Annotated in this window: 57 protein-coding genes (2 of these 57 running past the window's edge); 19 read left to right on the forward strand and 38 right to left on the reverse strand. The window is 72.1% G+C overall.

Features of this window, described 5'->3' with window-relative positions:
• The 6 genes from SSP29_RS22810 to SSP29_RS22835 form a co-directional block, all read right to left on the reverse strand.
• Positions 1-399: the 5' portion of a SpoIIE family protein phosphatase gene (locus SSP29_RS22810; protein ID WP_089102604.1), read on the reverse strand. The gene continues 1,962 nt to the left of window position 1, outside the view; only the first 399 of its 2,361 coding nucleotides appear in the window; it begins with the start codon at positions 397-399; its stop codon lies off the left edge, out of view.
• A gap of 57 nt (positions 400-456) precedes the next feature.
• A complete protein-coding gene (locus tag SSP29_RS22815) occupies positions 457-924 on the reverse strand; it encodes a peroxiredoxin (protein ID WP_089102605.1) in 468 nt (155 codons plus the stop codon).
• On the reverse strand, positions 925-1,302 hold the full coding sequence (locus SSP29_RS22820; RefSeq protein ID WP_089102606.1) for a DoxX family protein: 378 nt from the start codon (positions 1,300-1,302) through the stop codon (positions 925-927).
• A gap of 175 nt (positions 1,303-1,477) precedes the next feature.
• The gene (locus tag SSP29_RS60945; protein ID WP_089102607.1) at positions 1,478-2,014 is read right to left on the reverse strand and encodes a MarR family winged helix-turn-helix transcriptional regulator; all 537 of its coding nucleotides are present in this window, start codon (positions 2,012-2,014) and stop codon (positions 1,478-1,480) included.
• An 89-nt stretch (positions 2,015-2,103) separates the two neighbouring features.
• Positions 2,104-2,829, reverse strand: coding sequence for a polysaccharide deacetylase family protein (locus SSP29_RS22830; protein ID WP_089102608.1), 726 nt, complete (start codon positions 2,827-2,829; stop codon positions 2,104-2,106).
• Positions 2,830-2,890: 61 nt separating this feature from the next.
• On the reverse strand, positions 2,891-4,351 hold the full coding sequence (locus SSP29_RS22835) for a glycosyltransferase (protein ID WP_089102609.1): 1,461 nt from the start codon (positions 4,349-4,351) through the stop codon (positions 2,891-2,893).
• Between the two features lie 193 nt (positions 4,352-4,544).
• Here SSP29_RS22835 and SSP29_RS22840 point away from each other — a divergent pair, with 193 nt between their 5' ends.
• The 3 genes from SSP29_RS22840 (at position 4,545) to SSP29_RS22850 (ending at position 7,042) form a co-directional block, all read left to right on the forward strand.
• Positions 4,545-4,958, forward strand: a complete 414-nt coding sequence (locus SSP29_RS22840) for a BlaI/MecI/CopY family transcriptional regulator (RefSeq protein ID WP_089102610.1) — start codon at positions 4,545-4,547, stop codon at positions 4,956-4,958.
• A gap of 4 nt (positions 4,959-4,962) precedes the next feature.
• Entirely contained in the window at positions 4,963-5,973 is a 1,011-nt protein-coding gene (locus SSP29_RS22845) for a M56 family metallopeptidase (protein ID WP_089102611.1), read from the forward strand.
• 130 nt (positions 5,974-6,103) lie between these two features.
• Entirely contained in the window at positions 6,104-7,042 is a 939-nt protein-coding gene (locus SSP29_RS22850; protein WP_089102612.1) for an alpha/beta hydrolase fold domain-containing protein, read from the forward strand.
• A gap of 204 nt (positions 7,043-7,246) precedes the next feature.
• Here the strand turns inward: SSP29_RS22850 and SSP29_RS22855 are convergent, their stop codons facing one another.
• The 5 genes from SSP29_RS22855 to SSP29_RS22875 all read right to left on the reverse strand — a co-directional run bounded on the left by SSP29_RS22855 (position 7,247) and on the right by SSP29_RS22875 (position 13,689).
• Entirely contained in the window at positions 7,247-8,299 is a 1,053-nt protein-coding gene (locus SSP29_RS22855) for an Ldh family oxidoreductase (protein ID WP_089102613.1), read from the reverse strand.
• Between the two features lie 21 nt (positions 8,300-8,320).
• A complete protein-coding gene (locus tag SSP29_RS22860; RefSeq protein ID WP_089102614.1) occupies positions 8,321-10,021 on the reverse strand; it encodes a thiamine pyrophosphate-dependent enzyme in 1,701 nt (566 codons plus the stop codon).
• A gap of 13 nt (positions 10,022-10,034) precedes the next feature.
• Positions 10,035-10,895: an amidohydrolase family protein gene (locus tag SSP29_RS22865; protein WP_089102615.1), complete on the reverse strand. Its 861-nt coding sequence runs from the start codon at positions 10,893-10,895 to the stop codon at positions 10,035-10,037.
• 141 nt (positions 10,896-11,036) lie between these two features.
• Positions 11,037-12,236 carry an L-2-hydroxyglutarate dehydrogenase gene (lhgD, locus tag SSP29_RS22870; protein WP_089102902.1) on the reverse strand — a complete coding sequence of 400 codons (1,200 nt, stop codon included), beginning with the start codon at positions 12,234-12,236 and terminating at the stop codon, positions 11,037-11,039.
• Positions 12,229-13,689 carry an aldehyde dehydrogenase family protein gene (locus SSP29_RS22875; protein WP_174855994.1) on the reverse strand — a complete coding sequence of 487 codons (1,461 nt, stop codon included), beginning with the start codon at positions 13,687-13,689 and terminating at the stop codon, positions 12,229-12,231. Before SSP29_RS22875 ends, lhgD begins: the two co-directional genes overlap by 8 nt.
• Positions 13,690-13,870: 181 nt before the next feature.
• Between SSP29_RS22875 and SSP29_RS22880 the strand changes: the two genes are divergently transcribed.
• On the forward strand, positions 13,871-14,158 hold the full coding sequence (locus SSP29_RS22880) for a putative quinol monooxygenase (protein ID WP_089102617.1): 288 nt from the start codon (positions 13,871-13,873) through the stop codon (positions 14,156-14,158).
• Positions 14,159-14,320: 162 nt separating this feature from the next.
• Here the strand turns inward: SSP29_RS22880 and SSP29_RS22885 are convergent, their stop codons facing one another.
• The 9 genes from SSP29_RS22885 to SSP29_RS22925 form a co-directional block, all read right to left on the reverse strand.
• Positions 14,321-15,325: a uroporphyrinogen decarboxylase/cobalamine-independent methonine synthase family protein gene (locus SSP29_RS22885; RefSeq protein ID WP_089102618.1), complete on the reverse strand. Its 1,005-nt coding sequence runs from the start codon at positions 15,323-15,325 to the stop codon at positions 14,321-14,323.
• A gap of 4 nt (positions 15,326-15,329) precedes the next feature.
• A complete protein-coding gene (locus SSP29_RS22890; protein WP_089102619.1) occupies positions 15,330-15,788 on the reverse strand; it encodes a GlcG/HbpS family heme-binding protein in 459 nt (152 codons plus the stop codon).
• A complete protein-coding gene (locus SSP29_RS22895; RefSeq protein WP_089102620.1) occupies positions 15,785-16,570 on the reverse strand; it encodes an alpha/beta fold hydrolase in 786 nt (261 codons plus the stop codon). Before SSP29_RS22895 ends, SSP29_RS22890 begins: the two co-directional genes overlap by 4 nt.
• 25 nt (positions 16,571-16,595) lie before the next feature.
• Positions 16,596-16,967: a VOC family protein gene (locus SSP29_RS22900; RefSeq protein WP_089102621.1), complete on the reverse strand. Its 372-nt coding sequence runs from the start codon at positions 16,965-16,967 to the stop codon at positions 16,596-16,598.
• A complete protein-coding gene (locus SSP29_RS22905; protein ID WP_089102622.1) occupies positions 16,964-17,734 on the reverse strand; it encodes a fumarylacetoacetate hydrolase family protein in 771 nt (256 codons plus the stop codon). The genes SSP29_RS22900 and SSP29_RS22905 overlap by 4 nt, the downstream gene beginning before the upstream one ends.
• Positions 17,731-19,179: an NAD-dependent succinate-semialdehyde dehydrogenase gene (locus tag SSP29_RS22910; RefSeq protein WP_089102623.1), complete on the reverse strand. Its 1,449-nt coding sequence runs from the start codon at positions 19,177-19,179 to the stop codon at positions 17,731-17,733. The genes SSP29_RS22905 and SSP29_RS22910 overlap by 4 nt, the downstream gene beginning before the upstream one ends.
• A 32-nt stretch (positions 19,180-19,211) precedes the next feature.
• The gene (locus tag SSP29_RS22915) at positions 19,212-20,132 is read right to left on the reverse strand and encodes a VOC family protein (protein WP_089102624.1); all 921 of its coding nucleotides are present in this window, start codon (positions 20,130-20,132) and stop codon (positions 19,212-19,214) included.
• A gap of 128 nt (positions 20,133-20,260) precedes the next feature.
• Positions 20,261-21,172, reverse strand: a complete 912-nt coding sequence (locus SSP29_RS22920; RefSeq protein ID WP_089102625.1) for a LysR family transcriptional regulator — start codon at positions 21,170-21,172, stop codon at positions 20,261-20,263.
• Positions 21,173-21,283: 111 nt separating this feature from the next.
• A complete protein-coding gene (locus SSP29_RS22925) occupies positions 21,284-21,847 on the reverse strand; it encodes a carboxymuconolactone decarboxylase family protein (protein WP_089102626.1) in 564 nt (187 codons plus the stop codon).
• A gap of 217 nt (positions 21,848-22,064) precedes the next feature.
• Between SSP29_RS22925 and SSP29_RS22930 the strand changes: the two genes are divergently transcribed.
• The 3 genes from SSP29_RS22930 (at position 22,065) to SSP29_RS58585 (ending at position 23,981) form a co-directional block, all read left to right on the forward strand.
• Complete coding sequence (locus SSP29_RS22930; RefSeq protein WP_089102627.1) at positions 22,065-22,469, forward strand: cupin domain-containing protein; 405 nt, start codon at positions 22,065-22,067, stop codon at positions 22,467-22,469.
• 129 nt (positions 22,470-22,598) lie between these two features.
• Positions 22,599-23,021 carry an SH3 domain-containing protein gene (locus SSP29_RS22935; RefSeq protein ID WP_089102628.1) on the forward strand — a complete coding sequence of 141 codons (423 nt, stop codon included), beginning with the start codon at positions 22,599-22,601 and terminating at the stop codon, positions 23,019-23,021.
• Positions 23,022-23,216: 195 nt separating this feature from the next.
• Complete coding sequence (locus tag SSP29_RS58585; protein ID WP_150134726.1) at positions 23,217-23,981, forward strand: XRE family transcriptional regulator; 765 nt, start codon at positions 23,217-23,219, stop codon at positions 23,979-23,981.
• A 55-nt stretch (positions 23,982-24,036) separates the two neighbouring features.
• On the opposite strand, the gene SSP29_RS22945 is transcribed toward SSP29_RS58585, so the two are convergent.
• The 7 genes from SSP29_RS22945 to SSP29_RS22975 all read right to left on the reverse strand — a co-directional run bounded on the left by SSP29_RS22945 (position 24,037) and on the right by SSP29_RS22975 (position 30,744).
• A complete protein-coding gene (locus SSP29_RS22945; protein ID WP_089102629.1) occupies positions 24,037-25,362 on the reverse strand; it encodes an MFS transporter in 1,326 nt (441 codons plus the stop codon).
• Positions 25,363-25,585: 223 nt separating this feature from the next.
• Positions 25,586-26,536 carry a catechol 2,3-dioxygenase gene (locus SSP29_RS22950; RefSeq protein WP_089102630.1) on the reverse strand — a complete coding sequence of 317 codons (951 nt, stop codon included), beginning with the start codon at positions 26,534-26,536 and terminating at the stop codon, positions 25,586-25,588.
• Positions 26,517-27,635 carry a 4-oxalomesaconate tautomerase gene (locus SSP29_RS22955; protein ID WP_089102631.1) on the reverse strand — a complete coding sequence of 373 codons (1,119 nt, stop codon included), beginning with the start codon at positions 27,633-27,635 and terminating at the stop codon, positions 26,517-26,519. Before SSP29_RS22955 ends, SSP29_RS22950 begins: the two co-directional genes overlap by 20 nt.
• On the reverse strand, positions 27,632-28,327 hold the full coding sequence (locus SSP29_RS22960; RefSeq protein WP_089102632.1) for a 4-carboxy-4-hydroxy-2-oxoadipate aldolase/oxaloacetate decarboxylase: 696 nt from the start codon (positions 28,325-28,327) through the stop codon (positions 27,632-27,634). Before SSP29_RS22960 ends, SSP29_RS22955 begins: the two co-directional genes overlap by 4 nt.
• Positions 28,324-29,079, reverse strand: a complete 756-nt coding sequence (locus tag SSP29_RS22965; protein WP_089102633.1) for a PIG-L deacetylase family protein — start codon at positions 29,077-29,079, stop codon at positions 28,324-28,326. Before SSP29_RS22965 ends, SSP29_RS22960 begins: the two co-directional genes overlap by 4 nt.
• 52 nt (positions 29,080-29,131) lie before the next feature.
• Positions 29,132-29,782, reverse strand: a complete 651-nt coding sequence (locus SSP29_RS22970; RefSeq protein WP_089102634.1) for a GntR family transcriptional regulator — start codon at positions 29,780-29,782, stop codon at positions 29,132-29,134.
• A 104-nt stretch (positions 29,783-29,886) separates the two neighbouring features.
• Entirely contained in the window at positions 29,887-30,744 is an 858-nt protein-coding gene (locus SSP29_RS22975) for a LysR family transcriptional regulator (protein ID WP_089102635.1), read from the reverse strand.
• 68 nt (positions 30,745-30,812) lie between these two features.
• Here SSP29_RS22975 and SSP29_RS22980 point away from each other — a divergent pair, with 68 nt between their 5' ends.
• Positions 30,813-31,691 carry an EamA family transporter gene (locus SSP29_RS22980; protein ID WP_150134728.1) on the forward strand — a complete coding sequence of 293 codons (879 nt, stop codon included), beginning with the start codon at positions 30,813-30,815 and terminating at the stop codon, positions 31,689-31,691.
• Positions 31,692-31,786: 95 nt separating this feature from the next.
• Here the strand turns inward: SSP29_RS22980 and SSP29_RS22985 are convergent, their stop codons facing one another.
• The 4 genes from SSP29_RS22985 to SSP29_RS23000 all read right to left on the reverse strand — a co-directional run bounded on the left by SSP29_RS22985 (position 31,787) and on the right by SSP29_RS23000 (position 35,421).
• On the reverse strand, positions 31,787-32,947 hold the full coding sequence (locus SSP29_RS22985; protein ID WP_174855995.1) for an NAD(P)/FAD-dependent oxidoreductase: 1,161 nt from the start codon (positions 32,945-32,947) through the stop codon (positions 31,787-31,789).
• On the reverse strand, positions 32,944-33,141 hold the full coding sequence (locus SSP29_RS22990) for a ferredoxin (RefSeq protein WP_089102904.1): 198 nt from the start codon (positions 33,139-33,141) through the stop codon (positions 32,944-32,946). Before SSP29_RS22990 ends, SSP29_RS22985 begins: the two co-directional genes overlap by 4 nt.
• 32 nt (positions 33,142-33,173) lie before the next feature.
• A complete protein-coding gene (locus tag SSP29_RS22995; protein WP_089102636.1) occupies positions 33,174-34,409 on the reverse strand; it encodes a cytochrome P450 in 1,236 nt (411 codons plus the stop codon).
• Positions 34,410-34,710: 301 nt separating this feature from the next.
• Entirely contained in the window at positions 34,711-35,421 is a 711-nt protein-coding gene (locus tag SSP29_RS23000) for a response regulator transcription factor (protein WP_089102637.1), read from the reverse strand.
• Between the two features lie 285 nt (positions 35,422-35,706).
• Between SSP29_RS23000 and SSP29_RS23005 the strand changes: the two genes are divergently transcribed.
• Positions 35,707-36,747 (forward strand): zinc-dependent alcohol dehydrogenase, encoded by a 1,041-nt coding sequence (locus SSP29_RS23005; RefSeq protein ID WP_089102638.1) that lies wholly within the window; start codon positions 35,707-35,709, stop codon positions 36,745-36,747.
• Here SSP29_RS23005 and SSP29_RS23010 read toward each other — a convergent pair.
• Entirely contained in the window at positions 36,731-37,387 is a 657-nt protein-coding gene (locus SSP29_RS23010; protein ID WP_089102906.1) for a TetR/AcrR family transcriptional regulator, read from the reverse strand. The genes SSP29_RS23005 and SSP29_RS23010 overlap by 17 nt on opposite strands.
• A gap of 209 nt (positions 37,388-37,596) precedes the next feature.
• Here SSP29_RS23010 and SSP29_RS23015 point away from each other — a divergent pair, with 209 nt between their 5' ends.
• The 6 genes from SSP29_RS23015 to hemC all read left to right on the forward strand — a co-directional run bounded on the left by SSP29_RS23015 (position 37,597) and on the right by hemC (position 45,558).
• Positions 37,597-39,069 carry an MFS transporter gene (locus SSP29_RS23015; protein ID WP_089102639.1) on the forward strand — a complete coding sequence of 491 codons (1,473 nt, stop codon included), beginning with the start codon at positions 37,597-37,599 and terminating at the stop codon, positions 39,067-39,069.
• A gap of 237 nt (positions 39,070-39,306) precedes the next feature.
• The gene (locus tag SSP29_RS23020) at positions 39,307-41,508 is read left to right on the forward strand and encodes an MMPL family transporter (protein ID WP_167449985.1); all 2,202 of its coding nucleotides are present in this window, start codon (positions 39,307-39,309) and stop codon (positions 41,506-41,508) included.
• 98 nt (positions 41,509-41,606) lie between these two features.
• Positions 41,607-42,824 carry a sensor histidine kinase gene (locus SSP29_RS23025; protein ID WP_089102640.1) on the forward strand — a complete coding sequence of 406 codons (1,218 nt, stop codon included), beginning with the start codon at positions 41,607-41,609 and terminating at the stop codon, positions 42,822-42,824.
• Entirely contained in the window at positions 42,821-43,507 is a 687-nt protein-coding gene (locus tag SSP29_RS23030; protein WP_089102641.1) for a response regulator transcription factor, read from the forward strand. The genes SSP29_RS23025 and SSP29_RS23030 overlap by 4 nt, the downstream gene beginning before the upstream one ends.
• Before the next feature lie 93 nt (positions 43,508-43,600).
• Entirely contained in the window at positions 43,601-44,557 is a 957-nt protein-coding gene (locus tag SSP29_RS23035) for an ATP-dependent DNA ligase (protein WP_089102908.1), read from the forward strand.
• Between the two features lie 65 nt (positions 44,558-44,622).
• Positions 44,623-45,558 carry a hydroxymethylbilane synthase gene (gene hemC / locus SSP29_RS23040; protein WP_089102642.1) on the forward strand — a complete coding sequence of 312 codons (936 nt, stop codon included), beginning with the start codon at positions 44,623-44,625 and terminating at the stop codon, positions 45,556-45,558.
• 171 nt (positions 45,559-45,729) lie between these two features.
• Here hemC and SSP29_RS23045 read toward each other — a convergent pair whose 3' ends face one another.
• From SSP29_RS23045 to SSP29_RS23060, 4 genes are all read right to left on the reverse strand, one after another.
• Positions 45,730-46,260 (reverse strand): hypothetical protein, encoded by a 531-nt coding sequence (locus SSP29_RS23045; RefSeq protein ID WP_089102643.1) that lies wholly within the window; start codon positions 46,258-46,260, stop codon positions 45,730-45,732.
• 198 nt (positions 46,261-46,458) lie between these two features.
• Entirely contained in the window at positions 46,459-47,310 is an 852-nt protein-coding gene (locus tag SSP29_RS23050; protein ID WP_089102644.1) for an ABC transporter permease, read from the reverse strand.
• Positions 47,270-48,097 (reverse strand): ABC transporter ATP-binding protein, encoded by an 828-nt coding sequence (locus tag SSP29_RS23055; RefSeq protein WP_089102645.1) that lies wholly within the window; start codon positions 48,095-48,097, stop codon positions 47,270-47,272. Before SSP29_RS23055 ends, SSP29_RS23050 begins: the two co-directional genes overlap by 41 nt.
• Positions 48,094-48,549 (reverse strand): MarR family winged helix-turn-helix transcriptional regulator, encoded by a 456-nt coding sequence (locus tag SSP29_RS23060; protein WP_089102646.1) that lies wholly within the window; start codon positions 48,547-48,549, stop codon positions 48,094-48,096. The genes SSP29_RS23055 and SSP29_RS23060 overlap by 4 nt, the downstream gene beginning before the upstream one ends.
• A 169-nt stretch (positions 48,550-48,718) precedes the next feature.
• Here SSP29_RS23060 and SSP29_RS23065 point away from each other — a divergent pair, with 169 nt between their 5' ends.
• Together SSP29_RS23065 and SSP29_RS23070 are read left to right on the forward strand one after the other, a co-directional pair.
• Entirely contained in the window at positions 48,719-49,510 is a 792-nt protein-coding gene (locus SSP29_RS23065) for an RNA polymerase sigma factor SigF (RefSeq protein WP_174855996.1), read from the forward strand.
• Between the two features lie 158 nt (positions 49,511-49,668).
• Complete coding sequence (locus SSP29_RS23070) at positions 49,669-50,484, forward strand: VOC family protein (RefSeq protein ID WP_089102648.1); 816 nt, start codon at positions 49,669-49,671, stop codon at positions 50,482-50,484.
• 157 nt (positions 50,485-50,641) lie between these two features.
• On the opposite strand, the gene glgX is transcribed toward SSP29_RS23070, so the two are convergent.
• Both glgX and SSP29_RS56145 read right to left on the reverse strand, forming a co-directional pair.
• Positions 50,642-52,750, reverse strand: a complete 2,109-nt coding sequence (gene glgX, locus SSP29_RS23075) for a glycogen debranching protein GlgX (protein ID WP_167449986.1) — start codon at positions 52,748-52,750, stop codon at positions 50,642-50,644.
• A gap of 23 nt (positions 52,751-52,773) precedes the next feature.
• Entirely contained in the window at positions 52,774-53,277 is a 504-nt protein-coding gene (locus SSP29_RS56145; protein ID WP_089102650.1) for a pep a2, read from the reverse strand.
• 306 nt (positions 53,278-53,583) lie between these two features.
• Between SSP29_RS56145 and SSP29_RS23085 the strand changes: the two genes are divergently transcribed.
• On the forward strand, positions 53,584-53,877 hold the full coding sequence (locus SSP29_RS23085; RefSeq protein ID WP_089102651.1) for a DUF5133 domain-containing protein: 294 nt from the start codon (positions 53,584-53,586) through the stop codon (positions 53,875-53,877).
• A 102-nt stretch (positions 53,878-53,979) separates the two neighbouring features.
• A protein-coding gene (locus tag SSP29_RS23090; RefSeq protein ID WP_089102652.1) for an alpha-1,4-glucan--maltose-1-phosphate maltosyltransferase crosses the window boundary here: on the forward strand, positions 53,980-54,717 show its 5' end (the start). Its footprint extends 1,248 nt past the window's final position; the window shows 738 of its 1,986 coding nt (coding positions 1-738); its start codon is at positions 53,980-53,982; its stop codon lies beyond the right edge, outside the window.

Genomic DNA, 54,717 nt, shown 5'->3' on the forward strand with positions numbered 1-54,717 from the left:
GACGTGGCAGGCGGCGTCGTTGGAGCGGAGGTAGCGCTGGCGGACGTCGAAGACGGACATCGACATGGAGGCCTGCTGGAAGGCCTGGCCCGCCAGCGTGGGGTCGGTCTGCCAGGGCGGGTCGGCGGTGAGCACGTAGCCGGTGGTGGTGCCGGCGGGGCCGAGGACCGGGCAGGCGGTCAGGGCCATCTCGATGCGGCGGCCGTCGGCGTGGCGCAGCGCGACCGTCCCGGAGCGGGCGGCCAGTGCCCGGGCGGGGACCGCCTCGGCGAGGAGGTCGGCGGCGGACTTGCCCACGACCTCCTCCGCCCGGTGTCCGGTGAGCAGCCGCGCGCCGTCGCTCCACCCCGTCACCCTGCCCAGGGCGTCGATGACCGCGGCGGCAGCGACACGCTCCATACGCCCCAGGATGAGACCTGTGCCCCGGCGCATCAAGCGCGGGCCAGGGCCGTCCGCTCAGCCCTGGTGGGCGCGCAGGGCGGCCAGTGCCCGGTCGGCGTGGGTGTTCATGCGCAGCTCGCTGCGGACGACCTCCAGGACGGTGCGGTCCTGGGCGATCACGAAGGTGGCCCGCTTGGTCGGGGCGAGCGAGAAGCCCCGCTTCACGCCGAACAGCTCCCGCACGGCGCCGTCCGCGTCGGAGAGCAGCGGCATGCCGAGCGTGTGCTTGCCGGAGAACTCCTGCTGGCGTTCCACGCTGTCACCGCTGATCCCGACCGGGCGGGCGCCGACGGCGGCGAATTCGGCGGCCAGGTCCCGGAAGTGGCAGGCCTCGGCGGTGCAGCCGGCCGACAGGGCGGCGGGATAGAAGAACAGCACGACCGGCCCGTCGGCCAGCAGATCCGTGAGGGTCCGCGTCGTACCGGTCTCGTCCGGCAGCGCGAAGTCCTCGATCCTGCTTCCCACCTCTACAGATGCCGTCATCTATCGGCCCTCCTCGTCACGTGCGACACCGCGCGCCCACAGCACCAGGGGGATCTGGAGCGGCAGCCGGGCGAGAGCCGCGGTCCTGAGCGGCTCGGGCCGCTTCTGCCAGTCGACGGCCATCTGCACGTTGGCCGGGAACACACCCACGAAGAAGGCGGCGGCAGCCCGGGCCGCCACCGCGCGGGTCCGCGGCAGGGCGATCCCCGCCGCCAGCGCCAGCTCCACGGCCCCGCTGCCGTACGTCCATGCTCTCGGCGACCCCGGCAGCGCCCTGGGGATCGTCGCGTCGAACGACTTCGGCGCCGCGAAGTGCGCGACGCCGGCCGCGGCCAGCAGCCCCGCGAGCAGCAGGGGTGAACGTTCGGACCGGGCCACGCAGCCTCCTCAGACGACCTGCCGCCGGATATTACCGGGCGGTACCGCCCCGCATCCCGCGGGGTCCTGCTCAACGCGGTACGGACTACGGACGGAATGAGCCTTCGGGCAGGACGCCCCACCGGTTGTGCCGGGACTTACGAGGGACACCGGGCCGGCCGCGTACACCGGCGTCTCACACGGGCCGGGAGGCCGGGGGTGCCGTCTCGGCGGTCTCCTGGCCCGGTTCGTCCTCGACCGCGTACGCCAGGAAGTCGTCGACCATACGGTGGAAGAGCGTGGCCAGCTGCCGCAGCTCCTCGGGCTCCCACTCCCCCAGGGCCAGCTGCATGCCGCGCGCCCCGGCGTCCCGGACGCGGTCGACGGCCGCCCGGCCGGCGTCGGTGAGCTCGATGCGCTGGGCGCGGCGGTCGTCCGGGTCGGGGACGCGGGTGACGTAGCCGGACTTCTGGAGCTGTTGCACCGTACGCGTCACATGGGACGCCTCGACGCCGAGCCGCTGTGCCAGCTCCCCCGGGCGCAGCGGCTCGGAGTCCGCGACCTGGCGCAGCAGGGCCACCGCGGCGCGGTCCAGCGGGACGCCGGCCAGGGCCATCAGCCGCTCGTGCTGCCGGGCCCGGGTGCTCAGATAGGTGATACGGGTCAGGGCACGCTCGATGTCGACGACCTCCGGCGTGGCGGCGGGGACGGCTGGCAGCGGTTCTGTGGGCATACCGGCCAGTTTACCATATCGTTGCGTAACTCAAGTAAGTTACTGCGTGGGTTTTCCCTCCGTACTGCGCGGTGTGTACACGCCGGTCGTCAGAGTCCGTGCTCCCGCAGCGGTCCGACGGTGAGCCCTCGCCGGTCACAGGTGTCCAGGATGCGGGGCAGCGCGCCCAGGGCCGAGCGCCAGGCGCCCGGCGCCGAGGTGCAGTCGGAGTCGTGCAGCAGGATCGTGCCGCCGCCGTCCAGGTCCCGGGTGACCGTGCGGTGGACGGAGTCCGGGGTGGCGCGGGCGGTCCAGTCCTCGCCCCAGCAGGTCCACAGCACCGGGGTGAGACCGAGCCGTCGGGCGGCCACATGGGCCGCGGTGGACATCACTCCGTACGGCGGCCGGAACAGCCGGGGCGCCTGTCCGACGAGGTCGCCGACGGTGTCCCGGGCCCGGGCGAAGTCGTCGTGGGTGGCCCGGGGGCCGCGCAGCAGGAGCGGTCGGTGCAGCCAGCCGTGGATCCCTATCTCGTGACCGGCGGCCGCCATCTCACGGACCAGGCCGGGCGAGCGGCGGGCCTGGCTGCCGAGCAGGAAGAAGGTGGCGCGGATGCCCCGCTCGTCCAGGGCCCGCAGGAAGAACGGAGTGGACAGCGGGTCCGGGCCGTCGTCGAAGGTGAGGGCGACATGGTCCGCCCGGCCCCGGCCGGCGAGCCGGGGCATGGCGCGGTTGCGCAGCGGGCCGAACGTGGAGACCACGGGCGCCGCGTGCAGGGCGAGCGCCGGGAGGGTGGCGAGGGCGGCCGCGCGGACGAGGGGTGCGGTGGCGGTCACGAATGGGGATCTTCCGTCGGGCGGGCGGGGTGAGGGGCCGCACTTGAGCCGGGTGCGGGGGTCACGAGTGGTGGCCCTGCTGCTGCGGGGCGCCGGGGTGGACGTCGTCGTCGAGGTCCAGGGTGTGGCCGATGGCGTGGATGACACCCGGGCCGCTGCCGGTCGTGGCGACCGCGGTGCCGACCGCACCGGCCCAGACGACACAGGCCACGGCCATGCTGGCGGCCAGGCGCCGGACGGCCCTGCGGGGCCCGCGCGGTGCGGACGCGGTGCCGGGAGCACTTGCGGCCGGACCCGACGGGGGCGGCGGCCGGTCGAGTCCGCGCGCGATCGGCACCGGGCCGGTCGCGCGGCAGGCGCGCGCTATCTCGTCCGCGGGGCCCGCTCCGGCGGCGGCGAACAGGGCGCGGCCCGCCTCGCGTTGCAGCAGGCCGCGCGGGCCGTCGATCAGGTCGCCGAGTACGTCCTTGAGCTGGTCGGGGTCGCGGATCCAGGCGGCGACCCCGGCCTCGTCGAGCGCCGCCGCGTTGGTGAGCCCGTGGCCCGGAATGCAGCGGTAGCTGGCGACGGGCAGTCCGGCGGCGAAGGCCTCCAGCGAGGTGAGCCCGCCGGCGTTCTGCACCAGCACGTCGGCCGCGTGCATCAGGCCCGGCATGTCGTCGACCCAGCCGTAGGCGTGCTCGATGCCGTCGGCGCGCAGCTGCTCTGCGAGGGCCTCGTTGCGGCCGCAGACGACGACCGGTACGGCCGCGCCGCAGTCGCGCAGTTCCAGGGCCACCTGCCGGACCGGGCCGACCCCCCAGGAGCCGGCGACCAGCAGCGCCAGCGGGGTGTCCGCGGGCAGCCCGAACCGGGCCCGGGCCGCCAGGCGCCGCTCGGCGTCGGCGGGACAGAAGCGCGGGTCCGCAACCGGCCCGCCCACCCGGACGTCCCGGGCGCCCAGGGCGCGGGCCTGGGCGGCGGGCACGGCGTGGGCGGCGAGGTGCACGTCGACGCCCTCGGCCACCCACAGCGGGTGCACCGAGAAGTCGGTGAGATAGGTGAACACCGGTGCGTCGAGGCGCCCGCCGAGCCGCAGGCTGCCCAGGACTCGGCTGGCGCCGGGGTAGGTGGAGACGACGGCGCCGGTGTCGGCGGGGAGGGCGTCGAGCATGCGGTTCTCGGCGGTACGCAGCAGCGCGCGGGCCAGCGGGCCGCCGCCGCCGGCGCGTTCGGTGCTGGAGTAGACGCGCTGGTAGATCCAGGGCGCCCGGACGAGCATCCGGTGGTAGCCGTCGCGGACCGTCCGGCCGAGCCGGGCGGGCAGCAGGTCGAGCAGGTCGTACCGGTCGACCGTGACACCGGCCGCCGTCAGCCGGCGTTCCAGTTCGCGAGCGGCGCCGTCGTGGCCCGCGCCGATGCTCGCGGAGACGATCACGACGCGCTCGGCGGGCGTCGCGCGCCGGGACACCGGGACGGGACGGGGACGCAGAGCGGCGGCGGCCAGGGCGCGCAGATGCACCGTACTTCCGAGGTGGGGCATGGGTGGGTTCCTCCGCAGAGACTCCGCAGGTGGAGTGGAGCGGCGAAACTCTACAACATGTAGTAGGTAATCTCGTACAACTTGTAGTAGACCGCTTTCGCGCAGCTCACGGCCGCCCGCCCCCGGCTCTACATGCAGTAGTAGCAGTCCCGGTAGGCTGTGACCTCGAATGCTGGTTGAAGGACGGTGAACGGTGCACGACCGGAAGATCGACGAGACCGGCGAGGCAACCGGCCGACGGGCCCGCGGCGAGCTGGAGAGCGGTGTGCTGGCCGCCCTGTGGGCCGCTTCCGAGCCGCTGACCGCCCGGCAGGTGCAGGAGCGGCTGCCGGGAGACCTCGCCTACACGACGGTGCTGACGATCCTGTCCCGGCTGCACGACAAGGGCACGCTGGTACGGCACCGGGCGGGCCGCGGCTACGCGTACGCACCGGTGCGGGACGAGGCGTCCGACACCGCCCAGCGCATGCACACCCTGCTGGAGCGCGGTTCCGACCGGGAGGCCGTGCTCGCCCGGTTCGTCTCCGAGCTCTCCGAGGAGGACGAGCAGTTGCTGCAGCGCCTGCTCGGGGAACACGACGGCGGCCCCGCCGACGAAGGACCGTGAGCCGATGACCGTCAGCGTCTACGTCCCCTTCCTGGTCACCGTGGTCCTCGCGGTGCTCGCGCCCCGGCTCGCCCGGCGGTTCGCACCGCACCCGGCGGCGTGGGCGCTGGCCGGCGGCGCGCTGGTGACGGCGCTCGGCTGGCTGGGCTCGCTTGCGCTGCTCGCGTTCACCGGTCTGGCACAGATCCCCGAGGTCGCGGAGGAGGGCCGCTGGTCGGTGACGGCGCTGCGCGCGGACGACCCCGTGTACCTCACCGTGTCCGCGGTCGCGACGGTCACCCTGCTCGCCTCCCTCACCGGCCTCGCGGTCGCCGCCGTACGGCAGGTACGGCACCTGCTCTGGGCGCGCCGGGAGTGCGCGCGGCTGCCCGGGGACCTGGAGCTGGCCGTGCTCGACGACGCCTCGCCGCACGCCTTCGCGCTCCCGGGGGCGCCGGGCCGGATCGTGGTCTCGCACGGGATGCTGCGCTGCCTCGGCGACGCCGAGCGGGAGGCGCTGCTCGCGCACGAGCGGGCCCATCTGCGCGGCCGCCACCATCTCTTCCAGACCGCCTGGCGGCTCACGGCGGCCGCCTGCCCGCTGCTGCGGCCGCTCGCGGAGACCGGCGGTTTCGTGCTGGAACGCTGGGCCGACGAGGAGGCCGCGGCACACCTCGGGGACCGCACGGTCGTGGCACGCGCGGTGGGCCGGGCGGCCCTCGCCTCGGCCAAGGCCCCGGCCCGGGCCTCGCTCGCGGCGACCGGGGGCGCGGTGCCGCAGCGGGTCCGGGCGCTGCTCGCCCCGCCGCCACCGCGCCGCGCGCTGCCGCTGGTCGCGGGCGCCGCGCTGCTGGCGGTGTCCTGCGCGAGCCTGGCCGAGGCCGCGTCCGACAGCGAGCACATGATCGAGGGCGCCCAGTTCGCCGCGTGCGTGACGGCCCTCAAGGACACGGGGGCTCCGATACCGCCGCCCGGACACGGCCCCTGCTGCCACCCGCCCGGCGACCACGACGGGCCGGGCCGGCACTCCCGCTGACCGCCGCGGTACTTGACACCACGCTCGGAACGGGGGTTATCGTCACCCGACGATCGCCAGGATTCCTGATGGTCGACCGTCGCCCGGCAGGTGCCGCCCCGTGGCGCAGGCCCCTCCCGATCGGAGCCGTATGTCCCTGCTGGCCCGCCCTTCGGCCGCCGCGCTCGCCGCGAAGACCTTGCAGCGCCTGACCGGGTTCGCGAGCCGGCGCCCGAGCGGTCCGGGCTCCGACGCCGCCTCGCATGCCCGGTTCCCCGAATTCCCCCGCACAGTACGGACGTTGACCATCCCGACATCCGTCGCCTCGGCCCGCGCCACGGTGTACCTGCCGCCGGTCACGGCGCCCGCTCCCCCGGTGCACGTCAACTTCCACGGCGGCGGTTACGTCATGTCGCTCACCGAACTCGACGACCCGCTCTGCCGGTTCCTGGCCGCCGAGGCCGGGGTGGCCGTGGTCAACGTCGACTACGTCGTCGCCCCGCAGCATCCCTTCCCGGCTCCGCCGCGCCAGGCCTACGAGGTGGTCCGCTGGGTCGCCGAACACGCGGCCGAACAGGGCTGGGACGGCGCCCGTCTGACCATCGGCGGGCAGAGCGCCGGCGGCGGACTCGCGGCGGCGGTGGCCCGGCAGGCGCTGGCCGAGGGCGGCCCCTCGATCGCCCTCCAGGTCCTCCACTATCCCCCGCTGGACCTGGCGACGGACGCCGCGGACAAGCAGGCCGCCATCGCCAGGCCGATGCTGCGGCCCTGGATGGCCGACGTGTTCAACTCGGCGTACGTCCCGGAGCCGAAGCGGCGTGCCGACCCGTTGGTCTCCCCCGCCCACCCGTCCGACACGGCCGACCTGACGGGCATCGCCCCGGCGCTGGTGATCACCGCCGAGTACGACCTGCTCCGGGCGGAGGGCGAGCGGTATGCCTCGCGGCTCGGGGCCGTGGGAGCACTGGTGGAACACCACGAGGTGGGCGGCGTGGACCACGGGTACGACGGCAAGGACGACGTGAAGGCGCGGGAGGTCTATGCGCTCATCGCGCGTCATGTGCGGGCGGTTCAGGGCCAGGGCGCCTGAGAGCTCGGGATGTGCTGCGAGTGGGCGACCGACCGTCGTCGGTGGCTGGTCGCGCCCACGCGGCGGTAGCCGCACATCAACTACAGCCCCGCGTCCCTAAATGAAAGGGGCGCTGCACGGGCGCCCCTTCAGGGGCGCGGGGAACTGCGCGACCGGCCACGACGGCGCCGCAGTCGGCAGATCGCGGCACTTCCAGCGGAGCGCCTAGCCTTCGAGGCGCGGCGCAGTTACGCCCAACCGGTCGGCATGCTCGGTGAGTTCGCGCCACACCTTCGGCGCGACCGGGATGCCCTTCGCGCCCCGCTCCTCGGCCACCGCCGCACTGCGCTCGCCCGGGTAGAACACCCCGTCCGCGCCGTCCGCGACCGGCAGCCCCTTCAGCGTGCCCAGGGTGTCGTCGACGCCCGCGGCGAAAGCCTCCGGGTCGCCGAAAGCGGCCGGGTCCACGGCGATGAGCAGGGCGTTCTGCCGGTGCTTGCGGTCGCCCGCGTGGAAGGCCGCGAAGATCGGCGCGCCGACCAGGACGCTGGTCAGGAGCTCGAAGGCGAGGGATATCCCGGAGCCCTTCGCGCCGCCCAGCGGCAGGGGCATGACCGCCCGTTCCGGGTCGGTCGTCGGGGTGCCGTCCGCCGTCGCGGCGGCCCCCTCCGGCAACGGCGTGCCGGCCGCCTTCGCCTGGCGGATCTTGCCGAGGGCGATGGTGGCGGTGGCCATGTCCAGCAGCAGCGGGGCGTGTTCGCGGGCCGGTACGGCGATGGCGAGGGGGCTGGTGGCGACGGCCGCGCCCTTGACACCGGTGTAGCCCATGTTGGGCATGCCGGCCACGAACCCGAGCCCGACCAGGCCCTGTTCGGCGATCCGGGACACGTAGTAGCCGATGGCGCCGGTGTGCACCGTGCGGCGCACGCCGACCGAGGCGATGCCGGTCTCGCGGGCCCGCCGTACCGCCTCGTCGGCGGCGGCGGTCAGGGCGACGGGACCGGGGGCGCGGTCGGCGTCGAGGACGGCGGCGGCCGGGGCCGTCGACTCGATCGTCATCTGCGGCTGTGCGTTGGCGACGCCCTTGGCGAGCAGGTCCAGGTAGGCGGGGACGCGTGCGGTGCCGTGCGAGTCGACGCCGCGCTGCGCGGCCCAGACGAACACGTCGGCGGTGGTCCGGGCGTGTTCGGCGCTCAGGCCGCCCTTCTCGAGGAGGGCGGCGGAGAAGGTGCGCAGGTCGTCGGCGGGCACCAGGATCTTGGTGGGGGTACTGGACATGGTTGCGGTGTGTCTCCTGGGCTAGCGGGTGACTAGGACGTCCACGACGGCGGTCGTACCCTCGGCCACGGCCTTGAGGGCGCGTTCCAGCGCCGGCGCGAGCGCCTCCGACGTGTCGACGGTCTCGGTGTGCATGCCGAACGGCTCGGCGAACGCGGCGAGCCGGGGCAGCCGGTGCAGATCGGTGCCGAGCCATTCGCCGGTCTCGGCGGCCGCGCCGTCGGGGTAGAAGCGGCGGTGGTTGAGGTTCATCGACTTGTAGACACGGTTGTTGAACACCACGATCAGCAGCGGCAGTTCGTACGCGTTCGAGGCGTCGTACGAGGGGATCACCGGGTTGTAGGTGAAGGCGCCGTCGCCGATGGTGAGGACCACCGGCCGTTCCTTCGCGGCGAGTTTGACGCCGAGGGCGACCGCGATGCCCTGGCCGAGTCCGCCCTGGACGTAGAAGTAGGAGTCCGGGTCGGCGGTCCGCAGATGGCGCTTGACGACCCGGCTGTGGGTGATGGTCTCGTCCACGACGATGGCGTCCTGCCCGTGCAGCAGGGTGCGCAGGGTGGCAGCCACCAGCACCGGGTCGACGCCCTTGGCCTCGGCCGCCTTCGCCTCCGCCGCCGCGATCGCGGACTGCTCGGCGGCGTGCCGTTCCTCCTGCGCCGCCCTGCGCACCTCGACCGCCCGCTCGTCGAGGTCCTTGGCCCGCTTGGTCAGCTGGCGCAGCGTGTTGGCGACGTTGCCCTCCAAGTAGGTGTCGGCGAACAGCACTTGGTAGACGACGTGCGGGCGCTGCGGGACCTCGTCGATGACGACGATCTTCGCCTTGGAAGGGCGGCGGGAGGGCGGGTAGAAGGGCGCCCGGCAGTTGACCAGGAGGATCAGGTCCGCCTCGTCCATCCAGGGCCCGATGTCGCTGCCCGCGTGCAGCGGGTGGGTGCGCGGGAAGTTGCCGCAGACCGCCGAGTCCGGCTCCACGACCGGGATGTTCCAGGCCTCGGCGAAGGCGACCAGGGCCTCGAAGCCGCCCGCCTCGCGCCCCGCCGTCTCGGTGACGATCACGGGGTTGGCCGCCTCCCGGATCAGCTGGGCGACCGGATCGACCTCCTCCGGCGAACTGTGCGTCGAACCCGGCGGCACGACGGGCTTGGCCTCGCGGCCGTCCCACTCCTCCAGGAGGATCTCCAGGGGGATGTTCAAGTACGCCGGTCCGGCCGGGGCCCGCCGGGCCAGTTCCGCCGCCCGGGTGATCATGACCGGCAGCGTGTGCACGCTGGCGGCCTCGGTCGACCACTTGGTGAACGGCTGGGCGATGCCGTGCGGGCCGCCCACGATCGACAGGTTGCGGTACCACTGGCCGCCCGGGTCGTGGCCGGGGGCGTCGCCGTACGTCGTCGACTCCGAGGAGGCGACCACCATCGGCACGCCGGCCAGCAGCGCGCCGTGCACGGCCATCGAGCCCTGGAGCAGGCCCGGCGCCGCGTGCAGCAGCACGCCCTGCGGGCGGCGCTCGACCAGCCCGTACCCGGTCGCCATGCCGACGGCGACCGTCTCGTGGGTCAGGTCGAGGTACCGCGGAGCGGGCTCGCCGTCGCGGTGGCGGCGGGCCAGCGCCTCCCACACCGGGGCCCATTCGGACCCCGAGGAGCAGAAGACGTAGTCGGCGCCCGCCGCGTTGAAGGCGGAGACGACGGCGTCGCCGCCGTCGGTCCGTGGGTTGTTGGTCATCGCCCGTGTTTCCTCAGCCCTCGATCGGCCAGTTCAGGACCTCGGAGATACCGCGGCCCATGATCCATTCAAGCTCCTCGGCCGTGAAGTCCCAGTGCTTGGTGAACTGCTCGATCGTGTCGGTGTAGGTGATGCCGTGGCCGAGCAGCCGGGTGATGTCGGTGCCGTAGAAGCAGCGCTGCGGGCCCATCTTGTCGACCATCTCGCGCACGTACTTCTGGATGTTGTTGTTCGGGAAGGGCTGCGTGGAGTAGCCCGGCAGCGCCGACACCTTGACGTAGATGTTCGGGTGGACGTGCAGGTCGGCGGTCTCCGAGACCCAGTAGCCGATCGCGTCGTCGACGCAGCGGGCCATGATGCCCATGTGGTCGATGATGATCTTCAGCTCGGGGTGCTTGGCGGCGATCTCGCCCAGCTCGCGCTTCCAGATCGGGGCGTGGACCATGGTCGGGATGCGCAGGTCCTCGGCGATCGGCCAGTACCAGTCGTTGGTGCCGTCGATCATCCAGTTGCGGTCCTGCGGCCGGTGGAAGGTGAGCCGGGTGCCCTTCACGTGCGGGTTCTGCGCGAAGTCCTTGAGCATGGCCTTGCCCTCTTCGGGCTTGTTCTGCGGGATGCGGGCCATGATGCCGAACCGGTCCGGGTGGGCCTCGCAGGCCTCCAGGGCGTAGTCGATGCGGTCGCCCTCCCAGGACGGCGGCAGGATCAGCGCCCGGTTCACGCCGGCCTCGTCCATCAGCTCCAGGGCCTCCTCGTAGGAGAAGGGGTCCTCGCGGTGGCCGTTGAGCCGGATCCGCTCCCGGGCGCCGGGCACCCAGGGGCGGTCCGGGGTCTCTTCCTTCCAGATGTGGATCTGCGTGTCGACGACGAACATGGCGCGAACTCTTTCTCTCGAACGAAGGCTTGGGGTGGTACGGAAGGAACGCTAGGCAAACCGCGGGCTCTTGCGGAGATCCCGGAGCGCAAGCTGTTGTTGCACGGAAGTGCGCTGTTCGCGGGGCATATGGCCGCCGCTTCAGGCGTCGTCGAAGACGGCCGCCGTGATGTGTTCGGCGATGGCCATGGAGGCCGTGGCCGCCGGCGAGGGGGCGTTGCGTACGGCAGTGATCCGGCCGACCCGGTGGATGCGGAAGTCGTCGACGAGCGTGCCGTCGCGGTCCAGCGCCTGCGCCCGTACGCCCGCGCCGCCGCGCACCACGTCACGGACGCCGACGCCCGGGACGTACAGCCTGGCGTCCTTCATGAAGGCGGCCATGGAGAAGGAGCCGCGGTACTCCTTGACGCCGGTACGCCAGTGCCGGCCGGCCATCCGCCAGGTGCCCGGGTAGGCCGCGAGGGCCAGCAGGTCCCGGGGTGAGACCCGGCTGCGCCGGTACCCCTCCTTGGCGAGGGCGAGGACGGCGTTGGGTCCGACCTCCACCGAGCCGTCGACGCGTGGGGTGAAGTGCACGCCGAGGAAGGGGTAGCGCGGGTCGGGCACCGGATAGACGAGGCCCCGCACGAGATGGGCCCGGTCCGGCTTGAGCAGCAGGTACTCGCCGCGGAAGGGGACGATCCGGGGCTCCTGCCTGTCCTGGGCGAGCCCGGCCACGGAGTCGGACTGGAGGCCGGCGCAGAGGATCAGCCGGTCCACGCGCACGCGGTCCTGGCCGGAGGCGACCTCGATCCCGCCGGGGACGGTGGTGATCGAGGTGACCGGGAAGCCGAGGCGCACCTCGCCGCCCGAGTCCACGACGTCCTTGGCGAACGCGCGGGCGACCGCCGGGTAGTCGGTGATCGCCGTGCGCGGGGAGTGCAGGGCCGCGATACCGCCGACGTGCGGTTCGAGTTCCCCGATCTCCGCCCGGGAGATCCTCCGCAGCTCCGGCACGTGGTTGTTCTTCGCCCGCTCGTACAGGTTCTGCATCCGGCCGAGCTCGTCCTCGCGGACCGCCACGACCAGTTTGCCGATCTCGTCGTACGGCAGCCGCCGGTCCTGGCAGTACTCGCGCAGCAGGGACACGCCCCGCACGCACAGGTCGGCCTTGAGGCTGCCGGGCGTGTAGTAGATGCCCGCGTGCACCACACCGGAGTTGTGGCCGGTCTGGTGCCGGGAGACCTCCTGTTCCTTCTCGAACACCACGACCCGGGTGCCGGGGCGGCGCAGGGCGATCTCGCGGGCCGTGGCCAGGCCCACGATGCCGGCGCCGACGACGCCGACCGTCTCGTCAGCCATCGGCCCGCCCCGGGGCACCGAAGTGGACGGCCACCGTCTTCACGCGCGTGGAGAACCTCAGGACCTCCTCGCCCTGCTCCTTGTAGCCGGTGCCGGAGTCGTGGAAGCCGCCGAAGGGCAGATGGACGTCCCAGCCGGTGGTCGTCGTGTTGACCGCGACCTGCCCGCACTCGGCCTCGTCGGCGAAGCGGTACGCCGAGCCGAGGTCGCGGGTGAAGACGGCGGCGGCGAGCCCGAAGCCGGAGTCGTTGACCGCCTCCACGGCCGCGGTGAAGTCGCCGACCGCGCGGACGGCGAGGACGGGCCCGAAGACCTCCTCCCGCCAGACGGCCATGTCCGGGGTGACACCGGCGAGGACGGTGGGTTCCACGTAGCAGCCGTGCGGCCGGTCGGCGTCCGCCCCGCCCCCCGTGAGCACGGTCGCGCCCTGCGCCACCGCCCTGCCCAGGTCGGCGAGGACGCTGTCGCGCTGCTTCGGGCTCGACAGCGGGCACAGGGTGGTGGCGGGGTCGGTGCCCGGGCCGACGGTCAGCGCCCGCACCTCCGCGACCAGCAGCGTGACGAACTCGTCGTGCACCGGCTGCTCCACGATCACCCGGCTGGTGGCCGTGCAGCGCTGCCCGGCCTGGCCGAAGGAGGCGGCCACGACGGCCTTCGCGGCGGCCGGCAGATCGGCGTCGCGCAGCACCACCGACGCGTTCTTGCCGCCGAGTTCGCCCTGGAAGCGGACGTTGCGGTCGGCGAGGCGGCGCCGGATGCGGTTGCCCACGGCGTTGGAGCCGGTGAAGGTGATGCCGACGATCCGGGGGTCGTCGAGGAGGGCCTCCTCGATCTCGGCGGTCCGGCCGGTGACGACGTTGAGGACGCCGGCGGGCAGGCCCGCGTCGTGCAGGGCGCGGGCGAAGTGGAGCCCTGCCAGGGGAGTCTCGGTGGCCGGCTTGAACACGGCCGCGTTGCCGGTGGCGAGCAGCGGGGCGAGCTTGCGGGCCGGGGTGATCAGCGGGTCGTTCCAGGGGCTGATCACCAGGATCACGCCGATCGGCTCGCGCTGGGTGTGCGTACGGTGGTCCGGGCGCACGTCGTGCAGGAGGGTGCCGTAGCCCTGGCGGGCGAGGCCCGCGTAGTACTCCAGGAAGTCGGCGGCCTTCAGGGTCTCGCCGGTCGCCTCGGCCAGGGTCTTGCCGTTCTCGGCGGTGACGTCGGCGGCGATCTCCCCGGCCCGCTCCCGGATCAGCCGGGCCGCCTCGGTGAAGACCCGGGCCCGTTCGAAGGGGCTGGTGCGCTTCCAGACGGCGAAGCCGCGCTCGGCGTGGTCGTAGGCCCTGGTGACGTCCTTGGCGGACAGGGCCGGGACGCGGGCGAAGGGGGTGCGGACATCGGCGGGGTCGTGGACGTCGATCCATTCGCCGGTCCTCACCCACTCCCCGCCGGAGAGGGTTTCCAGAGTGCGCATGGAGATCACTTCCTTAGTCGTCCGCGGTGCCGGCCGTGCGGGCCGTTTGCGACAACACACCATGTGGGAGGGGGTCCACCAGACCCGCGGGGGCAGGCATTGATTGCACTGTGCGGGGGCCGTCGGGCGCATGATCCATGCTGGAATCGGGCGGGCCGGACAAGACCTGAGGAGAAGACGGATGGCATACACAGTCGTCGCCCACTATCGCTGCGCGCCCGCCGACGAGGCCGCGGTGCGCGCCGCGCTGCTCAAGGCGCGGGAGGCCACGCGGACGGAGCCCGCGAACCTGATGTACGACGTGCACGTCGTGGAGGGTGAGCCGGGTGGGTTCCTGTTGTACGAGCGGTACGCCGACCGGGAGGGGTTCGAGGCGCACAAGGCGGCCGAGCACTTCAAGGAGGTCGTCGTGGGGGTGGTGTGGCCGTTGCTCGTGGAGCGCACGGTGACGTTTGCCGAGGTTCTTTAGCGTCTGCCGGGCTGGTGCCGGTGGAGAGGGCGCGGGTGGACTGTGGTTGCGCGCGCAGTTCCCCGCGCCCCTAAAAGAAAGGGGCGCTGCACGAGCGCCCCTTCAGGGGCGCGGGGAACTGCGCGACCAGCCACGACGGCGCCGCAGTCGGCAGATCAGCGGTCAGAACTCGTTGCCCCAGCAATAACGGGCGATGGTCTCGACCAGCACCAGTTTGCGCTGTTGGTCCTCTGCGGTCAGCAGTGGCTGCGCAGCCACGTCCGCGAAGCCCCGTGACGGGGATACCGCGCCGTCCTCCAGGTCCTTGAATTCACCGACCGCGTCGATACGGGACATCACCGTGTCGATGTCCTCCAGCTCCGGCGCCGTCGCGTCGACCACGCCCAGGCAGAAGTCCCTGTCGTCCGGGAGCGCCTTGACAAGGTCGAGTTCGGCCTGCGTGCCCTGGTCGAACGGGAGGATCCAACGGTCGGCGCCCACGGTGGCGTACAGCTGCTCGGCGCGGGCCCGGTCCAGCTCGGACGGGGCCGACCAGCCGGGGGCGACACCGATGCGGACGCTCTCCGGGCGCTCGTCCAGCCGTACCGCCAGGGCGTCGACGGCCAGCGCGTCCGCGAAGGACAGGGCACCGGGGCCGGCCGGGTCGGTGCTCAACTGGGCCAGCAGGAGCGGGTTGTCGAGCTGGATCAGGCGGACGCCCCTCGACACCAGGAGCTCGATCTCGGCCCGGACGATCTCCGCGAGGGCCTCGCCCAGCTCCCGGGCCGAGGAGACGCCGAGGCCCGGCTGGAAGGTGGTGGCCGCCAGATACGCCGGAGAGGGCAGCGTGGCCTTCGGGGCGATCACGGTCAGTTCGGCGAGCTTGGCGGCCCAGTCGGCGAGCAGCGGGCCGTTGGCCTTGGGCAGTGCCTCGGCGACCCAGCGGACCAGGCCGTCCGGGCCCGCCTCGTCGGTTCGGCGGAAGCCCGACACGCCGTCGAGGACCGCGCTGCGGAAGTCCTCGCGGGGGAAGTCGCCGTCGGTGACGACGGTGGAGCGCAGCTTGCGCTGGTAGGCGACGGCCTCCCGGACCGCCGTGTCGACGGCCTCCGGGTCGGCGGTGGACAGGCCTGCCGGGCGGACCAGGCTGCCGTGGTGGTCGATGCGGTAGTTGAACGTGTCCGCCATGGTGTCAGTCCTTTCCGCCGGCGACGCCCCAGGCCGCGAACTCCAGCTCGTAGCCGAGGGACTTGAGGACCTCCTCGGCGATCTGCTGGTCCTCGTCCGCGGTGCCGCCGGCGATGCCGAGCCCGCCGATGATCTCGCCGTCCTTCTTGATGGTGAGGCTGCCCTCGGTGGCCATGATCGGCAGGGCGGCGCCGGGGAGCTGGGAGAGCTGGGAGAAGAAGACCGGCTGGGACTCCTGCCACTTCTTCAGCATCTTGCCGGGGCGCTGCATGATCGCCGCGGTGTAGGCCTTGGCGCGGGCGATGTCGGGGGTGAGCGGGCGGGCGCCGTCGGGGCGGCGGATGACGATCGGGAAGCCGCCGGCGTCCACGACGGCGACGCTCACCGCCTTGCCGATCTCCTGGGCGCGCTGGTGGGCGGCGCCGATGATCTCCTCGGCGGCGGCCAGGGTGAGGCTGGTCATGCTGCTTCCTTCGGTGCGGTGAGGGTGCGGCGGAGCCGGGCGACGGCGGTGTTGTACTGCTCGGGCGCCTCCCAGTACATGGAGTGCGGGGCGTCCGGGACGATCTCCAGGTGCGAGCCGGCCAGCAGCTCGTGGGCGCGGGTGACGGTCTTCACGCTGAGGACCGCGTCCCTCTCCCCGGCGAGGAAGGCGACCCGCACGCCCGAGGCCGTGATCTCGTCCAGGGTCGGGCCGTCGGTGTCGAGGTTGCGCAGGTCCTGCATCCTGGCCACGTTGAACGTGCCCATCTGCTGGAAGAGGAAGGTGAGGTCGGCCCGCTCCTGCTGGAAGGACCTGGTCAGCAGCCGGTCGATGACGGGCAGTTTCACGGCTTCCGCGCGGTCGGCGGCGGCCAGTTCCCTGAGCTCGGGGTGGCTGATGCCGCCGAGGGAATGGCCGAGGACGACCGAGGAGACCCGCTCGGGGCGCAGCAGCGCGGCGCGCAGGGCGGCGACGGAGCCGATGGACTGGCCGACCAGCATGGCGTCGGTGATGTCCTCCTGGTCGAGGACGGCGACCACGTCACCGGGGAAGTCCTGGCCGTCGAACTCGGCCATGGACGAGTCGGACTTGCCGAAGCCGCGCAGATCCACGGTGACGACCGTGAACTCCTCTCGCAGTGCGGCCACTTGCTGCCACCAGGCGGCGTGGTGGCCGCCGCTGCCGTGTACGAACAGGATCGCCGGGCCGCTGCCGTGGCGCTCGTAGTAGATGGAGGTGCCGTCGGAGTCGGCGAGGGGCATGGGGTGAACTCCCGTACTGATGCGCTTAGTTGGGGCGGCGGCTGTGGTAGACGAGCTCGATCATGGTGTGGTCGGGGTCGTGGATGTAGCAGAACTTGGACTGGTTCTCGGGGCGTTCGATCGGCCGGGTGTGCCGGATGCCCAGTTCCTTGAGATGGGCGAGGAAGTCGTCCCAGTCGTCGACCTCGACGGCGAAGTGGTAGGGCGCCATGCGCTCCATCTCCTCGACCGGGGTGAAGTGCAGGTCGAAGGTGCCCCGGGTCATCAGCACCACGCGGGTGTTGGACTTGGGCATGATGCGCTTCATCCCGAAGACCTTGGTGTACCAGGCGGCGGTGCGATCGGGGTCGGTGGTGGGGAAGTTGACGTGGTGGATGTAGCGGGGTTCCGCGGTCATGAGTGGTTGCCTTCCGGGTGTACGGGGTTGGACAGCACGCCGATACCGCTGATCGCGACCTTGACGGTGTCGCCGGGCTCGATCTGGCAGGTGGACTCGGCGCCCATCCACAGCACGTCACCGGGGTGCAGGGTGATGTGCCTGGTGATCTCGACGATGAAGTCGAAGGGGTCGAAGACCATGTCCCCGGTCGGGAACGTGGCGCGCACCTCGTCGTTGACGCTCAGGGTGGTCGTCTGGGCGAGCGCGTCGACCTCGGTCTCGATCCACGGCCCCATCGGCTTGAACGTGTCGCTGTTCTTGCTGCGCCAGAACGTGCGGTCCTGGTGCTGCCAGGTGCGGGCGCTGACGTCGTTGCCGATGGTCCAGCCGAACACCGCCTTGCGGGCCTCGTCGCGGTCGGCGTACCGGAGCGTGCGGCCGATGACGGCGACGAGTTCCGGCTCGGCCTCGAAGCGTCCGGTCACCTCGGCCGGTTTCACGATGGGTGAACGGTGGCCGGTGAGCGCGTTGTTGGCCCGGTAGCCGACCTCGGGACGCTCGGGGGTCGCGGCGCCCATGTGCTCGATGTGCCGCGGGTAGTTGTAGCCGACGGCGTAGAAGACGCCCGGGACGACGGGCGGCAGCCAGAGGGCCCCGGCGACGGGGATCGTGCCGAGGACGTCGGGTTCGCCCTCCAGCGGCGACCCGGAGAGCAGTTCGACGCGTGTCTCCCGCACCCGGCCCCAGACCGCCCGGCCCTCCACCGAAACTCGCGCGTACCTCATGGCGTCAGCAGGTGGGAGACGCGCTTGGTGACCAGGTAGGCGTCCAGCGCCTCCGGCCCGCCCTCGCGGCCGTACCCGCTGTCCTTGACCCCGCCGGAGGGCGCCTCGTGCACCGAGCCGCCGCAGTGGTTGAGGGAGAGGATGCCGGCCTCCAGTCCGTCGGAGAGCTTCTCGGCGGTGGCGGCCGACCTGGTGAAGCCGTAGGCGGCCAGCCCGTAGGGCAGGGAGTTGGCGGTGGCGAGGGCGTCGTCGAGGTCGCTGAACGGCACGATCGGTGCGAGCGGCCCGAACGGCTCCTCGGACAGCAGGTCGGCGTCCGCCGGTACGTCGGTGAGGACGGTCGGGGCGAAGAAGTAGCCGGGGCGGTCGAGCCGTTCGCCGCCGGTGCGGACGGTGGCTCCCTTGCTGACCGCGTCCGCCGTCAGCCGCTCGGTCGAGCGCAGCCGGCGTTCGTTCGCGAGGGGGCCCATGGTGGTGCCCTGGGTCAGTCCGTCGCCGACCACGAGCGACTCGGCGGCCTTCACGAACTCGGCGGTGAAGTCCTCGACCAGGGACTCGTGGACCAGGAAACGGCTGGGTGAGGTGCACACCTGGCCGGCGTTGAAGAACTTGGCCTGGGCGGCGCGGCGGGCGGCCTGTCCGGGGTCGGCGTCGGCGCAGACGATGACCGGGGCGTGGCCGCCGAGCTCCATCAGGGACGGCTTCATGACCTTGCCGGTCTCGGCGGCGAGGAGTTTGCCGACGGGCACCGAGCCGGTGAAGGCGATCATCCGGGTGACCGGAGAGGCGATGAGGCGGGCGGAGACCTCGGCGGGTTCGCCGAAGACCAGGTTGAGCACCCCGGCGGGCAGGCCCGCGTCCGCGTAGCACTCCACCAGGGCGGCGGCCGTCGCCGGGGTCTCCTCGGAGGCCTTGATGACGATCGAGCAGCCGGCCGAGAGGGCCGAGGAGATCTTCCGGTTGGGTCCGCCGACCGGGAAGTTCCAGGGGACGAAGGCGGCGACGGGGCCGATGGGTTCGCGGCGGACGGTGAGGACCGTGCCGGGCGCGGACGGGATGATCCGGCCGTACGCGCGCCGGGCGTCCTCGGTGTGCCAGCGCAGGGTGTCGGCGGTCCGCTTGGCCTCGCCGGTCGACTCGGCGAGGGTCTTGCCCTGCTCCAGGGTCATAACGCGGCCGATGGCGGCGGCGCGTTCGGCGATCAGGTCGGCGGCGCGGTCCAGGATCGCGCTGCGCTTCGCGATCGAGGTCGCGCGCCACACCCTGAATCCGTGCTCGGCGGCTTCGAGCGCGCGGTCCAGGTCGGCGGGGGTGGCGAGGGGGACCTCGCCGATCGTCTCCTCGGTGGCCGGGTTGACGACGGGGGCGGTCCGTCCGGAGCCGCCCTGGCACCACTCGCCCGCTATGTGCATGCGGACGGCGGGATAGCCGTGGTCGGTGGTCATGAAGGGGTGCCCTCTCAGGTTCGGGACCAGGTTCAGGACGCGGTGGGGGCTTCCTGGTCGCGGTTGGTGCGCAGGGCCCAGATGTGGTGCGGCGGGGTCGTCTCGTGGACCCGGGTGCCGTACTTCTCGTCGGCCCGGTCCATGTCGGCGGCGTACTCGACGCGGCCGCCGCACGGGGCGTGCAGGAAGCGGAAGACGTTGGAGCCGATGGTGTGCCGGCCGAGCCTGCGGGCCTCCCGCCAGCCGTGCTCGATCATGTAGTTGCCGCCCTCGATCACGTCGTCGAAGCCGGGCACCTCGTAGGCGATGTGGTTGACGCCCGCCTTGTCGGGGCGGTGGCACAGCAGCATGGTGTGCTGGTCGTCGTCGCCGGGGGCCTGCATGAACACGCCCATCGGCTCGACCACGTCGGTCGGGCGGAACCCGAGCCGGTCGACGTAGAAGCCGACGGCGGCCTCGCGGCCCTCCTTGGGGATGTTCAGGGCGACATGGCACATGCGCAGCGGGCGGACCCGGGTGATCGGCTCCAGGGCGGTGTTCCAGCGGGTGACGCTGCCGAGGGTGTTGGCCGGGCGGGGGGTGACCGGGGCCGGCGCGGGGCGGGCCAGGGTCAGGCCGACGCCGAAGCCGGTCTCGTCGACGGTGTGGTGGACGCCGTCGGCGCTCTCCCGGACCTCGCGGTCCCGGCCCGCCTCCGCGACGAGCCGCTCCAGCTCCTGCGGTGTGTCGACGCCCCAGACGACCTCGCGCAGCGTCGGCCCGTCCTCGACAGGGGCCGGCAGCGACGGCGACGGCAGGGTGTCGAGGTGGAGGGTCTGGCCGGTCCGGGTCTCGAACACCGCGTGCTCGTCGGTCCGTTCCACCGCCGACAGCCCGAAGTCGTCGAAGAACCGGACACATACGCCGAGGTCGTCGATGCCGTAGGTGACCGATTCGATTCTCTGGATTCCCATGGATTCCTCGTTTCCGGGTCGCCTCGCGAGCGTAGATTTCGGCTCGCGAGGGGCTCAATGGCCTGAGCTCTACGGAATGCGCAAGCGTTTCTTGCGGCTTGGGCCACTCGGGCCGCGGGCCGCCCGGCCTACGACCGGATCGCGGGAATCGGGTTCTGCGCGAACCACTCGGCGAGGAAGTCCAGGAAGACGCTGATCTTGCGCGGGGTGTCCTGTCCGGGGCCGTAGATCGCGTACAGCGGGCGGTCGGGTACGGCGAGGCCGGGCAGCAGCACCTGGAGGGCGCCGGAGACGAGGTCGTCGTAGACCGGGCGCTGGGGCAGCAGGGCGATGCCGCGGCCGTGCACCGCCGCCTTCTGGAGGGCGATGTAGGAGTTGGACGAGAACGCGATGTTGCGGATCTTGTGCAGGGTGCTGGTGTGCCCGTGGCCGATCCGCCAGACCGGGTCGTTGAGGTGGACCAGGCAGTCGTGGGCCGCGAGGTCGTTCGGGTGGTCGAGCGTCCCGCAGCGTTCGACGTACTCCGCGGAGGCGCACAGCACGAACGGCAGTGAGGCGATCTTCTTCAGCCGGACGCTGGAGTCCCTGAGGTCCCGGGTGTGGAAGGCGACGTCGAATCCGCTGTCCAGGAAATCGTAGGTACGGTCCGACATCCCGCCGAGTTCGAACCGGATCTGGATCTTCGGATGCGTCGCCGAGAACGCGGCAATGGCGTCCCCGAGGTCGAGGCTTCCTATCCACTTGGGACAGATGACGCTGAGGGTGCCCTCGGGCCGGTCGTGGAGCTGGGCGATGCCGGCGTCCTCGGCCTCGATCTCGTCGAGAATGCGGGCGGCGAACTCGGCGTACCGCAGGCCCGGCTCGGTGAGGCTCACGGAACGGGCGGTGCGGTTGACCAGACGTACGCCGATCTGCCGCTCCAGCTCCGCCACGTGCCGGGACACCAGGGAGCCGGACGAACCCAGTTTCTTGGCGGCCCCGCTGAAACTGCCGACCTGGGCGACGGTCACGAAGCTGTGCATGAGGAGCAAGCGATCCATTTTTCCTCCGAACGCGCGTGCGGCTCGCCCGCGCTGGTCACCCACACAAATAGAATGTCGGCAATCCTGTCAACGTCTCCCCGCTTAAAAGATCGGCCGCGTTTCTCATGGTCAGACGCTGGACCGGGCTCCGTCCGGGGCGATCCGGCCATAGCCGCGAATGTCCGGGAACGGCGGTTCCCGGTCGGCCTGGAGGTCCACCTGGAAGGTGTTCAGGCACATGCCGAGCATGGTGAAGTTGCCGAGCGCGCCGATCGTGTCGACCAGTCCCTTGGGGCCGAAGTGCGCCAGCGCGCGGGCGAAGGTCTCGTCGGTGACGAAGTGCTCCTCCAGGACCTCCCGGCAGAACTGGTAGAACGCCTGGTCGGCCTCGTCCTCGAAGACCGCCTCGCGCCTCTCGGCGATGGCCTGTACGGCCGCCTCCGGGATACCGGCCTCGACGGCCTGGTGGACGTGGGCGTTCCAGGAGTACTGGGCGTCCCAGTTGCGGGCGGCCATCAGCAGGGTCAGTTCGCGCAGGTGCTTGGGGAGGCTGCAGTCGAAGCGGGCGAAGGCGCCGAGGGACTCCGCGCGTTCGCACATCTCCGGGCTGTGCAGCCAGACCCGGAACGGGCCGCGGACGGCGCCGCGGCGGCCCGCGATCCGGGCGGCCAGCTCCTGCTGGCGCGGGTCCATGTCGTCTTCGCTGAGAACGGGGAGCCTCATGGGGCCGGTACCTGCCTTTTCTCTCCGGCGGCCGTGGATTGCCTGGTGACGCTACAGCCGCTTCGCGGACGCTCACACCTCCCGGAGCGCAAGGTAAAACTGCACGCCAGGGGGCACCCGTTCGCGCGCCCGCGGCCTACTGTCGGTCCGCGTGTCAGGTACGTCGCACTGGAGAGGAACCCCCCGGATGACCACGATCATCAAGGCCGCGTCCGTGCCCCTGCTGGACCGGGGCGGGGCGGTGCTGTCGACACCGCTGATCACCACGCCGTCGGCGGGCGGGGAGAACCTCATCACCAGCGGGATGAGCGTCTACCCGGTGGGCTCCGGGGCGCCGTTGCACTCGCACAACTGCGACGAGCACGTCACCGTCCTGGAGGGCGAGGCGGAGGTGTGGGTGGACGGCGAGGTGACCCGCCTTGAGCGGTTCGACACCACGTACGTCCCGTCCCCCGTCCCCCACCTGTTCCGCAACGTCGGCGACACCCCGCTGCGGATCCTGTGGGTGTATTCGTCGGGGTATGTCACACGGACCTTCACGGCCACCGGGAAGACGGTCGAGCACCTGTCGGCCGAGGACCAGATGGGCTGAGCCCGCGTGCCCTGGGACGTCCCAGCCGTTCCAGGGCACGCGGGGACGACATGGTGAGGGTCCGGCACGGAAACGCTCCGACTCGTGATCACGCTTCGTGGTCACGAGCACGACAGCACGGAGGTTTCCATGTCCCGTCGGATCCTGAAGAACGGCCTGCTGGCCACGGTCGCGGTGTTCGCGTTCCTGCCCACGGCCGGGGCCGCCACCGCGAGCGCCGCCACCCCGGTCCCCGCGCCCCAGGGAATCGTGCAGTTCTACAACTACACCACCCTGCCCGCACCGGCGGGCCACCGCCTCCACCACCGCCACCACACGTACCGGACCGTCGGCCGGGTGACCACGCACCACGTCCGGCTCAACGTGCGCTCCGGCCCGAGCACCCGCTACCGCGTGGTGAGCCACCGCCGCCACAACCACCTCGTCCCGCTGACCTGCAAGACGTACGGCGGCTCGGTGCGCGGCAACCACACCTGGTACCGGCTCCCGCAGCACAAGGGGTACGTCTCCGCCCACTACGTCCGGGTCGGCCACGCCGTCCCGTGGTGCTGACGGGCTCGCACCGCCGTACTCCCTGACCCCAGAGGCCTGTTCGGGAACCCCGTGTTCCCGAACAGGCCTTCGACATGCACCCCTCGATTCACCGTCTTCACACCTGTTCGCCGATTGCGGGCCCGGTCCCGATGGGAAGCCATTCCGACAACAGGGGCGAAACGCCCATAGCGTAATGAAGTCGAGGCAAGTGACATGCCGCACTCCGAAGGAGCGAGAACCACCCCACCGGACGAGTCGCCGGCGGCGAGGCTGCGCGAACTGAAGGAGCGTACGGGACTGAGCCTCGCGGCGCTGGCCGCCCGCACCCCCTACAGCAAGTCCGCCTGGCACCGCTATCTCTCCGGCGACAAACGGCCGCCACGCCCGGCCGTGGAGGCCTTGGCCAGGCTCGCGGGCGCCGACCCCGCGGCCGTGCTGGCGCTGTGCGAGGCCCCCGAGGAACCGCCGGTCGCCGAGGCGGTCCAGGAACAGCGGCAGGCGAGGCGCTGGTGGCGGCTGCCGCTCACCGCGCTCGCCCTGCTCGCCGTGGCCGGGGTGACCGCGACCGCCGTGACCGTCTCGGACCGGCGGGGTGCGCAGGGCGCCCAGCCGGTGTCGGGGGCACCGCGCTGTCATGGCCGGTCCTGCCAGGGCGAGTTGCCGGACGCCTCGGACTGCGCACGGGACGCGCAGACCAAGAGCACCGTCACCGACCCCGCCTACGACGTCCGGCTGCGCTGGTCCCCCGCCTGCGGCACCGCATGGTCCGAGGTACGGCCGCACACCCCGCACGCCCGGGAGGTCTCGGTCCGGGCCGGGCAGGACGTGCTCTCCGCGAGCTATCCCGCCGAGGACTCCGTCGGCTACACCAGCCCGATGCTCGCGGTGCCGGCCCCCCGGGGCGTGGAGGCGTGTGCCGAGGTGGCGGGACGGCTGGCCTGCACCGGACTGGAGGCGGAGCCCGCCGGCGAGCAGTAGGAAGGCGCCGCGCCCGTGGAAGGAGCGCGGCGCCGGTCCGGGCCGGGGGGGCCGGTCAGTGGGCGGCGACCAGCTTCTCCTGGTCGCTGCTGGCCTGCGGCTGCCTGGCCGAGCGCAGGGCGGCGATACCGATGAACACCATCGAGGAGACACCGGCCAGCGCGAAGGCGGTGAAGCCCCAGTCGCCGTTGCCCGCGGCGAGCAGCTGGCCGCCGAGCCAGGGACCGAAGACGGCGCCGAAGCGGCCCATGCCGGAGGTCCAGCCGACGGCGGTGGCGCGGTTGTCCGGGGTGGAGCGGATGGAGACGGTCGCGTAGATCATCGTCTGGGCGCTGTTGAGGAAGACGCCGGTGAGGAAGACGACCACGGTGGTGACGCCCATCGGCATGTGGACGCTGAGCAGGTAGACGCCGGCGGCGGTGAGGGCGAACCAGATCGCCGCGATGCGCGGGGCGCCGAACCGGTCGGCGGCCCGCCCGGCGACCAGCATGCCCACGATGCCGCCGAGGTTGAAGACGACCACGAAGGTCAGGGCGTTGGCGAGCTCGTAGCCCTCGGTGCGCATCAGGGTGGGCAGCCAGGTGGCGACGCCGTAGACCAGCAGCAGGCCGCCGAAGGAGGCCAGCCAGTAGAGCAGGGTCTGCAGCCACTCGCCGCCGCGGAACAGGCCGCGCAGCGCGTCCCAGCGGTCGGCGGCGGTCTTCTTGGCGGCGACGGCGGGCAGTTCGACCTCGTAGCGGTCGGCCAGGGCGGTGGCCTCCTCGGTGCGGCCCTTGGCGACCAGGAAGCTCAGCGACTCGGGCAGGAACTTCAGCAGGACGGGGACGAAGAGCAGCGGGAGCACGCAGACCCAGAAGGCGGAGCGCCAGCCGTACGGGTCGACCAGCCACTTGGCGACGTAGGCGGAGAGGATGCCGCCCGCGTGGTGGGCGGTCATCAGCACGCCGATGGTGATCGCGATCCGGCCGCCCTTGGCGTAGTCGGAGACCATGCTGATCGCGGTCGGCAGCAGACCGCCGAGGCCGACGCCGGCCAGGGTGCGGCCGAGGCCGAAGACCGCGAGGCTGCCGGAGATCGCGCAGATGCCGGAGGCGAGCGAGAACAGCGTGACGCAGGCGATCATCAGCTGCTTGCGGCCGATCCGGTCCGCGATCGTGCCCGCGGTCAGGGCGCCCACCAGCATGCCGAACGTGGCGTAGGAGCCGAGGTCGCCGGCCTTGTCCGGGGTGATGCCGAAGGTCTTGGTCTCCAGCAGGTGGGGCAGCACCGAGCCGTAGATGAACATGTCGAGGCCGTCGAAGAGCACGGCCAGCCAGCACAGGCCGACAACCAGCTGAGCCAGTTTGCTGCCGCGAGCGGACAGGGCGGTTGAGGAGGACATCTTTGTTTTCCTCTCGTCCAGGATGCGTTCCCTGGAGGGGAAGCGGTAGAGGGGGGGTCGACGCGGCTCGTGCAGCTGACCCGTGGTGCGTAGACGCTAAGGATCGGCGACCAAAAACGTCAACACTTTTGTCAACAATCACAGCAACAATCCGGCCACTGTGGAAAAGGGGGTGGGCAACGTGCCGTGACGCGTCGCCCACCCCCCAGAGACCGAACCCGGATCAGCCGACCGGTGGCGTCCCGTGCGTGTGGAAGGACTCGATCGTCTTGAGCCCCCACGCCTGCCCCTTGGCCCGCTCGGCCTCGGTCCAGGTGACCAGCGGCCAGTCGGGCGCCAGCACCAGCCGGGTGAGCGGGTTGCACAGCTCGATGCGGTTGCCGCCCGGCTCGTAGACGTACAGGAAGAACGTCTGCTGGATGGCGTGCTTGTGCGGGCCCGTCTCTATGAACACGCCGGTGTCGATGGCGAGATCGGCCGCGCGCAGGATGTCCTCACGGGTGTCGGTCGCGAAGGCGATGTGATGCAGCCGTCCGGTCGAGCCGGTCCAGTCGGAGGTGTAGACGACGTCGTACGACTTCTGGGTGAAGGTCAGCCAGCGGGCCGCGATGGTCCCGTTGTCGAGGCGGACCTGCTCGGTCGGCCTGGCGCCCAGCACGTGTTCCTGGAACTCGGAGTTGGCGAGCACGTCGGCGGCCAGGAAGTTGACGTGGTCCAGGCGGCGCACACCGACGCCCCGGTTGGGCTTGGCCTGCGGCTGGTTCTTCAGCGCGGGCCTCAGCTCCTCGGGGGCCCGGTAGTGCTCGCTCTCCCAGTAGAGGGCGTGCTCGTGGCCGTCCGGGTCGGCGGTGACGTAGAGCTTGCCCAGGCCTGGCTCGTCCTCCACCCAGTGGCCGGTGCCGCCCGCCTCCTCGACCGCCTTGACACGGCGGTGCAGGGCCTCCTCGCTGGAGGTGCGCAGGGTGAGCCGGCCGAGGCCCGGCCGATCGCGGGCGGTGAGGACCAGGCTGTGATGCTCGTAGTCGTCGTACGTGCGCAGATAGACGGTGTCGCCGTCCTGGCCGTTGACGGTCAGTCCGAGGTAGTCGGTGAAGAAGGCGACGCTGGCGTCCAGGTCCGGGGTGAACAGCTGGGCGTGGCCGATATGGGCGATGTCACCGAGCGGCGGAGCCATCGTTGCCTCCTTGAGGTCGTGCGGGAAGGGCGGCGGCGCGCGGGAAGACGGTGCCGTCGAAGATCTTGCGGGCGGTGCGGACGACCGCGGTGCGGCGGGCGGCCGGCGGGGAGCCGTCGGAGCCGGGGTCGACGCTGGTGTCGATCTCCAGGAATCCGGTGGGGTGTTCGATGCGGACCCGGTCGCCGTGGTCCGGGAGCCGGGCTATCCGCTCCCCCACGCCGCCGGGCAGCCTGAGCCCCGCGGCCACGCTCGCGGCGCCGAGGACACCGATCGAGGTGTGGCAGCGGACGGGGATGAAGGTCCGGGTGGTGACCGCGCCGCCGTCGCGGGGCGGGGCGAGCAGGCTGAGTTTGGGCACGGTGGCGGTCTCGACGTCCCCGAGGCCCATCAGCCTGCCCGCCGCCAGCCGGATCTCGTGCAGCCGATCGGCGAGCGCCAGGTCCTCCTCCAGGTCCTTGGGCGCCTCGTACCCGGTGACGCCGAGGGCGCTCGCCGCGATGAGCACGGTCGGCATGCCGTTGTCGACACAGGTCACCGCGGTTCCGGCGACGGTGTCGCGGACGCTGCCGGTGGGGAGCAGCGGACTCTCCCCCGCCGGGAACTCGATCACCACCGGGGCGGCCGTGCCGGGCACCCCGGAGATCTCGGCATCCCCGGTGTAGTCGACGCGCCCGCCCGGGGTCGGGAAGGTGGCGACGGCCCGCTCCCCCGTGTTCAGCATCCGGATCCGTACCGAGGTCTCGCCGTCACCGGGGACCACGAGCCCCCGCTCCACGGCGAACGGGCCGACCCCGGCCAGGATGTTCCCGCAGTTCTGACGGTCGGTCACCTCCGGCCGGTCGACGGCGACCTGGAGGAAGAGGTAGTCGACGTCCGCCTCCGGGTCGTCCGACCCCGAGACCACCGCCACCTTGCTGGTGAGGGGGTGCGCCCCGCCCAGGCCGTCGATCTGGCGCGGGTCGGGGCTGCCCATCACCCGCAGCAGCAGGCCGTCACGGGCGGCGGGGTCGGCGGGCAGGTCCTCGGCCAGGAAGTAGGCGCCCTTGGAGGTGCCGCCGCGCATCAGCATGCAGCGCACCTCCGCGGGCCCGCTCACTGGGTGTACTCCTCGTACGACCTGTACTCGACGCCGAGGCGCTGAAGGGTCTCCCGCAGCCCGTAGCGGTCGAGGCCCAGCTGGCCGTCGACGAACGCGGCGCGGGTCGCGGCCTCCTTGGCCTCGCGGGCCTCGGACCTCTCGACCGTCTCGCGGGCACGCTCGCGCGGTACGACCACGACCCCGTCGTCGTCGGCGAGGATCACGTCACCCGGGTTGATCACCTGCCCGTCGACGGCGATCGGCACGTTGACCGAGCCGCCGGTGGCCTTGACCGTGCCCTGCGAGGAGACCGCCCGGGACCAGGCGGCGAAGCCCATGTCCCGCAGCTCCTGGGTGTCGCGGACACCGGTGTTCAGGACCACCCCGCGCACCCCGCGCTGCTTCAGCGCGGTCGCGAACAGCTCGCCGAACAGCCCGTCCGTGCAGGGCGAGGTGGTGGTCACGACCAGGATGTCGCCCTCGCCGCACTGCTCGACGGCCGCGTGGATCATGAGGTTGTCGCCGGGCCAGCTGAGCACGGTGACGGCCGTGCCCGCGACCCGTACGCCCTGCTGGATCGGCCGGATCCCCGGACCGAGCAGCCCGGTTCGCCCCATGGCCTCGCTCACGGTGGCGACACCGAAGCCGGCGAGGGCGTCGACGTCCTTCAGCTCCGCCTTCGGCGGGTTGGTGACGATCACGCCGCTCATGCCAGCTCCTTCGCGATCTGCGGGAACGGCCGCATGAACGCCTCGGCCATGGTGTTGTGCGCCAGGCCCAGGTTGGGGCCGGCGTTCCGCTTGAGCTGGACGCCGCGGCGGACGGCGAGGTCGGTGTAGTAGGCCCACAGGTGCTGCTGGGCGCCGAGGCACTCCATCGCCTTGCGCTTGGTGTCCCAGACCTCGGTGATGTCGAGCAGGACCTCGGGCCGGAAGCCGCTCATCTCGGGCTGGTGCGGCTCGAAGTAGAAGACCGGCGGGGCGCCGATGATGTCGCCCGCGCCCGGGTACCCGATGGCCTGGGCGAGGATGCGGGCCTCCAGAGCCATCCGGTTGGCGGCCGGGTGGTCGCCGTTGTAAGGGTCCTCGACGGGGTGGGTGAGCACGACGTCGGGCTGGGTCTCGCGGTAGACGGCGACCAGCTGGTCGGTCAGCTCGGCGGAGGCGACCAGCGGGTAGTCGCCCGCGTCGAAGAAACGGACCTCGGCGCCGAGCGCGGCGGCGGCCTTCTCCGCCTCCTCCCGGCGTATCGCCTTGATCTCCTCCAGGTTCCTGCCCTCGCGCCACGCCTTGGCGGACTCGCCGCGCTCGCCGAAGGTCAGACACGCGATGGTGACCTTCTCACCCCGGGACGCGGCCAGGGCGATGGCTCCACCCGCCCGCCACACGAAGTCCCCGGCGTGCGCGGTGACGACCAGGGTGGATCGCGGTGGGGTTTCGGCGGGCGCGTTGGCGTGCGTCATTGAAAAACTCTCCTTGGTGGACAGGTGTGCGCCCACCCAGCCCCGGGCGTTCTCAGTCGCTCAGTGCGTCGATCACGCTCGTGAGGTGGGCGCGGACGGCCGCCTCGGCCGCCTGCGGATCCCTGGCCCTGATCGCTTCGATCATCGCCAGATGCTGGTTCAGGGATTGCTGCGGACGTCCCGGGCGCAGCGCCAACTGGAAGCGGTGCCGCACCAGTTGGGCGTTGAGCCGCTCCAGCAGCTCCACGGCGGTCTGCTGGCCGGAGATCTCCCGGATCCTGTCGTGGAGTGCGTGGTTGAGCTCGGAGTAGGTGACCGGTTCGCCGTCGGCGACGGCCTTGGTCATGGCCGCCCCGAGGTCCGCGAGTTCGGTGAGCTGCTCGTCGCTGGCCGCGACGGCCGCCTTGGCCGCGCACAGTCCCTCCAGGACCATGCGGCACTCGGTGATCGCGACCGCTTCCTCCACGGTCACCACCCGCACCCGCGAGCCGCGGTTGCGGATCCGCTCGACCAGTCCCTGGGCCTCCAGATCGATCAGTGCCGCACGGATACTGGCCCGCGTCACACCGAACTCCTCGGCGAGCTCGTTCTCCACCAGCCGCTGGGCCGGGGCCATCTCGCCGTGCAGGATCGCCTGCCGCAGCAGCGTGAACGCATGCTGCTTGGCCTGCTCTCCGGTGCTCGGACGGGCTTCCTTCGGCATTGCGCCCTCCCTGAGTGAGTGCCTGTCGAACGTAAATCTAGCCAAACAAGATTGTCAACAATTTTGTCTGCCGTATTGCCGGGGCAATCCGGCGGACCGTGCGCTCAGCCGCTGCGGTACAGGTCACTGAGCAGTTCGAGAACGGCCTGCTGGGCGGGGTGCGGATCGTCCCGCCACCAGGCCAGCCGGACGGCGACCGGCTCGGCGTCCCGGACCGGCCGGTAGACGACGCCGGGCCGCGGGTACTGGTTGGCGGTCGACTCGGCGGTCACACCGACCGCACGGCCCGCGCCGATGGCGGTGAGCCAGTCGTCGACGTCGTGCGTCTCCTCGACGGCCGGCCGCGACTCCGGCGGCCACAGCTCCGGGGTGGTGGTGCCGGTACGCCGGTCGACCAGGAGGATCCGGCCGGTGAGGTCGGCCAGGCGTACGGTCCGGCGCCGGGCCAGCGGATCGTCGGCGGCCAGCGCGCACAGCCGTCGCTCCAGCCCGACGAGGGCCGAGTCGAACCGCCGGTCCTCCACCGGACGGCGCACCACCGCGAGGTCGCAGATGCCTTCGGCGAGGCCGGCGGAGGCCGTGTTGACCCGGACGAGCTGCAGATCGGTCCCGGGGCACGCCGCGGCCCAGTCCCGCTGGAAGGCGACGGTGTGCCGGCCCACGGCCGACCAGGCATAGCCGATGCGCAGCAGGTTGTGCCCCGAGCCGGCCTCCTGGACCAGACCGGCGACGTCCGCCAGCACCCGCCGGGCGCGGGCCACCACCCGCAGTCCGGTGGCCGTCGGGGTCACCGCGCGCGAGGTACGCCGCAACAGTCGTACGCCCAGCGCGCGTTCGAGGGCCGCCAGGGTGCGCGAGACGGCCGCCTGGGACACCCCCAGGGCGATCGCCGCGTCGGTGAAGCTGCCCTCGTCGACGATGGCGACAAGACAGCGCAGCTGCCGCAGCTCGACCTCATCCATACGGACAGCGTATAGATTCCGGGCCGCATGCATTTTGCGCAAGGACGGGTCGGGCGGACCCTCCTCCCATGCGACGAGCCCCCGAACGCCCCGTCTCCTCCCCCGCGGTCGTGCCGTCCGCGCCGACCCGGCTCTCCGGCGTGGCGACCATGTTCGGCAGCGGCCTGTCCAACCAGACCGGCGCGGCGATCGGCTCCCTGGCCTTCCCGGTCCTCGGCCCGCTCGGGGTGGTGGCGGTACGGCAGTACGTGGCCGCGCTCGTCCTCGTGGCCGTCGGCCGGCCCCGGCCGCGGGACTTCACCTGGCCTCAGTGGTGGCCGGTGCTGCTGCTGGCGCTGGTCTTCGGCACGATGAACCTGACCCTGTACACCGCGATCGACCGGGTCGGCCTGGGCCTGGCGGTCACCCTGGAGTTCCTGGGCCCGCTCACCATCGCCCTGGCCGCCTCCCGCCGCCGGCTGGACGCGGGGTGCGCGGTGCTGGCGGCGGCCGGGGTGGTGGTGCTGATGCGCCCGCAGCCGTCCACGGACTACGCCGGGATGGGGCTGGGCCTGGTGGCAGCGGGCTGCTGGGCGTCGTACATCCTGCTCAACCGGGTGCTCGGGCGCCGGATACCGGGGGCGCAGGGCCCGGCGGCGGCCGCGAGCGTGTCGGCACTGACGTTCCTGCCGATCGGCGTCCTGGTCGCGGCAAGGCACCCGCCGACGACCGGAGCCGTCCTGTGCGCGGTGGCGGCGGGCGTCCTGTCGTCGGCGGTGCCGTACCTGGCCGACCTGCTGACGCTACGCAAGGTCCCGCCCCAGACCTTCGGCCTGTTCATGAGCGTCAACCCGGTACTGGCGGCGGTGGTGGGGTGGGCGGTGCTGGGACAGAGTCTGGGAGCGCCGGAGTGGGCGGCGATAGGAGCGGTGGTCGCTGCGAACGCCGTGAGCCTTGCGCCCCGTTAGAGGCGCGGGGCTGTGTCAATATGCGGCTCCGCCGCGTGGGCGCGACCAGCCCCCACCGGCCCGCAGTACCCCCACAACCGATCCCACCCCACACTTCAGCCCACGGCCTCCCCCCAAGCCGCCCCCACCGCAATCGCCTGCCGCCACCCCCGCATCACCTTCGGCGGCACCCCCACCGCGAGCACCCCGCTCAACCGCTCCCCCCTCCGATACGCGGCGACGAACCGCCCCTCCTCCAACTCCCCCTCCACGACCCGCACTTCCTCGTGCCCCCGCAGATACCCGTACGCCTGGATCTTCATGTCGTACTGGTCGGACCAGAAGTACGGCACCGGCGCGAACGCCTTGCGCGCCTCGGGATTGAGGAGATTCCGGGCCGCGGCCATCCCCTGCTCCGCCGCGTTGGTCCGGTGCTCGATCCGCATCGAGACCCCGAACAACGGGTTGTACCAACGGGCGACGTCACCCGCCGCGTACACCCCCCGCGCGGCCTCGCAGTACTCGTCGCAGACGACCCCGTCGCCGACGGCCAGCCCGCTGTCGGCCAGCCACTCGACATTGGGCAGCGAACCGATCGCCACCAGCACCTCGTCGGCCTCGATCTCCGCCCCGTCGGCGAGCCGCACCCCGTCCTCGGTCACCTCGGTCACCGCGACCCCGGTCCGCAGGTCCACGCCCCGCTCCAGGTGGGCCCGGGACAGCACCCGGCCCACCTCCTCGCCGACCGCGTGCGCGAGCGGCACCGGCGCCGGTTCCAGGAGGGTCACCTGCGCACCCAGCCGCCAGGCGACCGCGGCGGCCTCGGCGCCGAGGAACCCGGCGCCGACCACCACCAGCCGCTGCCCCGGCCAGAGCCGCTCCCGCAGGGTGAGCGCGTCGTCGAGGGTGCGCAGCACATGCGCTCCCTCTCCGGGCAGCCGGCGCGGCCGCACCCCCGTGGCCACGATCAGCCCGTCGTAGGGCACCGCCGAGCCGTCGGCCAGACGCACCGTACGGTCCGCCACGTCCAGCCCGCTCGCCGCCACCCCGAGTCTCCACTCCACTCCCAGGGAGTCGAGTTCGGTCGGCGCCCGCAGTGTCACCCGGTCCGGCGCCCACTCGGCCGACAGCACCTGCTTGGACAGCGGGGGCCGGTCGTACGGGGTGTGGAGTTCGTCGCCGACGAGGGTCAGCGTGCCGTCGTAGCCCTCGCGGCGGAGCGTCTCGGCCGCCGCGAGCCCGGCCGCGGAGGCGCCGACCACCACGATCCGGTTCACTGCTCCACCAGTCGGATCGCGGCGGCCGGGCAGATCGCCACGGCCTCGCGGACGGCGTCCAGGGTGTCCCCGGCGGGATTCTCGTCCAGGACGAAGGCGATGCCGTCCTCGTCCCGCTGGTCGAACACCTCGGGGGCGGCGAGCACGCACTGCCCGGATGCGACGCACTTCGGTTCGTCCAGTTCGACATGCATGGTGTTCTCCTTGCTGTGGGTGGGGAGCCGGGTCACCAGGTGACCGGGAGTTCATAGACTCCGTAGACGGATCCGTCGTGCTTGAAGGGCAGTTCGCCGATGCCGGCGGCGAGCCTGAGGCCGGGCACGCGGCGGTAGAGGGTGCCGTAGACGACCTGGAGTTCCATCCGGGCCAGCGGCTGGCCCAGGCACTGGTGGACGCCGAAGCCGAAGGCGACATGGCGGCGGGCGTCGCGGGTGAGGTCGAGGCGGTCGGGGTCGGGGAAGGCCTCGGGGTCGCGGTTGGCGATGTCGTTCGGCATGATCACGCCCTCACCGGCCCGGATCACCTGACCGGCGACCTCGATGTCCGCCAGGACCGCGCGGCGCCGGCCGCCGTGCACGATGCTCAGGTAGCGCAGCAGTTCCTCCACCGCGGACGCGATCAGCTTCGGGTCGTCGGTGTCCCGCAACAGGGCCAGCTGTCCGGGGTGTTCGAGGAGGGCGAGGGTGCCGAGGGCGATCATGTTGGCGGTGGTCTCGTGCCCCGCGAGCAGCAGCAGGACGCCCATCTGCGCGGCGTCGGTCCGGGTCAGCTCGCCCGACTGCACGCGGGCCACCAGCCCGGAGAGCAGGTCGTCGCCGGGGTGCGCCATCTTCTCGCCCATCAGCTCGTCGAGATAGCCGATCAGCTTCCCGTGGGCGGCCATCCGGTCCTCCATGGCCGCGTCCCGCCTGATGAGGATCTTGCTGTTCTCCTGGAAGAAGTCGTGGTCGTCGTAGGGCACTCCGAGCAGCGCGCAGATCACGAGCGAGGGCACCGGGAGTGCGAACGCCTCGACGAGGTCGACGGGTTTCGGGCCGGCGAGCATCTCGTCGATCAGGTCGTCGACGATCTTCTGTACGGCCGGGCGCAGCGCCTCGACGCGTTTGATCGCGAACGGTGCGGTGACCATGCGGCGCAGCCGGGCGTGCTCGGGGTCGTCCATCAGGATGAAGCTGATGTTGTTCTTGCCGTTGCTGGGGGCCTGGAGCGGATATCCGGGCCGGGTGAGGTCGGCGCTGACCCGCGGGTCGAGCAGCACGGCACGCTGGTCGGCGTACCGGGTGAGCAGCCAGTAGTCCTTGCCGTCCCAGAGCCGGACCTTGGCGAGCGGCCCCTCCTCCCGGGCGGCGCTCAGGCCCGGGGGCGGGTCGAAGGGGCAGCCCGCGGCCCGGGGCATCGGGAACTCGTGGACCGGTGCGGACGGGCCGGGTCCGGTGCCGCTACTGGTCAGGGTGTCGGCCATCGCTGTCTCCTCGGTGTGGGGGATGAGCACATGCAAACAGGATGGGCTGACCGCATCCGGTCAGTTCCCTGACATCAAGCTGACGTGACCCAGGTCACAGAGCCGCATCATCGCCATAACCCGCGTACCGGACAGACATCATAAACTTCCTTATGGATAACGCGACTTGACGTCACGGGCGATACCGCGCACCCGCATGAGCGGTCGACCGATCCCCCGCCGCGTCCACCACGCCAGACGGACGACGCGGCCACCAGGGCATTTGCTCACGGATTCCATCGCGAAGCGGCCATCCGGACCCTCACGACTCCCCCAGCCAGTAGCCGAAACCCCGCCGGGTGTGGATCAGCGCGGGTCCGCCCCGGTCGACCTTGCGCCTGAGCCGGGAGACAAGCTGCTCGATGGCGTTGCCGCCCCGGAACTCGCCCCAGACGTAGCGGCTGATCTGCTCCTTGGACAGCACCTTCTCGGCGTTGACCAGGAGGTGACGCAGCAGCCGGTACTCGGCGGGCGTGAGGTCGAGGGTGCGGGCGCCCCGGCGGGCCCGGCAGGTGCCGTCGTCCAGGACCAGGTCGGCATGGTCCAGCATGCCGCCCCGCCGGTCGCCGCCCACGCCCCGGAGCAGAACCTTGACCCGGGCGAGGACCTCGGCGATCCGGAAGGGTTTGGTGACGTAGTCCCGTTCGCCGGCGCCGAGTTCGGGCACCAGCCGGGCCAGGGATTCACAGACCGCGAGCAGGAGGACCGGAGGCCGGTAGGCCGGCTTGAAGCGGCCGCCCTGGGCGAGGTCGTCGAGGCCGGGCAGTTCGGCGTCGATGACGACCAGGTCGTACCGGTACTCCGCGAGCCGCCGCGCCACCTCGGCGCCGCTGCCCGCCGCACCGGTCCGGTAGCCCGCCAACTCCAGGGTGGAGATGAGGAGTTCGGTGGTGTCCGGGTCACCGGCGGCGACCAGGAGGCGCTGCCCGCTGCCACGGGCGAGCACGGGGGGTAAGGGGGAGCTGCCATACATGGGGTGACCCATTCGTTCGAGGCGCCGGCAATTCGCTTGCTTGACTCAAGTAAGCCACATATGCTTGCCTAACTCAAGTAACCGGGGTCGTCCTGAGCGGAGGCCGCCCCGGGGGCCTGCCCAGTGGCGGGCCCTGGCGCCGGAGCCCGTGGGGACGGGAACCGGCGCGGCCCTCGGGCCGGTCGCCGGCCCACTCCCCCCGGCACGGCGACCGGCCCGAGGGCATCTCCTCGGCCACACGGCCCGACAGACCAGCACGGCACCACCAGAAAGCGAGAGTCACCCATGGCCACGATGAAGTCCGTACAGACCGGCGGCGTCGGCCGGATCGAGGTCGTGGACGTCGAGCGTCCCGTGCCCGGCCCGAAGGACGTGCTGCTCAAGATCCGCGCGGGCGGTATCTGCGGCACCGACGTCACCTTCCTGCACATGGGCGGCATGCCCGCCCACGCCCACCTGGGCGGCGACCTGGTCCCGATCGCCCTGGGCCACGAGCCGGCCGGCGAGGTCGTCGAGGTCGGCGCCGAGGTCACGGGGCTGAAGACGGGCGACCGGGTGGTGGTGAACCCGCAGGACGCGCCCACCGGGATCATCGGCTGCGGCGGCCGGTACGGCGCCCTCAGCGAGTACCTGCTGATCGAGAACGCCGAGGTGGGACGGAGTGTCGCGGTGTTCCCGGACACCGTGCCGTTCGAGGTCGCTTCCCTGAACGAACCGATGGCCGTGTCCCGGCACGCGGTCAACCGTTCCGAGGCCGCGCCGGACGACAAGGTGGTCGTGTTCGGCGCCGGACCGATCGGTCTTGGCGCGGCGATCTGGCTGAAGCTGCGAGGCGTCCGGCACGTGGTCGTCGCCGACGTCATCCCGGCCCGGCTGGAGAAGGCGCTGGCCGTGGGCGCGGACGCCGTGATCAACTCCGCCGAGGAGGACGTCACCGCGCGGCTGACCGAGCTGCACGGGCAGAGCGCCAACGCGCTGGGCCAGCCCCGCCCGGGCACCGACGTCTTCATCGACGCGGCCGGCGCCCCGGCGGTCTTCAACACCGTGGTGGCCAACGCACAGTGGCACGCCAGGCTGGTCATGGTCGCCGTGCAGAAGAAGGGCGAGATCGACCTCGGCGGCATGCTGCGCAGCGAGCTGACCCTCGTCGCCTCGCAGGGCTACCCGACGGAGATCTTCGAGGTCACCCCCGAACTGGTCGAGCACCACGAGCGGTTCGCGAAGCTGATCAGCCACCGTGTCCCGTTCACCGACGTCCACCGCGCCTTCGAGCTGGCGCTGACGCCGGGGGCCGCCGAGAAGGTCGTCGTCACCTTCGACGCGTAGCGGAGACGGGCGCCAGCCACAGCCCGAGGAGCGCGTCGGTGAGCCCGGTGGCCGCGTCGCTCCAGGTGGCGCGCGGAGTGGCGGTGCCCTCGGCGAGGGCGCGCTCCCGCTCGGCGCAGGTGTGCAGGATCAACGTCCGTGCCATCAAGCCGCGTTCGGTGCGGACCTCGGCGGGCAGCTGAGGCAGCCGCCGGTTCAGCGCGTCGACGGCCCGGCGCAGCGACGGCGAAGTGAGGGACTCCTCGACCATGATGTCGTACAGAGCGGGGTCGGTCATGACCTGGGCGCAGAAGCGGGCGTACCAGGTCGGCCTGCCCAGGCCGGCGAGGTGCTCGGTGATCGGGCGGACCAGGCAGTCCACCCAGTCGCGCACGTCGTCGGAGTCGCCGACCTCGGCCAGCAGGCGGACCCGGATCTCCTCGATCCGGTCGAAGTGCCGGGCGGCGACGGCGCGGACCAGGTCGGCCTTGGTGCCGAAGTGGTAGCCGACGGCCGCGTTGTTGCCCTGGCCGGCGGCCTCGCTGACCTGGCGGTTGGAGACGGCGTACACGCCCTGTTCGGCGTAGAGCCGCTCCGCCGCGCCCAGGATGGCCTCCCGCGTCGCGCTGACCTGGTCCGCCCGTGCCGTCCTGCCCGCCATGCCCACCACCGCTCCGGGACCGCGCACCACCCGGACCGGCCGGTCCCGCGAGCCGTACCGGGGCCCCGCCCGAAGCGGCGAGGTCCAGCCGAAGAAGCCTACGCGGCAGGGCCGCCGAGTGCGGTGACACCCTGCCAGTACAATAAGTCAAGCGACTGACTTAAATATACGCCAGTCGCCCCCTGCCCTGCCTACGGAGGCCCTCTCCCATGTCCGAAGCCCCTGTCCGGCCCGCCGGGTCCGTGAGCCCGGCGCGCACCGGTCCGAACGCGGTGGTGGCGGTGCTGGCCCTGGCCGGTATCACCGTCTCGCTGATGCAGACCCTGGTGATCCCGATCGTCCCGGAGCTGCCGAAGTACCTGAACGCCTCCGCGTCCAACGCCGCCTGGGCGGTGACGGCGACCCTGCTGGCCGCCGCCGTGGCCACCCCGGTGGCCGGCCGCCTCGGCGACATGTTCGGCAAGCGGCTGATGCTGCTGGTCAGCCTGGTGCTGCTGGTCTCCGGCTCGGTGGTGGCCGCGCTGAGCGACTCGCTGGTCCCGATGATCGTCGGCCGTAGCCTCCAGGGCCTCGCGGCCGCGGTGGTCCCGCTGGGCATCAGCATCATGCGCGACGAGCTGCCCCCGGAGCGCCTCGCGGGCTCGACGGCGCTGATGAGTGCCTCGCTGGGCGTCGGCGGCGCGCTCGGCCTGCCGACCGCGGCCTTCATCGCGGACCACTACGACTGGCATGTGCTGTTCTGGACCTCGGCCGCCCTCGGTGTCGTCGCGTTCGTGCTGGTGATGCTGCTGGTGCCGGAGTCCAAGGTGCGCTCGGGCGGCCGCTTCGACGCGGTCGGCGCGGTGGGCCTCGCGGTCGGCCTGGTCTCGCTGCTGCTCGCCGTCTCCAAGGGTGCCGACTGGGGCTGGGCGAGCGGCACCACGCTCGGCCTGTTCGCGCTCGCGGTCGTCGTGCTGCTCGCCTGGGGCTTCTTCGAACTGCGCACCGTCCAGCCGCTGGTCGATCTGCGCACCACGGTCCGCCGCCAGGTGCTGTTCACCAACCTCGCCTCGATCGCGTTCGGCTTCTCGATGTTCGCGATGTCCCTGGTGCTCCCGCAGCTGCTCCAGCTGCCGACCCAGACGGGTTACGGCCTCGGCAGGTCGATGCTGACGGTCGGTCTGGTGATGGCGCCGCAGGGTCTGGTGATGATGGCCTTCGCCCCGGTCTCGGCCGCCATCACCAAGTCCAGGGGTCCGAAGATCACGCTCATGATCGGCGCGGTGATCGTCGCCGCGGGCTACGGCCTCAACATCGTCCTGATGTCCGAGGTCTGGCACCTGATCCTGGTCTCGTGCATCATCGGCGCCGGTGTCGGGTTCGCGTACGGCGCGATGCCCGCGCTGATCATGGGTGCCGTCCCGGCGTCGGAGACGGCCGCCGCGAACAGCCTCAACACGCTGATGCGGTCCATCGGCACTTCGGTGGCCAGCGCCGTCGCCGGAGTGGTCCTGTCTCAGCTGACCATCAGCCTCGGCGGCACCACCCTGCCCTCCGAGAACGGCTTCAAGGTGGTCATGGCGATCGGTGCGGGCGCGGCCGTCCTGGCCTTCGTCCTCGCCTCCTTCCTGCCCGGCCGGCGCCCGGCGGACCCGGAGCCCGCTCCGGCCCCGGTCGAGCCCACGGCCGAGTCCGTGCACTGAGCCGCGGACGCGGAAGGTGATCAGCGGTGGGGCGGGCCGTGCCTTCGGGGGGCGGCCCGCCCCACCGCGTACGCCCCTCATGACAGGAGGCTGTCAGCCGCCGGGATGACGGCCGCCGGCGCGTGTACTGCGTACTCAGTAGCCGGGATTGTCGGCAGCCGCACGACGACGGCACGGGGTGGCCGCCGGGACTCTGGACCGGTCCCCGCGAACAGCAGATGTGGAGATCTCCGTCCCGTGGCTACTTTCCTCTACCGACTGGGCCGTCTGGCCTTCCGGCGGCGCCGACTCGTCGCCGTGCTGTGGGTGGCCGTGCTGGCCGCCGTCGGCTTCGCCGCCGTCCGGGCGCCCGAGGCACCCGACACCTCCTCGACCATGCCGGGGATCGAGTCCCAGCGCGCCTTCGACCTGCTCGGCGAGCGGTTCCCGGGCTCGGCGGCGGACGGGGCGAACGCCCGGATCGTCTTCGTGGCCCCCGAGGGCGAGAAGGTGACCGCCGGCCCGAACCGGGCGGCGATCGAGAGGCTGGTCGGCGAGGCGGCCGACGGCGCGCAGGTCGCGAGCGCGGTCAGCCCGTTCGCGGCGAAGGGCGTCAGCGCGGACGGTACGACGGCCTACGCGAACATCACCTTCAAGGTGACCGCGCACGACCTCACCGACGCGGCCAAGCAGCACCTGGAGAAGGCGATCGACCGGGCCCGCGGCTCGGGGCTGACCGTCGAGACCGGCGGCACCGCCCTCGCCACCCAGCCCGCTGCGGGGGGCTCCGCCGAGGCGGTCGGCATCGCGATCGCCGCCCTGGTCCTGCTGCTCACCTTCGGCTCCCTGGCGGCGGCCGGACTGCCGCTGCTCACCGCGCTCATCGGGGTCGGCATCGGCATGGCCTCGATCCTGGCCCTGGCCAAGGCGCTCGGCCTCTCCTCCACCACCGGCACGCTGGCGACCATGCTGGGCCTTGCCGTCGGCATCGACTACGCGATGTTCGTCGTCTCGCGCTACCGCGAGGAGCGCGCGAGGGGCCACGCCCCGCAGGAGGCGGCCGCCCTCGCCGCCGGTACGGCCGGTTCGGCGGTCGTCTTCGCCGGGCTCACCGTGGTCATCGCGCTGGCCGGGCTGTCGGTGGTCGGCATCCCGATGCTGACGAAGATGGGGCTGGCCGCCGCCGGTGCGGTGGTCGTCGCGGTGCTGATCGCGCTGACGCTGGTGCCGGCCCTGCTCGGCTGCTGGCCGAACGCCGTGCTCTCGCGCCGGGCCCGCAGGAGCGGCCGGGTCGAGGAGGCCGGGGAGAACAACGGCGGCAGCCGCTGGGCGCGGTTCGTGCTGCGCCGTCCGCTGGCCGTGCTGCTGCTCGGGGTGGTCGGCCTGGGCGCGCTCGCGCTGCCGGTGCGGGATCTGCAACTGGGCATGCCCGGCGACGAGGTGAAGCCGACGTCCACCACCGAGCGCCGGGCCTACGACGACCTGGCGCAAGGCTTCGGCCCGGGCTTCAACGGGCCGCTGACCATCGTCGTCGACGGCACCGGGGCGACTGACGTCAAGGGCGCGGTCACGACGATCACGCGGCGGATCAAGGACACCGAGGGCGTGGTCTCGGTGTCGGCGGCGCGGTTCGACGCGGCGGGCGACACGGCGGTGTTCTCGGCGGTCCCGGCGACCGGTCCGAGCGACGAGCGGACCAAGGAGCTCGTGCACGCCATCCGGGGTGAGCGTGCGGCCGTGGAGGCGGGCACCGGGGCCACCTTCCTGGTCACGGGCACGACCGCGGTCAACATCGACGTGGCCCAGAAGGTGCAGGACGCGCTGGTGCCGTACCTGCTGGTCGTGGTCGGGCTCGCCGTGGTGCTGCTGCTCCTGGTGTTCCGTTCGGTGCTGGTCCCGCTGAAGGCGGCGCTCGGCTTCCTGCTGTCGGTGCTGGCCTCGCTGGGCGCGGTCGTCCTGGTCTTCCAGCAGGGGCACGGCGCGGATCTGCTGGGTGTGGAGTCCACCGGGCCGGTGATGAGCCTGATGCCGATCTTCCTGGTGGGCATCGTCTTCGGACTCGCCATGGACTACGAGGTGTTCCTGGTGTCCCGGATGCGGGAGGCGTACGTGCACGGGAGCGGGCCGGGGCAGGCGGTCGTCAGCGGGTTCCGGTACAGCGCGCGGGTCGTGGCGGCCGCCGCGCTGATCATGATGGCGGTGTTCTCCGGGTTCATCGGCGCCGGCGAGTCCATGATCAAGATGATCGGGTTCGGGCTCGCCTCGGCGGTCCTGTTCGACGCGTTCGTCGTACGGATGGCGATCGTCCCGGCGGTGCTGGCGCTGCTGGGCCGGTCGGCCTGGTGGCTGCCGCGATGGCTGGACCGGGCGCTGCCCTCCGTCGACGTGGAGGGCGAGGCGCTCGGCCGTACGGTGCCCGCCCCGGCCGGTGACAGCGCCCCGGAACCGGCTCGCCTGTGACCCTCGCCCTCCCCCGGGGCCGCCCGCGCCGCCGCAGCGCGGGCGGCCCGCCCGCCGTATCACGGACCATGGTCACAGGAGACCGACCGGAGCGATCGATGAGCACCCCCTGGCAGCGCTACACCGAAGAACACACCCGTACCGTCGACACCATGGCGGCGGTGCTGCTGTTCGCCTCGTTCCTGTTCGGCAGCGAGATCACCATGAGCGCCGAGGACCAGCACACGGTCGGCCTCACCATCGCCCTCGCCGCCGTCGGCTGCGGTGCGCTGCTCTGGCAGCGCACCCGGCCGCGCACGGTCGTCGCCCTCGGCGCGGCGGCCACCGCGGCCGCCGCCGGGCTCGGGCATCTGCCCACCCCGCTGCTGCTGGGCGGGCTGATGCTGGCGCTGTACCGGCTGGCGGTCGACACCGACCGGCCCACCGCCCGCCGGTACTACTTCGCGAGCGTCGCCCTCGTGGTGGGCGCCGCGATGGTCTTCGCGCCGGCGGGCATCCCCTGGCCGCTGGAGACGATCAGTCCGGCCGCCTGGCTGCTGCTGCCGGTCGTCGCCGGCAACGCGGTCCGGCTGCAGACCGCGTATCTGGACGCCGTGCAGGCGCGGGCCGAGTACGCCGAGCGCAGCCGGGAGGAGGAGGCCCGGCACCGGGTCGCGGAGGAGCGGATGCGGATCGCCCGGGAGCTGCACGACGTGGTCGCCCACCATCTGGCGCTGGCCAACGCCCAGGCCGGCACGGCCGCCCACCTCTCGCGCACCCATCCCGACCAGGTGCACCGGATCCTCGGCGATCTCGCCGGTACGACCGCCTCCGCGCTGCGCGAGCTGAAGGCCACCGTGGGGCTGCTTCGGCAGACCGGCGACCCGGACCTGCCGCTCGCACCGAGCCCCGGCCTCGACCGGCTGCCGGAGCTGACCGAGGCCTGCGAGTCCGCGGGACTCGCCGTGCACGTGAGCGTCGAGGGCAGCCCGCGGCCGCTGACGGCGGGCGTGGACCTGACGGCGTACAGGATCGTGCAGGAGGCGCTGACCAACGTCACCAAACACGCCTCGGCCGAGGCCGCGTACGTCCGGATCGGCTGGGCCCGGGACCGGCTGACCCTCACCGTCACCGACGACGGCACCGCCACCGCCCCGGCCGCGCCCGCCCCCGGGCACGGCTTCGGGCTGATCGGGATGCGCGAGCGGGCCCAGTCGGTCGGCGGTGCCTTCGCCGCCGGGCACCGGGAGGGCGGCGGCTACGAGGTCACCACCCGGCTGCCGCTGTACCCCAGCGCCCCCGGCGCCACGGAACCGGAAGAACAAGGGACGCCATGACCATCCGCGTGCTGCTCGCCGACGACCAGGCCCTGCTGCGGGCCACCTTCCGGATCCTGATCGACTCCTGCGCCGACATGGAGGTGGTCGCCGAGGCCACCGACGGCGCCGAGGCGGTCGCGCGCACCCGCGAGCACCGGCCCGACATCGTGCTGATGGACATCCGGATGCCCGGCACCGACGGGCTCGCCGCCACGGCCGCCGTCTGCGCGGACCCGGAGCTGTCCGGCGTGCGGGTGCTGATCCTGACCACCTTCGAGGTCGACGAGTACGTGGCACAGGCGCTGCGCTCCGGGGCCAGCGGCTTCCTCGGCAAGGACGTGACCGCCGAGGCGCTGCTGGCCGGGATCCGCACGGTGGCCGCCGGCGAGTCGCTGCTCTCCCCCACCGCGACCCGCACCCTCATCACCCGGTTCCTGGCCACGCCCGCGCCCGGCGCCCGGCTCGCCGCCCCCGAACAGCTGCGGGTCCTCACCGCGCGCGAACGCGAGGTCATGGCGCTGGCGGCCGAGGGCCGCTCCAACGACGAGATCGCCGGGAAACTGTTCGTCTCCCCGCTGACCGTGCGCACCCACATCCACCGGGCGATGACCAAGCTGGACGCCCGGGACCGGGCCCAACTGGTGGTGATGGCCTACCAGTCGGGGCTGGTGCAGCCCCCGCCGCCGGGGCCGGACGCCTGAGGCCCGTCCGGGGGAACCGGCGCCGCCGGGCGCGTGCGGCGACGGCGGCCGGTTCACATCTCCTGGGTGACCGCCCTCCCCGTGATCCCGCCCATGCTCGCCACCCCCGGCCGGCTGCCGCCCGCCGCACAGGACGCCAAGTGGGCCTACGAGACCAAGCAGGACGGCCAGCGGGTGGTCGTCTACCTGCCCGGCGACGGCAGCATGCTGCTGCGCGCCCGTTCCGGCGAGGAGATCACCGCGGCCTATCCCGAACTGCGCCCGCTGTCGCAGGCTCTGGGCCGGACCCCGGCGATCCTGGACGGCGAGGTGCTGGCCGTCGACGAACAGGGGCGCGCCGACTTCCAGTTGCTGCAGAGCCGGATGGGCCTGGCCCACGCCCCGGCCCGGGCGGCCCGGATGGCGGCCCGGGTCCCGGTCCATCTGGTGCTGTTCGACGTGCTGCTCCTGGCTGACCCGCTGCTCACCACGGCATACGCGGACCGGCGGGCACGCCTGGAGTCCCTGGCCCTGGAGGGGCCGCACTGGTCGACGCCGGGGGCCGTCGTCGGGCACGGCGCCGAGGCGCTGCGGGCGACCCGGGAGCACGGTCTTGAGGGCCTGGTCTGCAAGCGGCTCGACTCGGGGTACGAGCCGGGGGTGCGGTCCCGCGCCTGGATCAAGATCCGGAACATGCGCGCCGAGGACGTGATCGTCGGCGGCTGGCTGCCGGGCAAGGGGCGGCTGACCGGGCTGCCGGGCGCGGTGCTGGTCGGCCAGCGGTCCGCCGACGGGCGGCTGCGGTACGTCGGCGGGGTGGGCACCGGCTGGAGCGCGGCGGAGCGGACCGAACTGGCCGCGCTGCTGCGGGCCGCCGGCACCGACTCGTGCCCCTTCGACCCGGTCCCGGCGGTCCCGGACGCCCGCTGGGTGCTGCCCCGGCTGGTCGGCGAGGTCAGGTACAGCACCCGGACCCGGGCCGGGCTGCTGCGCCAGCCGTCCTGGCTGCGGCTGCGCCCTGACCTCGCACCGGAGGAATCGGCGGCGGACCTGCCTCCGGACGCGGACTGACGGCCGGGCGGCGACCGACAGGATGTCGGAATCCGCGATTGACGGGAAGGTCTATGGTGTCTGTCATGTCGGTTCCCGAGTTGATCCGTATCGTCTCCCGCGACTCGCCGATGGCCCTGGCCCAAGTGGCCCGCGTCCGAGCCGAGTTGGCCGCCCTCCATCCGCAGGTGCGCACCGAGGTCGTGCCGGTGAAGACAACCGGCGACAAGTGGCTGGGCGATCTCTCACAGGTGGAGGGGAAGGGCGCGTTCACCAAGGAGGTGGACGCCGCGCTCCTGGCCGGCAAGGCGGATCTCGCCGTGCACTGTGTGAAGGACGTGCCGGCGGACCGGCCGTTGCCCGCCGGCACGGTGTTCGCGGCGTTCCTGAAGCGGGACGACATCCGCGACGCTCTCGTCCACCCGGGCGGGCTGACGCTGGATCAGCTGCCGCCGGGTACCCGGATCGGCACCTCCTCGGTCCGCCGGGTCGCCCAACTGGCCGCCACCCACCCGCACCTGGAGTGCGTGCCGTTCCGGGGCAACGACAACCGGCGCCTGGAGAAGCTCGCCGCCGGGGACGCCGACGCGCTGCTGCTCGCGGTGGCGGGCCTGGAGCGGATCGACCGTACGGACGTGATCAGCGAGGTGCTGGACCCGGAGACGATGATGCCGCCCATCGGCGCCGGCATCCTCGCGCTGCAGTGCCGGGAGGGCGACTCCGAGCTGATCGACGTGGTGAGCGGGCTCGGTGACCCGGACACCTACCGGGAGGCGACCGCCGAGCGGATGTTCCTGCATGTGCTCCAGGGCCACTGCAACAGCCCGATCGCCGGCTTCGCCCGGGTCGACGGCGGCGGTGAGCTGTCGCTGCGCGCCTGCGTGTTCACCCCGGACGGCAAGACCCGGCTGAACGCCCACGAGTGGGCGGGGCGCCTCGACCCGGCGACGCTCGGGACCTCGGTCGCCGTGGCCCTGCTCCGGCAGGGCGCCCGCGAGATCATCGACGGCATCCCCCACTGAGCGCTCCGCTGGTGGCGCCGGGATGGGTCGTCGTTCGGCTGCGGCGCCGTCGTGGCTGGTCGCGCAGTTCCCCGCGCCCCTATCGGGGCGCTGCCGAACCGCAGCGCACTTCGCCGGACCCGCTTAGGCGCTCAAGGGGAAGGCCGCGATGCGCCTTCGGGGCGCTGCCGCTCAGGATGTGGTGGGGCCGGGCTCTGTCTGGTCCTTGAGGAAGGCTGTCACCTGGTGGGACAGGCTGCCCGGGCCGGCGGCCTGGCAGGCCGCGGCGGTCGTCGACTCCAGCACGCCGATGCCGCCCGCCCACAGCCGGCGTTCCGTCCACTCCTCGTCGACCCTCAGGTGGACCTGGATGTCCACCTGGGCCAGGGCTGCCTCCGGTCCGGCGGCGTAGAGGACGGCGGTGGCGCGGCGCAGCGGGTAGACGTCGAAGCCCTCGATGAACTGGGAGTTGCGCCAGTCGATGAACGCGCCCTCGCCGTCGGGGCCGACCCGGACGTCGATCTGGCCGTCCTCCAGCTGGACGCTGAAGTGGCGGGAGCCGCGGTTCTCGATGGTCACCCGGGCACTGAAGTACGTCAGCCCGGCCGCGGCGTCGTCCCGGCCGCGGGGCGGCTCGGACTCCTCCAGGCGGTGGACGCGGACCCGCAGACCGGCATGTTCGTCGTACTCATGCCAGTCCCCGACCACGTTCGGCTCGTACACAATGCCCCTCTCGACCCCCGCTGTTTATCTGTGTGCTCAGCGCACTGTCAAATGAGCGGAATGCACTGTGGCCAGGGGGTTCGCCCGCTTTGATCGCTGATCAAGCGTTGCGCAGCGGTTATCCCGCCCCAGGGGTCCGGAGCGGGTCGCGGGCGCGTGCCGCACATCACGTCGGCGTGCGTCCCGGCCGCGGCCGGCTCAGCGGGCCAGGCGGCCGAGCAACGAGGAGGCCGCGGTGATGCCGAGGGCTGCGGCGACCGCCAGCACACCGAAGTCGAGGCCGAGGTGGGCGGGCGTGCCGAGCAGCAGGCCGCGCAGGGCGTCGACCTGGTAGCTCAGCGGGTTGATCTTGCTGACCACCTGGAGCCAGCCGGGCATGATCGCCACGGGGTAGAGGGCGTTGGAGCCGAAGAACAGCGGCATGGTGATCGCCTGCCCGATGCCCATCAGCCGGTCGCGGCTGAGCACGATGCCCGCGATGCTCATCGACAGGCAGGAGAAGAAGGCCGAGGCGAGGACCACGGCGAGCCCGACCCCGAGGAGCTTCAGCGGGTTCCAGGTGAGGGAGACGCCGAGGATCGCGGCGATGACGATCACCACGACGGCCTGGATCAGGGACTTCACGCCGGCCGCGAAGGCCTTGCCGGTGATGAGGGCGGAGCGGGGGGTGGGGGTGACGAGGAGCTTGTTGAGGATACCGGCGTCGCGTTCCCAGATGATCTGGATGCCGTAGAAGATGGCGATGAACATCGCGGACTGGGCGATGATGCCGGGCGCCAGGTAGTCGATGTAGGGGATGCCGCCGGTGGGTATCGCCTTGATCCGGGTGAAGGTCTGGCCGAAGATCAGCAGCCAGAGGGCGGGCTGGATGGCGCGGGTGTAGAGCTCGGTGCGGTCGTGGCGGAGCTTCTGCAGCTCGACGGCGCACATGGCGACGACCCGGGCGGGCAGCAGCCGCCAGCCGGAGCGCGGCTGGGGTGGGGTCAGCAGCAGGGACGTGCCCGTGGGCTCAGCCGACACGGTTCGCGGTGCGGCGGGTGCTTCGGACATCGCGGAAACCTCCTGACCGGTCGTCGAGGCCGCTGCCGGCCACGTCGCGGAAGACGTCTTCGAGGGTGGGCAGGGCGTCGCCGCCCTGGCGTTCGGCGAGACCGCGCCGGAGCTCGGTGGGGGTGCCGAGGGCGCGGATGCGGCCGCGGTGCATCAGGCCGACCCGGTCGCAGTGCTGGTCGGCCTCGTCCATGTAGTGGGTGGTGACCAGGACGGTCATGCCGGTGGCTTCGCGTACGGCGTTGATCTGGTCCCACACGCCGGTGCGGGCGATCGGGTCGAGGCCGATGGTCGGCTCGTCGAGGATCAGCAGCCGGGGCGCGCTGACCAGCGCCTGGGCCAGTTCGAGGCGGCGGACCATGCCGCCGGAGTAGGTGCCGGCGAGCCGGTCGGCGGCGTCGGCGAGGTCGACGACCTCCAGCGCCTCGGCGACCCGCGCGGCCCGCTCGCGCCGGGGGACGTCGAAGACGCGGGCGAACAGCTCGACGTTCTCGCGGCCGGTGAGTCCGCTGTCGGCGGACAGCTGCTGCGGGACGTAGCCGAGCAGTCTGCGGACGGCCATTCGGTCCTTGCCGGTGTCGTGGCCGAAGACGCGGACCATCCCGGCGGGGACGGGCAGCAGGGTGGTGATGCAGCGGATGGCGGTGGTCTTGCCGGCGCCGTTGGGGCCCAGCAGGCCGAAGACCTCGCCCTCTCCGACGCTCAGGTCGAGTCCGTCGACGGCCTTGGTCTCTCCGAAGGAGTAGGAGAGACCGGTGCAGGCGACTGCGGTGGTGTCCGTTGTCATGATTCCCCGGCCTCCTCGTGCAGGGTGTCGGCGAGCCGGCGCAACGCGGGAAGCGCCGCTCGCAGCGCCTCCCGGTCCGCCTCGTCCAGCCGGGCGACATGGCCGGCGACGAGTTCCGCGCGGCGGCGGTGCCAGTCGGCGAGTCGTTTCTCGGCGCGTTCGGTCAGCTGCAGCCGGGCGGCCCGCCGGTCGGCCGGGTCGGTCTCCCGGAGCAGGTAGCCGTCCTTGACGAGCTGGTTGACCAGGGTCGACACCGAGTTGCTCGCCAGGTACAGCTCCTTGGCGGCGTCCGAGATGCCGATCCCGGGCCGGGACTCGACCAGCCGCAGCAGCTCCACCTCGGCACCGCGCAGCCGCGGCCGGGTGAGCCCGCGCCGCAGCCGGCGACGGATCAGCCGCTGGATGCCGACCAACGCGTCGGCGAGTTCTTCCGGAAAGGTCTCCGATTCCACACCTCGAAGATTACCTCTGCTACAGAGGTATCTCTCCCAAGGGAGGGTCAAAGTCAGAGCCGAGAGGAGATCGGCGTAGAAATGAGAACTATCTCACCTTTTCGAGTGAATTGTTTTGCTATGCGGCATTAGGGGCATGCGCAGTTCAGTGCCGAGGGAGGTGCGTGCGATGCGTACCACCTGCAAACCCAAGACCCACCCGCACGACGACGCCCCGGACACGGCCCAGGACTTCGTCCGGCTGGCCGAGCTGCCCGAGGGGCCGCAGCGCCGGGCGCTCAGGGACGAGCTGGTCGAGCTGTGGCTGCCCATGGCCGAGCGGATCGCCGTGCGGTTCCGCGGTCGCGGGGAGACCGCGGAGGATCTCTACCAGGTCGCCGCGCTGGGGCTGGTGAAGGCGGTCGACCACTACGACCCGGCGCGCGGCCGGGCCTTCGAGGCGTACGCCGTGCCGACGATCACCGGCGAGATCAAACGCCACTTCCGCGACCACATGTGGACCCTGCACGTGCCGCGCCGGGTCCAGGAGCTGCGCAACCGGGTCCGGGGCGCCCTCAAGGAGCTGGGCCAGACGGCCCCGGGGCACCCGCCCACGGTCGCCGAGATCGCCGCACGGGCCCAGCTCACCGAGAGCGAGGTGCGGGCCGGGATGGAGGCCCTGGAGTGCTATTCGGCGCTGTCGCTGGACGCCGAGGTCCTCGGCGGCGACGGCTGTGCGCTCGGCGACACCCTGGGCGCCCCGGACCCCGGCTACGACCTGATCGTCGACCGCACCGCCGCGGAACCGTGCCTGCAGGGGCTGCCCGAGCGCGACCGGCTCATCCTCTATCTGCGGTTCTTCCGCGGTATGACGCAGAGCCGGATCGCCGAGCAGCTGGGTATCTCGCAGATGCATGTGTCCCGCCTGCTCAGCGCCTGCTTCGACCGGCTGCGCGAGGACCTGCTGGCCGAGGCCGGCTGAGACGCACCCGACGGGCGCCGCGTCCCGCGCCCGGATCGGCTGGTCGGCCTCTTCCCGCCGCGCCACCGGGGTACTCGGCAGGCGTTCCTGCCTCTTCCGGTTGGAGACTGGTGGCAGACCGGTCCCCCTGCCGGCCCCGACACCAGGACGCGAGTGCCATGAACGACGACACGCCTCCCCCCCGCCCCGTGCAGAAGAAGCGATCGGTGATCTCGACGCACTCGGTCTTCGGTGCCCCGTGCTGGGTGAGCCTGACCAGCCGCGACCTGCAGACGACCGAGGACTTCTACAGTGCCGTGCTGGGCTGGCGATGGCGCAGTGTCAGGCTCGGCGACCACTTCCGGATCGCGCTGGCGGACGGGGTGCCGGTGGCGGGCATCGCCGCGGTCGCCTCGATGTGGCAGATGGCGGTGGCCTGGACGCCGTACTTCGCGGTGCCCGACGCGGACGAGGCGGTGGCCCGCGCCCGGGAGCGCGGCGGCACCCCCGCGGTGGGGCCGTTGTCCTTCCCGCCCGGCAGGGCGGCGTTGATCGCCGACCGGGACGGCGCCGTCTTCGGCATCTGGGAGGGGGAGCTGGTCTCCAACTGGGAGACCTGGCGGCGGGCCGCCCCGACCTTCATCCGCCTGCACACCCGCAACGCCTTCGACTCGGCGATCTTCTACGGCGAGGTCCTCGGCTGGGCCTCCGGCAAGCCGGGCTGCTGCGAGGTCGAGTACGAGGGCGGCGAGGTCGTGCTGCGCAGCCGCGGCGATGCCGTGGCCCGCATCGACTCGGGGGCGGTGGAGACGGCCCCCGATCCGTCGGTACGGCCGCACTGGCAGATCCACTTCGCGGTCAGCGACGTGGCGGCGTGCGCCCGGATCGCCGAGAAACACGGCGGCAGCGTGCTGAGCGAGGAGGAGACCGAGGCGATCCTCCGGGATCCGGACGGAGCACAGTTCACGGTGACGACGGCCCGCGGCGCGCGCTGAGCCGATGCCGTGCCGGGTTCGCCCTGGTGGTCGGGTGCGGGTGCGTCGTGGCTGGTCGCGCAGTTCCCCGCGCCCCTTTCAGGGGCGTCAGGCGTAGCGCCCCTTCAGGAGCGCGGGGAACTGCGCGAGCAACCCCCACGCACCCGCAGCCGTGGCACTACCTCGACGGCCGCGACAGCACGACCAGACTCCGTGCCTCCACCCGGAGCCTCGTGCCCGCCTTGCGTTCGCGTTCGTCCGGCACCCCCTCCGGGTCGGCCGTGTCGATGAGAGTCGTCCAGTGCTCGCCGTAGGACTCGTCGGGCAGCCGGAAGTCGACCGGCTCCCAGTAGCCGTTGAGGAGCAGCAGGAACGAGTCGTCGACCAGGCGCCGCCCGTAGGGGTCCCGTTCGGCGATGGCGTCGCCGTTGAGGAAGACGCCGACCGAGTGCGCGTCGGCGCGCTGCCAGTCCCGGTCGGTCATCTCGCGGGCGTCGGGCAGCAGCCACACCAGGTCCGACAGCGGCTGCCTGGGGTGCATGGCGGTCTCGCCCCGGAAGAAGCGCCGCCGGCGCAGCACGGGGTGGGCGGCGCGCAGCCCGATGACGTACCGGGTGAAGTCGGTGAGGGCCTGCTGCTCGTCGGTCAGCTCCCAGTCGATCCAGGAGACCTCGTTGTCCTGGCAGTAGGCGTTGTTGTTGCCGCCCTGGGTGCGGCCGAGTTCGTCGCCGTGGCTGAGCATGGGGATGCCCTGGGACAGCAGCAGGGTGGCGAGGAGGTTGCGCTGCTGGCGGGACCGCAGTTCGAGCACGGCCGGGTCGGTGGTCTCGCCCTCGGCACCGCAGTTCCAGGACCGGTTGTGGCTCTCGCCGTCGCGGTTGCCCTCGCCGTTGGCCTGGTTGTGCTTGTCGTTGTACGACACCAGGTCGCGCAGCGTGAAACCGTCGTGCGCGGTGACGAAGTTGACGCTCGCCCGCGGCCGCCGCCTGCTGTGCTGGTACAGGTCGGAGGAGCCGGTGAGCCGGGAGGCGAACTCGCCCAGCGAGCCCGGTTCGGCCCGCCAGAAGTCCCGCACGGCGTCCCGGTACTTGCCGTTCCACTCCGACCACAGCTGCGGGAAGTTGCCGACCTGGTAGCCGCCCTCCCCCACGTCCCAGGGTTCGGCGATGAGCTTGACCCTGCTGATCACCGGGTCCTGCTGGATCAGGTCGAAGAACGCCGAAAGGCGGTCCACCTCGTGGAACTGGCGCGCCAGGGTGGCCGCGAGGTCGAAGCGGAAGCCGTCGACGTGCATCTCGGTCACCCAGTACCGCAGCGAGTCCATGATCAGCTGGAGCACGTAGGGGTGCCGCATCAGCAGGCTGTTCCCGGTGCCGGTGGTGTCGTAGTAGTGCGCCCAGTCGCCGTCCACGAGCCGGTAGTAGGAGGCGTTGTCGATGCCCCGGAAGGACAGCGTGGGGCCCATCTCGTTGCCCTCGGCGGTGTGGTTGTAGACCACGTCGAGGATCACTTCGAGCCCTGCCGCGTGCAGCGCCTTCACCATCGCCTTGAACTCGTTGACCTGCTGGCCCCGGCTGCCGAAGGCGCTGTAGGCGTTGTGCGGGGCGAAGTAGCCGATGGTGTTGTAGCCCCAGTAGTTGGACAGGCCGCGGTCCTGGAGCACTCCGTCCTGCACGAACTGGTGCACCGGCATCAGCTCGACCGCCGTGACGCCGAGCGAGGTCAGGTGGTCGAGGACCGCCGGGTGCGCGAGCCCGGCGTAACTGCCCCGGAGCCGTTCGGGTACCTCCGGATGGGTGAGGGTCAGGCCGCGGACATGGGCCTCGTAGATCACCGAGTCGGAGTACGGCCGCCGGGGCGGGCGGTCGTCGCCCCAGTCGAAGTAGGGGTCGGTGACCACGCCGAGCATGGAGTGCCCGGCGCTGTCGGCCGGGGACGGCCCGCCGGGGGTGCATTCGTAGAGGGAGGCGTGGTTGTCGATCTGGCCGTCTATCGCCCGGGCGTACGGGTCCAGGAGCAGCTTCGCCGGATTGCACCAGTGGCCCAGGTCGGGGTTCCAGGGGCCGGTCACCCGGTATCCGTAGCGCTGTCCTGGTCCGACGCCGGGCAGGTAGGCGTGCCAGACGAAGCCGTCGACCTCGGTCATCGGCACCGTCGTCTGCGTGGCGGCGTCGTTGACCAGGACCAGCTCGACCCGCTCGGCGACCTCGCTGAACAGGGCGAAGTTGGTGCCCTGCCCGTCGAAGGAGGCCCCCAACGGGTAGGGGTGCCCGCTCCACACGGGCACCCCTTTCCGGGACTTCCTCGCCGTCACCGGGCGCCTTCCAGGACGCCGTCGGCGGATGCGGCCAACTGGGCGACCGGCAGGTCGCGCGGCACCTGGAGGACCTGGCGGAGCCGGGGCGCCGGCCCGGTCCTGACCAGCGGGACGCGCTCGCCGGAGCGGGCCCGCTGCGAGAACCAGATGATCTTGCTGCCGGTCTCCGGGGCACAGCAGCCCCAGCCGTCGCTGGTCGCGGCGAGGTGCGCCAGGCACCCGCGCAGATCCTGGTCGGGGCGGAGATCCCGGTCGTCGTCACCGATGGCGGTGATGAGGTGCTGCCCGTTCCACCACATCTCGATGGACGTGCGCTTGTCCGTCGCGTGCTGGTCGATGGCGGTCAGCAGCAGTTCGGCACCGCGGCAGACGGGGTCCACGAGGTTGTCGAGATCCCAGTAACGCAGATGGGCGGCCAGTATGCGGCTGACCTGTCCCACCCGTTCCGGGCTGACCTCCACGTCGAGGTGGTAGTAGCAGGGCACTGCGGTCTTCATTGTCGCTAGCTCCTCACCCGCGAAGCTCTCGCTCCCCCTCACCCGTCCGGAAATCCGTTCCGGACGCGCAGCGTGAGCGCCGATCGCTCCTGAGTCACCTTCACTGTGCGGGCGCTACGCCATTCGTGCAACACGAGAGACTCCCGAGGTGGTTGAAGTTCCAACAAGACGCTCGGTCATCGTGCGTGCACCATGAGTGAAAGCCTCGATTCGCCGTAACGGCTCCGTGCCTCTCCGTGCCCGGACGCTCCCCCGATCCTCGGGGACACGTGCCCATTCGAGAGCGTGGGAAGGAAAGACACGGCCATGCTGCTACCCGCGAAGGCCGAGGTGGCCCGGCAGCTGCGGCGCTACCGGGCGTGGGAGCGCGTCATGCTCGCCTCGCCGCAGGACCGCGAGGTGCGGTCCACCTTCGAGGACTCGGGCTACACGCTGTGCGTGCTGATGGGCAAGCGCTGCGCCCGGGAGGCGGTGGAGGCGGCCGAGCGCTATCTGCGCACCAGCCTCGTGACCTATGTGCGGGACCAGGGTGGGCGGGCCCGGCTGGGCGGGACGGTCCGGCAGGGGCCGCCGACGGACCGGCGTTCCGCGAGGCAGTGATCCCGCAGACGGACCCCGCGGGAAGACACCGGTCTTCCGGCGCACTACGGACCGCGGAGCCGGGCCCCGGGCCCGGCTCCGCGCACGGCGGAGGTGAGACCCATGAAGGCGACCGAGCCCATCGGCCGCGTTCCGGTGCGTGACGTCCGGCCCGCCGTGGAGTGCGGCGGGCGTCCGGTGAAGGCGGTCCCCGGCGAGACCTTCCAGGTCACCGCCACCGTCTTCCGCGAGGGCCATGACGCCGTCGGCGCCAATGTGGTGCTGTGCGACCCCGAGGGCCGGCCCGGCCCCTGGACCCCGATGCGGGAGCTGGTCTCCGGCACCGACCGCTGGGGCGCCGAGGTCACCCCGGACGCGACGGGCCGCTGGACGTATCACGTGGAGTCCTGGAGCGCCCCGCTCGCCACCTGGCGGCAGCACGCCCGGGTGAAGATCCCGGCGGGCATCGACACCGGCCTGGTCCTGGAGGAGGGCGCCGGACTGTACGAGCGGGCGGCCGCCGGCGTCCCCGAGGGACGTGAACGCGAGCGGATCCTCGCGGCGGCCCGTGCCCTGGGCGACGACTCCCTCCCGCTGCACGCGCGGCTGGCGAACGCCCTCGCTCCCGAGGTGGACGAGGTCCTGGCGCGGTATCCGCTGCGGGAGCTGGTGACCGTCTCCGAGCCGTTGCCGCTGCTCGTGGAGCGTGAACGGGCCCTGTACGGCTCCTGGTACGAGTTCTTCCCCCGCTCCGAGGGGACACCGCAGCGGCCGCACGGCACGTTCCGGACAGCGGCCCGACGCCTGCCGAAGATCGCGGAGATGGGCTTCGACGTCGTCTACCTCCCCCCGATCCACCCC

It is taken from the genome of Streptomyces hyaluromycini, from assembly GCF_002217755.1.
GTDB classification, from domain to species: Bacteria; Actinomycetota; Actinomycetes; order Streptomycetales; family Streptomycetaceae; genus Streptomyces; species Streptomyces hyaluromycini.

Bases quoted from the DNA above. Each gene is read 5' to 3' on its own strand.
- SSP29_RS22815 (WP_089102605.1), bottom strand. From the start codon at position 924: ATGACGGCATCTGTAGAGGTGGGAAGCAGGATCGAGGACTTCGCGCTG.
- SSP29_RS60945 (WP_089102607.1), bottom strand. From the start codon at position 2,014: ATGCCCACAGAACCGCTGCCAGCCGTCCCCGCCGCCACGCCGGAGGTC.
- SSP29_RS22835 (WP_089102609.1), bottom strand. From the start codon at position 4,351: ATGCCCCACCTCGGAAGTACGGTGCATCTGCGCGCCCTGGCCGCCGCC.
- SSP29_RS22845 (WP_089102611.1), top strand. From the start codon at position 4,963: ATGACCGTCAGCGTCTACGTCCCCTTCCTGGTCACCGTGGTCCTCGCG.
- SSP29_RS22850 (WP_089102612.1), top strand. From the start codon at position 6,104: ATGTCCCTGCTGGCCCGCCCTTCGGCCGCCGCGCTCGCCGCGAAGACC.
- SSP29_RS22855 (WP_089102613.1), bottom strand. From the start codon at position 8,299: ATGTCCAGTACCCCCACCAAGATCCTGGTGCCCGCCGACGACCTGCGC.
- SSP29_RS22860 (WP_089102614.1), bottom strand. From the start codon at position 10,021: ATGACCAACAACCCACGGACCGACGGCGGCGACGCCGTCGTCTCCGCC.
- SSP29_RS22865 (WP_089102615.1), bottom strand. From the start codon at position 10,895: ATGTTCGTCGTCGACACGCAGATCCACATCTGGAAGGAAGAGACCCCG.
- lhgD (WP_089102902.1), bottom strand. From the start codon at position 12,236: ATGGCTGACGAGACGGTCGGCGTCGTCGGCGCCGGCATCGTGGGCCTG.
- SSP29_RS22875 (WP_174855994.1), bottom strand. From the start codon at position 13,689: ATGCGCACTCTGGAAACCCTCTCCGGCGGGGAGTGGGTGAGGACCGGC.
- SSP29_RS22880 (WP_089102617.1), top strand. From the start codon at position 13,871: ATGGCATACACAGTCGTCGCCCACTATCGCTGCGCGCCCGCCGACGAG.
- SSP29_RS22885 (WP_089102618.1), bottom strand. From the start codon at position 15,325: ATGGCGGACACGTTCAACTACCGCATCGACCACCACGGCAGCCTGGTC.
- SSP29_RS22890 (WP_089102619.1), bottom strand. From the start codon at position 15,788: ATGACCAGCCTCACCCTGGCCGCCGCCGAGGAGATCATCGGCGCCGCC.
- SSP29_RS22895 (WP_089102620.1), bottom strand. From the start codon at position 16,570: ATGCCCCTCGCCGACTCCGACGGCACCTCCATCTACTACGAGCGCCAC.
- SSP29_RS22900 (WP_089102621.1), bottom strand. From the start codon at position 16,967: ATGACCGCGGAACCCCGCTACATCCACCACGTCAACTTCCCCACCACC.
- SSP29_RS22905 (WP_089102622.1), bottom strand. From the start codon at position 17,734: ATGAGGTACGCGCGAGTTTCGGTGGAGGGCCGGGCGGTCTGGGGCCGG.
- SSP29_RS22910 (WP_089102623.1), bottom strand. From the start codon at position 19,179: ATGACCACCGACCACGGCTATCCCGCCGTCCGCATGCACATAGCGGGC.
- SSP29_RS22915 (WP_089102624.1), bottom strand. From the start codon at position 20,132: ATGGGAATCCAGAGAATCGAATCGGTCACCTACGGCATCGACGACCTC.
- SSP29_RS22920 (WP_089102625.1), bottom strand. From the start codon at position 21,172: ATGGATCGCTTGCTCCTCATGCACAGCTTCGTGACCGTCGCCCAGGTC.
- SSP29_RS22925 (WP_089102626.1), bottom strand. From the start codon at position 21,847: ATGGACCCGCGCCAGCAGGAGCTGGCCGCCCGGATCGCGGGCCGCCGC.
- SSP29_RS22930 (WP_089102627.1), top strand. From the start codon at position 22,065: ATGACCACGATCATCAAGGCCGCGTCCGTGCCCCTGCTGGACCGGGGC.
- SSP29_RS22935 (WP_089102628.1), top strand. From the start codon at position 22,599: ATGTCCCGTCGGATCCTGAAGAACGGCCTGCTGGCCACGGTCGCGGTG.
- SSP29_RS58585 (WP_150134726.1), top strand. From the start codon at position 23,217: ATGCCGCACTCCGAAGGAGCGAGAACCACCCCACCGGACGAGTCGCCG.
- SSP29_RS22945 (WP_089102629.1), bottom strand. From the start codon at position 25,362: ATGTCCTCCTCAACCGCCCTGTCCGCTCGCGGCAGCAAACTGGCTCAG.
- SSP29_RS22950 (WP_089102630.1), bottom strand. From the start codon at position 26,536: ATGGCTCCGCCGCTCGGTGACATCGCCCATATCGGCCACGCCCAGCTG.
- SSP29_RS22960 (WP_089102632.1), bottom strand. From the start codon at position 28,327: ATGAGCGGCGTGATCGTCACCAACCCGCCGAAGGCGGAGCTGAAGGAC.
- SSP29_RS22965 (WP_089102633.1), bottom strand. From the start codon at position 29,079: ATGACGCACGCCAACGCGCCCGCCGAAACCCCACCGCGATCCACCCTG.
- SSP29_RS22970 (WP_089102634.1), bottom strand. From the start codon at position 29,782: ATGCCGAAGGAAGCCCGTCCGAGCACCGGAGAGCAGGCCAAGCAGCAT.
- SSP29_RS22975 (WP_089102635.1), bottom strand. From the start codon at position 30,744: ATGGATGAGGTCGAGCTGCGGCAGCTGCGCTGTCTTGTCGCCATCGTC.
- SSP29_RS22980 (WP_150134728.1), top strand. From the start codon at position 30,813: ATGCGACGAGCCCCCGAACGCCCCGTCTCCTCCCCCGCGGTCGTGCCG.
- SSP29_RS22990 (WP_089102904.1), bottom strand. From the start codon at position 33,141: ATGCATGTCGAACTGGACGAACCGAAGTGCGTCGCATCCGGGCAGTGC.
- SSP29_RS22995 (WP_089102636.1), bottom strand. From the start codon at position 34,409: ATGGCCGACACCCTGACCAGTAGCGGCACCGGACCCGGCCCGTCCGCA.
- SSP29_RS23000 (WP_089102637.1), bottom strand. From the start codon at position 35,421: ATGTATGGCAGCTCCCCCTTACCCCCCGTGCTCGCCCGTGGCAGCGGG.
- SSP29_RS23005 (WP_089102638.1), top strand. From the start codon at position 35,707: ATGGCCACGATGAAGTCCGTACAGACCGGCGGCGTCGGCCGGATCGAG.
- SSP29_RS23010 (WP_089102906.1), bottom strand. From the start codon at position 37,387: ATGGCGGGCAGGACGGCACGGGCGGACCAGGTCAGCGCGACGCGGGAG.
- SSP29_RS23015 (WP_089102639.1), top strand. From the start codon at position 37,597: ATGTCCGAAGCCCCTGTCCGGCCCGCCGGGTCCGTGAGCCCGGCGCGC.
- SSP29_RS23025 (WP_089102640.1), top strand. From the start codon at position 41,607: ATGAGCACCCCCTGGCAGCGCTACACCGAAGAACACACCCGTACCGTC.
- SSP29_RS23030 (WP_089102641.1), top strand. From the start codon at position 42,821: ATGACCATCCGCGTGCTGCTCGCCGACGACCAGGCCCTGCTGCGGGCC.
- SSP29_RS23035 (WP_089102908.1), top strand. From the start codon at position 43,601: ATGCTCGCCACCCCCGGCCGGCTGCCGCCCGCCGCACAGGACGCCAAG.
- hemC (WP_089102642.1), top strand. From the start codon at position 44,623: ATGTCGGTTCCCGAGTTGATCCGTATCGTCTCCCGCGACTCGCCGATG.
- SSP29_RS23050 (WP_089102644.1), bottom strand. From the start codon at position 47,310: ATGTCCGAAGCACCCGCCGCACCGCGAACCGTGTCGGCTGAGCCCACG.
- SSP29_RS23055 (WP_089102645.1), bottom strand. From the start codon at position 48,097: ATGACAACGGACACCACCGCAGTCGCCTGCACCGGTCTCTCCTACTCC.
- SSP29_RS23065 (WP_174855996.1), top strand. From the start codon at position 48,719: ATGCGTACCACCTGCAAACCCAAGACCCACCCGCACGACGACGCCCCG.
- SSP29_RS23070 (WP_089102648.1), top strand. From the start codon at position 49,669: ATGAACGACGACACGCCTCCCCCCCGCCCCGTGCAGAAGAAGCGATCG.
- SSP29_RS56145 (WP_089102650.1), bottom strand. From the start codon at position 53,277: ATGAAGACCGCAGTGCCCTGCTACTACCACCTCGACGTGGAGGTCAGC.
- SSP29_RS23085 (WP_089102651.1), top strand. From the start codon at position 53,584: ATGCTGCTACCCGCGAAGGCCGAGGTGGCCCGGCAGCTGCGGCGCTAC.